Source organism: Flavobacterium sp. (assembly GCF_017744675.1).
Classification (GTDB): Bacteria; Bacteroidota; Bacteroidia; order Flavobacteriales; family Flavobacteriaceae; genus Flavobacterium.
The window spans coordinates 518,595-576,265 of record NZ_JAGIAV010000004.1 but is presented as its reverse complement, the minus strand read 5'-3'; the positions used below and the strand labels follow the sequence as shown (position 1 = coordinate 576,265).

The 57,671-nt window shown below is 34.6% G+C and carries 44 protein-coding genes (2 of these 44 cut by a window edge); 24 read left to right on the top strand and 20 right to left on the bottom strand.

Going from position 1 to position 57,671, the window contains the following annotated elements:
- The 8 genes from J7574_RS12800 to J7574_RS12765 all read left to right on the top strand — a co-directional run.
- A protein-coding gene (locus J7574_RS12800) for a cell surface protein (protein ID WP_290968797.1) crosses the window boundary here: on the top strand, positions 1 to 281 show its 3' end. Its footprint begins 919 nt before the window's first position; 281 of the gene's 1,200 nt are visible here — the last part of the coding sequence; the start codon falls outside the window, past its left edge; its stop codon occupies positions 279 to 281.
- A 183-nt stretch (positions 282 to 464) separates the two neighbouring features.
- A complete protein-coding gene (locus J7574_RS12795) occupies positions 465 to 2,744 on the top strand; it encodes a DUF5074 domain-containing protein (protein ID WP_290968795.1) in 2,280 nt (759 codons plus the stop codon).
- Positions 2,745 to 3,017: 273 nt separating this feature from the next.
- The gene (locus tag J7574_RS12790; RefSeq protein WP_290968793.1) at positions 3,018 to 3,656 is read left to right on the top strand and encodes an NAD(P)H-binding protein; all 639 of its coding nucleotides are present in this window, start codon (positions 3,018 to 3,020) and stop codon (positions 3,654 to 3,656) included.
- Positions 3,657 to 3,776: 120 nt separating this feature from the next.
- The gene (locus J7574_RS12785; RefSeq protein WP_290968790.1) at positions 3,777 to 5,759 is read left to right on the top strand and encodes a GAF domain-containing hybrid sensor histidine kinase/response regulator; all 1,983 of its coding nucleotides are present in this window, start codon (positions 3,777 to 3,779) and stop codon (positions 5,757 to 5,759) included.
- Between the two features lie 77 nt (positions 5,760 to 5,836).
- Positions 5,837 to 6,202 carry a response regulator transcription factor gene (locus tag J7574_RS12780; protein ID WP_290968787.1) on the top strand — a complete coding sequence of 122 codons (366 nt, stop codon included), beginning with the start codon at positions 5,837 to 5,839 and terminating at the stop codon, positions 6,200 to 6,202.
- A complete protein-coding gene (locus J7574_RS12775; protein WP_290968784.1) occupies positions 6,202 to 7,416 on the top strand; it encodes a tetratricopeptide repeat protein in 1,215 nt (404 codons plus the stop codon). Before J7574_RS12780 ends, J7574_RS12775 begins: the two co-directional genes overlap by 1 nt.
- A gap of 1 nt (position 7,417) precedes the next feature.
- Positions 7,418 to 8,239 carry a hypothetical protein gene (locus J7574_RS12770; RefSeq protein WP_290968781.1) on the top strand — a complete coding sequence of 274 codons (822 nt, stop codon included), beginning with the start codon at positions 7,418 to 7,420 and terminating at the stop codon, positions 8,237 to 8,239.
- Between the two features lie 12 nt (positions 8,240 to 8,251).
- On the top strand, positions 8,252 to 9,682 hold the full coding sequence (locus tag J7574_RS12765) for a glycosyltransferase (protein WP_290968778.1): 1,431 nt from the start codon (positions 8,252 to 8,254) through the stop codon (positions 9,680 to 9,682).
- Between the two features lie 313 nt (positions 9,683 to 9,995).
- Here J7574_RS12765 and J7574_RS12760 read toward each other — a convergent pair whose 3' ends face one another.
- Genes J7574_RS12760 through J7574_RS12750 form a run of 3 tightly spaced genes read right to left on the bottom strand, consistent with a single transcriptional unit; the run spans position 9,996 to position 15,558 of the window.
- Complete coding sequence (locus tag J7574_RS12760) at positions 9,996 to 12,407, bottom strand: ABC transporter permease (RefSeq protein ID WP_290968774.1); 2,412 nt, start codon at positions 12,405 to 12,407, stop codon at positions 9,996 to 9,998.
- 1 nt (position 12,408) lies between these two features.
- A complete protein-coding gene (locus J7574_RS12755) occupies positions 12,409 to 14,844 on the bottom strand; it encodes an ABC transporter permease (RefSeq protein ID WP_290968771.1) in 2,436 nt (811 codons plus the stop codon).
- A 3-nt stretch (positions 14,845 to 14,847) separates the two neighbouring features.
- Positions 14,848 to 15,558, bottom strand: a complete 711-nt coding sequence (locus tag J7574_RS12750) for an ABC transporter ATP-binding protein (RefSeq protein WP_290968769.1) — start codon at positions 15,556 to 15,558, stop codon at positions 14,848 to 14,850.
- A 285-nt stretch (positions 15,559 to 15,843) separates the two neighbouring features.
- Between J7574_RS12750 and J7574_RS12745 the strand changes: the two genes are divergently transcribed.
- From J7574_RS12745 to J7574_RS12730, 4 genes are all read left to right on the top strand, one after another.
- Positions 15,844 to 17,193 carry a sigma-54 dependent transcriptional regulator gene (locus J7574_RS12745; RefSeq protein WP_290968766.1) on the top strand — a complete coding sequence of 450 codons (1,350 nt, stop codon included), beginning with the start codon at positions 15,844 to 15,846 and terminating at the stop codon, positions 17,191 to 17,193.
- Between the two features lie 2 nt (positions 17,194 to 17,195).
- A complete protein-coding gene (locus J7574_RS12740; RefSeq protein WP_290968763.1) occupies positions 17,196 to 18,530 on the top strand; it encodes a PAS domain-containing sensor histidine kinase in 1,335 nt (444 codons plus the stop codon).
- 107 nt (positions 18,531 to 18,637) lie between these two features.
- Positions 18,638 to 19,234, top strand: a complete 597-nt coding sequence (locus J7574_RS12735) for a biliverdin-producing heme oxygenase (RefSeq protein WP_290968761.1) — start codon at positions 18,638 to 18,640, stop codon at positions 19,232 to 19,234.
- A gap of 4 nt (positions 19,235 to 19,238) precedes the next feature.
- Positions 19,239 to 21,515 carry an ATP-binding protein gene (locus J7574_RS12730; protein WP_290968758.1) on the top strand — a complete coding sequence of 759 codons (2,277 nt, stop codon included), beginning with the start codon at positions 19,239 to 19,241 and terminating at the stop codon, positions 21,513 to 21,515.
- Positions 21,516 to 21,830: 315 nt separating this feature from the next.
- Here the strand turns inward: J7574_RS12730 and J7574_RS12725 are convergent, their stop codons facing one another.
- Together J7574_RS12725 and J7574_RS12720 are read right to left on the bottom strand one after the other, a co-directional pair.
- Positions 21,831 to 22,718, bottom strand: a complete 888-nt coding sequence (locus J7574_RS12725; protein WP_290968755.1) for a DMT family transporter — start codon at positions 22,716 to 22,718, stop codon at positions 21,831 to 21,833.
- 1 nt (position 22,719) lies between these two features.
- Positions 22,720 to 23,241, bottom strand: a complete 522-nt coding sequence (locus tag J7574_RS12720) for a GNAT family N-acetyltransferase (RefSeq protein WP_290968752.1) — start codon at positions 23,239 to 23,241, stop codon at positions 22,720 to 22,722.
- A 63-nt stretch (positions 23,242 to 23,304) separates the two neighbouring features.
- Here J7574_RS12720 and J7574_RS12715 point away from each other — a divergent pair, with 63 nt between their 5' ends.
- Positions 23,305 to 24,168, top strand: a complete 864-nt coding sequence (locus J7574_RS12715) for a LysR family transcriptional regulator (protein WP_290968749.1) — start codon at positions 23,305 to 23,307, stop codon at positions 24,166 to 24,168.
- Between the two features lie 3 nt (positions 24,169 to 24,171).
- Here the strand turns inward: J7574_RS12715 and J7574_RS12710 are convergent, their stop codons facing one another.
- From J7574_RS12710 to J7574_RS12680, 7 genes are all read right to left on the bottom strand, one after another.
- Positions 24,172 to 24,618 carry a GNAT family N-acetyltransferase gene (locus J7574_RS12710; protein WP_290968747.1) on the bottom strand — a complete coding sequence of 149 codons (447 nt, stop codon included), beginning with the start codon at positions 24,616 to 24,618 and terminating at the stop codon, positions 24,172 to 24,174.
- 680 nt (positions 24,619 to 25,298) lie between these two features.
- Positions 25,299 to 25,625: a multidrug efflux SMR transporter gene (locus tag J7574_RS12705; protein WP_026728926.1), complete on the bottom strand. Its 327-nt coding sequence runs from the start codon at positions 25,623 to 25,625 to the stop codon at positions 25,299 to 25,301.
- 267 nt (positions 25,626 to 25,892) lie between these two features.
- Entirely contained in the window at positions 25,893 to 26,453 is a 561-nt protein-coding gene (locus J7574_RS12700) for a Crp/Fnr family transcriptional regulator (RefSeq protein WP_290968738.1), read from the bottom strand.
- A 400-nt stretch (positions 26,454 to 26,853) separates the two neighbouring features.
- Positions 26,854 to 28,344, bottom strand: coding sequence for a TolC family protein (locus J7574_RS12695; RefSeq protein WP_290968735.1), 1,491 nt, complete (start codon positions 28,342 to 28,344; stop codon positions 26,854 to 26,856).
- A gap of 139 nt (positions 28,345 to 28,483) precedes the next feature.
- On the bottom strand, positions 28,484 to 31,600 hold the full coding sequence (locus tag J7574_RS12690) for an efflux RND transporter permease subunit (protein WP_290968733.1): 3,117 nt from the start codon (positions 31,598 to 31,600) through the stop codon (positions 28,484 to 28,486).
- 50 nt (positions 31,601 to 31,650) lie between these two features.
- Positions 31,651 to 32,745 carry an efflux RND transporter periplasmic adaptor subunit gene (locus J7574_RS12685; RefSeq protein ID WP_290968730.1) on the bottom strand — a complete coding sequence of 365 codons (1,095 nt, stop codon included), beginning with the start codon at positions 32,743 to 32,745 and terminating at the stop codon, positions 31,651 to 31,653.
- A gap of 235 nt (positions 32,746 to 32,980) precedes the next feature.
- The gene (locus J7574_RS12680; RefSeq protein ID WP_290968727.1) at positions 32,981 to 33,340 is read right to left on the bottom strand and encodes a hypothetical protein; all 360 of its coding nucleotides are present in this window, start codon (positions 33,338 to 33,340) and stop codon (positions 32,981 to 32,983) included.
- A gap of 324 nt (positions 33,341 to 33,664) precedes the next feature.
- Between J7574_RS12680 and J7574_RS12675 the strand changes: the two genes are divergently transcribed.
- From J7574_RS12675 to J7574_RS12665, 3 genes are all read left to right on the top strand, one after another.
- A complete protein-coding gene (locus tag J7574_RS12675; RefSeq protein WP_290968725.1) occupies positions 33,665 to 34,060 on the top strand; it encodes a hypothetical protein in 396 nt (131 codons plus the stop codon).
- A gap of 275 nt (positions 34,061 to 34,335) precedes the next feature.
- A complete protein-coding gene (locus J7574_RS12670; protein ID WP_290968723.1) occupies positions 34,336 to 34,902 on the top strand; it encodes a hypothetical protein in 567 nt (188 codons plus the stop codon).
- A gap of 484 nt (positions 34,903 to 35,386) precedes the next feature.
- On the top strand, positions 35,387 to 36,076 hold the full coding sequence (locus tag J7574_RS12665) for a hypothetical protein (protein ID WP_290968721.1): 690 nt from the start codon (positions 35,387 to 35,389) through the stop codon (positions 36,074 to 36,076).
- On the opposite strand, the gene J7574_RS12660 is transcribed toward J7574_RS12665, so the two are convergent.
- From J7574_RS12660 to gndA, 4 genes are all read right to left on the bottom strand, one after another.
- Complete coding sequence (locus tag J7574_RS12660; RefSeq protein WP_290968719.1) at positions 36,060 to 37,784, bottom strand: hypothetical protein; 1,725 nt, start codon at positions 37,782 to 37,784, stop codon at positions 36,060 to 36,062. The genes J7574_RS12665 and J7574_RS12660 overlap by 17 nt on opposite strands.
- 430 nt (positions 37,785 to 38,214) lie before the next feature.
- Positions 38,215 to 38,931 carry a 6-phosphogluconolactonase gene (gene pgl, locus J7574_RS12655; protein WP_290968718.1) on the bottom strand — a complete coding sequence of 239 codons (717 nt, stop codon included), beginning with the start codon at positions 38,929 to 38,931 and terminating at the stop codon, positions 38,215 to 38,217.
- Positions 38,915 to 40,444, bottom strand: coding sequence for a glucose-6-phosphate dehydrogenase (gene zwf, locus J7574_RS12650; RefSeq protein WP_290968716.1), 1,530 nt, complete (start codon positions 40,442 to 40,444; stop codon positions 38,915 to 38,917). The genes pgl and zwf overlap by 17 nt, the downstream gene beginning before the upstream one ends.
- A gap of 26 nt (positions 40,445 to 40,470) precedes the next feature.
- On the bottom strand, positions 40,471 to 41,880 hold the full coding sequence (gene gndA, locus J7574_RS12645) for an NADP-dependent phosphogluconate dehydrogenase (protein ID WP_290968713.1): 1,410 nt from the start codon (positions 41,878 to 41,880) through the stop codon (positions 40,471 to 40,473).
- A 529-nt stretch (positions 41,881 to 42,409) separates the two neighbouring features.
- On the opposite strand from gndA, the gene J7574_RS12640 reads away from it, so the two are divergent.
- Complete coding sequence (locus J7574_RS12640; protein ID WP_290968711.1) at positions 42,410 to 44,173, top strand: hypothetical protein; 1,764 nt, start codon at positions 42,410 to 42,412, stop codon at positions 44,171 to 44,173.
- Positions 44,174 to 44,394: 221 nt separating this feature from the next.
- Here the strand turns inward: J7574_RS12640 and J7574_RS12635 are convergent, their stop codons facing one another.
- Positions 44,395 to 45,471, bottom strand: coding sequence for an ionic transporter y4hA (locus J7574_RS12635; protein WP_290968707.1), 1,077 nt, complete (start codon positions 45,469 to 45,471; stop codon positions 44,395 to 44,397).
- Between the two features lie 297 nt (positions 45,472 to 45,768).
- On the opposite strand from J7574_RS12635, the gene J7574_RS12630 reads away from it, so the two are divergent.
- A complete protein-coding gene (locus J7574_RS12630) occupies positions 45,769 to 46,734 on the top strand; it encodes a hydrogen peroxide-inducible genes activator (protein WP_290968705.1) in 966 nt (321 codons plus the stop codon).
- A 114-nt stretch (positions 46,735 to 46,848) separates the two neighbouring features.
- On the opposite strand, the gene J7574_RS12625 is transcribed toward J7574_RS12630, so the two are convergent.
- Complete coding sequence (locus J7574_RS12625; protein WP_290968703.1) at positions 46,849 to 47,613, bottom strand: alpha/beta hydrolase; 765 nt, start codon at positions 47,611 to 47,613, stop codon at positions 46,849 to 46,851.
- Positions 47,614 to 47,833: 220 nt separating this feature from the next.
- Positions 47,834 to 48,250 carry an OsmC family protein gene (locus J7574_RS12620; protein WP_095929114.1) on the bottom strand — a complete coding sequence of 139 codons (417 nt, stop codon included), beginning with the start codon at positions 48,248 to 48,250 and terminating at the stop codon, positions 47,834 to 47,836.
- Positions 48,251 to 48,555: 305 nt separating this feature from the next.
- Between J7574_RS12620 and J7574_RS12615 the strand changes: the two genes are divergently transcribed.
- From J7574_RS12615 to J7574_RS12595, 5 genes are read left to right on the top strand one after another with little or no spacing between them, the layout of a single operon-like run.
- Entirely contained in the window at positions 48,556 to 50,118 is a 1,563-nt protein-coding gene (locus J7574_RS12615) for a type I restriction-modification system subunit M (RefSeq protein WP_290968696.1), read from the top strand.
- Entirely contained in the window at positions 50,118 to 51,413 is a 1,296-nt protein-coding gene (locus tag J7574_RS12610) for a restriction endonuclease subunit S (RefSeq protein WP_290968693.1), read from the top strand. Before J7574_RS12615 ends, J7574_RS12610 begins: the two co-directional genes overlap by 1 nt.
- An 11-nt stretch (positions 51,414 to 51,424) precedes the next feature.
- Positions 51,425 to 51,667, top strand: a complete 243-nt coding sequence (locus tag J7574_RS12605; protein ID WP_290968690.1) for a hypothetical protein — start codon at positions 51,425 to 51,427, stop codon at positions 51,665 to 51,667.
- A gap of 13 nt (positions 51,668 to 51,680) precedes the next feature.
- Entirely contained in the window at positions 51,681 to 54,560 is a 2,880-nt protein-coding gene (locus J7574_RS12600) for a type I restriction endonuclease subunit R (RefSeq protein WP_290968687.1), read from the top strand.
- Between the two features lie 45 nt (positions 54,561 to 54,605).
- Complete coding sequence (locus tag J7574_RS12595; RefSeq protein WP_290968685.1) at positions 54,606 to 55,076, top strand: hypothetical protein; 471 nt, start codon at positions 54,606 to 54,608, stop codon at positions 55,074 to 55,076.
- Between the two features lie 69 nt (positions 55,077 to 55,145).
- Here the strand turns inward: J7574_RS12595 and J7574_RS12590 are convergent, their stop codons facing one another.
- The gene (locus tag J7574_RS12590; protein WP_290968683.1) at positions 55,146 to 55,376 is read right to left on the bottom strand and encodes a hypothetical protein; all 231 of its coding nucleotides are present in this window, start codon (positions 55,374 to 55,376) and stop codon (positions 55,146 to 55,148) included.
- 542 nt (positions 55,377 to 55,918) lie between these two features.
- On the opposite strand from J7574_RS12590, the gene J7574_RS12585 reads away from it, so the two are divergent.
- Positions 55,919 to 57,671: the 5' portion of a hypothetical protein gene (locus tag J7574_RS12585; RefSeq protein ID WP_290968681.1), read on the top strand. It continues 764 nt past the right edge of the window; the window shows 1,753 of its 2,517 coding nt (coding positions 1-1,753); it begins with the start codon at positions 55,919 to 55,921; the stop codon falls past the right edge of the window.

The window sequence follows — 57,671 nt, the reverse complement described above, 5'->3', positions numbered from 1 at the left end:
CTTTAAAAGGAACTAGAGTAGCCGATAATTTCTACGATCAAAGTGGCGAAGGTTCATATTGGGTAGGCAAATCGTTTGAATTTGGTTATGCAGATAATGCTCCAAATAACGACGAGGCTTCGGATATTGACATTTCGTGGGCTGTAGATAAAAACGGAAAATATGTAAAACTTCCAGGAATTGATTTCGTAAAAGTTTACACCGCAATTAATCAAGAAGCGGGCTGGCTTGGAGAAGTTTCGACAGAAGTTTCAGGCGCTTATGATTTGCATCTTAATTAATTTTTTAAACACATAGAAACATAGATTTTAAAAACGGGTAAAGGCGTTTCACTTTGTGTCAAAACACATAGCTATGTGTTAGAAACTAGTTTCTTTCAATTGCCTTTTCAGAAAAAAAGAAATCTATGTCTCTATGTGTTGAAATATAAAACAGATTAACACAATATTTAAAACCAATACATTATGAGGAAAAACTACTTTATTGTAATAATGCTATTTTTTGCATTTCTAACCAACGCCCAGATAAAAGTGCAAGGCGTTCCTAGAAATGACATTAAATTAAAAACAGTAACTCAAAAACAAGTCACAGCAAAAAAGGCCAATGCAATCACTTTTGCAGACATTCAATTTTGGGTTGGAACAGGTTCTAATCAAGCTGCATTTGTCGTACAATGGAATGACGGTAAAACTTCAGATGCTTTGGTTTGGGGTTTTAAATGGGACGGAACGGCAACAGGAGAAGATATGATTAAAGCCATTGCAAAGGCTGATCCGCGTTTCTTTACCTTGCTTAAACAAGGCACTCAGTATGGATCTGCAATTGGTGGATTTGGTTACGATTTGAACGGAACAGGCACAAACGGACTCTATAAAGATGGAAATAAAACGTACCCTTATTATCCTTTTAATGGAATAGTGAATACTGCCGAGTACGATTTTGATGCTTACACCGGCATCGATGCCGATGATCACTGGCAATCGGGATGGACTCTAGGATATTGGTCGTATTGGGTTAAAGATCCAACAGATGAAGATTACAATTATTCTAGCGTTGGAGCTTCTACTCGCGAGTTGCAAAACGGTTCTTGGGATGTTTGGAATTTTAATCCGAATATGGAAATGATTGATATTGCTGCAACTTTTACTCCAGTTGCTCCTTATGTCAAAACTATAGATTATACCAAAGGTTATTTTATGGTAAACGAAGATTGGTTTGGACACGTGAACGGATCTGTGAATTTTATTGATAACAACGGCAATATCAACTATCGTGTTTACAGTGAAGCCAATAATAACAATAGTTTCGGAGCAACTACGCAATACGGAACTATTTACGGAGATAAGTTTTATTTTGTCTCTAAACAAGCCAAAGATGGAGGAGATACGCAATATACGCCCGGCGGAAGACTTGTTGTTGCCGATGCTTTAACGATGAAAAAAATTGCAGCATTTGACAATATTGGAGGAGGAGACGGCCGTTCTTTTGTTGGTGTTGACGAAAAAACAGGTTATATAGGCGCTTCAAATGGTATTTTCCTTTTTGATATTGCGAATATGAAAGTAGGAAGTTTGATTGCAGGAACAGGTGGCGGAAGCCAATACTTGGGGCAAATTGGAAATATGATTCGTACTTCGAAATATGTTTTTGCTGTAAAACAAAGCACAGGAATTTTGGTAATTGACCCTAAAACAAATACAGTTGTAAAAACCATTTCGGGAGCATTCCATTCGGTAACGCAAGCCAAAGACGGAAGTGTTTGGGGAATCCAGAATCAAAAACTGATAAATATTGATGCGTTGACTTTTGCAACAACAGAATACGCGATTCCGACAACAAAATATTTGGGTTCTTGGGGCGCTTGGAACGCAGGGAGTTTTACGTACAGCAACAAAGAAAATGCTCTGTATTGGAATAATAATGTAAGCAGTTTTGTTGCTGGAATTCAAATCGTAAAGTTTGATATTGCGACCAAAACATTCAATGAAAATTTTGCTACGCTTCCTGGGCAAACCGGAACTTACAAGCAGATTATGTACGGCGCAGGATTGCGAATTGATCCGGTTTCAGACCATTTAATTGTAAATACAACCGAAAGCGGATTTGGGGCACATTATCAGAAAAACTGGATTCATACTTATGATAATACAGGAAAATTGATCGATACAAAAGTGCTGAATGATTATTACTGGTTTCCTGCCATGACGGTATTTCCTGATAATGCAGCGCCAGTTGTCAACTCAGTTTTGCCTTCGCAAGTCTCAACGGGAATTCCAACAGTTATTGATTTGAAAACGGTGGTTTCAGATGAAGACAATATTTCAGCAGCGATTATAAAAACAATTAAATCAAATAGTGATGAAAATATTGTTTTGGCAGAAATTAATGCTAACGAAGAGCTAGTTTTGACCCCAAAGAATGGCGGAACTGCAATAGTTGTTATTAGTTTTAATTCTAATGGAAAAGTAATCGAAAAATCGATTTTGATTGATACTTCGACTTTGGGCAGAGACGAATTTACGAAACTACAATTGTCTATTTATCCAAATCCAGTGGCAGATTATCTAAACATCAGCACAGAAGACGAAATAACTGATATTCTGATTTATGATGTAACGGGAAGAACAATCAATGCGAGACTGAATAACAATCAAATTGACGTAAGTAATTTTGCTAAAGGTTTTTACATTATTAATATTAAAACCGACAAAGCCAATTACACTCATAAATTCATTAAAAAATAAAAGTTTTAAAACTGTCAGGCTGAGCGAAGTCGAAGCCCATCTACTTCGCTCAGGGAGACATCGCTTATTTAAACAAAACCTCTTTGCTTAGCTGTAAAGAGGTTTTACTTTTTATTTAGAACAAAAAGAATAATCCGCTAAATCTGCGAAATCTGCGGGAGAAAAAATTACTCTCGCAGATCTAGCAGATTTTGGAGATGAAAACTTATCATGCGCCTTTATTAGAAATTATTTCAGGCAAAGCGTTATATTTACTATTAAAATCTTTTTATTATGAAAGTATTGGTAATTGGAGCGACAGGCGCAACGGGAAAAGAATTGGTTCAACTGCTTTTAGAAAGCAATGATTATTCTGAAGTTGCAATTTTTGTAAGACGTTCAACAGGAAAATCGCATCCAAAATTGACAGAATATGTAGTTGATTTTTCAGATGTCCATTCATTTCAGGAATTAATTACTGGCGACGTTCTTTTTTCATGTTTAGGAACCACTTTAAAAGATGCAGGTTCTAAAGAAAAACAATGGAAAATCGATTTTGACATTCCAGCTGATTTTGCTGCCACTGCCAAACAAAATAAAGTCAATTCTTTGGTTTTGGTTTCTTCATACGGAGCTTCTGCAAAAAGCAGCGTATTTTATTCGATGATGAAAGGAAAATTAGAAGAGCATCTTCAAGAGCTTAACTTTCCACAATATATCATTTTCAGACCAGGACCGCTTATTCGCGAAAATACAGACCGTTTCGGAGAAAAAATTTCAATAAAAGTGATCAAATTCTTCAATGCCATCGGACTTTTCAAAAATCTAAAACCAATCACGACCGCATTTTTAGCCGAAAAATTAGTAAAAGCTCCAAAAGCGCTTCCGTCAGGAAATACAACATTGGAGCTTAAAAGTATTTTGGAATTGTAAAATGGTAATCTATAAGTTTTACAACTAGTATTTCAACCGTTTTTTTTATAAACTAGAGATAAAGCAAGGGTTTTCGACTAAATTATTTTATCTTTATCCTTTACCACATCTAATAAAAAAATGAAAGATTATCCAATTCCAGATAACGAATTACAACGTTTAGCCGCCCTAAAACGTTACAATATACTCGATACGCTTCCAGATGATGCTTTTGACGATGCCACAAGGCTTGTTGCTTACATTTGCGGCGTTCCCATTGCCCATATTTCTTTTATTGATGAAAACAGACAGTGGTTTAAATCTGAAATTGGAATAGGAGTTTCTGAAGTACCACGTGAAATTTCTTTTTGCAATTACACCATTTTGGATACAAAAATCTTAGAAATCAATGATACGCATGTCAACGAGATATTTAAAGACGATCCAAATGTTACAGGAGGCTTTAATGTAAGATTTTATGCTGGCGTACCGCTTACAACGCCAGATGGCTATAATATTGGAACTTTATGCGCTATCGATCATGTGGTTAAAGAACTGAATGATAATCAGCGCAACGCACTTTCTATTGTGGCCAAACACGTTATTACTTCACTAGAATTAAGCACAAAAAACAATCAGTTGTATGCGCAAAGAAAAATTGCAGAGCGTGCAGTTCTGGCAAGAGATAGTTTTTTGGCGAATATGAGCCACGAAATTAGAACACCTCTCAATGCCATTATTGGTTTTACAGACTTACTTGCGCAGACCGACCTCGATGAAACGCAGCATGATTATATTAGTAATGTTCAAATTGCGGGTGAAAATTTGCTTTTGATTGTAAATGATATTTTGGATCTTTCTAAAATTGAATCTGGAAATTTACCAATAGAATCGGAACCTTTTAATTTAAAGAAAACGCTTAGGCACGTCTACAATTTGCTAAAGGTAAAAGTGCAGAAAGAGGTGGAGTTTGACCTTTTTCTGGATGCCGAAATGCCAGATATGGTTATTGGCGACCAAGGCAGGCTTAATCAGATTTTGGTAAACCTGATTGGAAATTCATTAAAATTTACAAGTGAAGGAGAAGTAATAGTTTCGGTAAAGAAAATTGGCGAAACAGAAGATGATTACACGCTTAAGTTTTCTATAAAAGACACCGGAATCGGTATTCCAAAAGACAAACTCGAAACTATTTTTGAACGATTTACACAAGGCGAAGAAAGCACTACCAGAACATTTGGCGGTACTGGACTTGGACTTAATATTGTAAAACAATTAGTAGAGCTGCAAAAAGGAGAAGTTCATGTAAAAAGTACTGTAAACAGAGGGTCAGAGTTTTTCTTTATTCTTTCGTACAAAAAAACAAATTTTGAAGAAGCGGCAACAAAAACAGTTTCTAAAAACGACTTAGGAAAACTTAAAATATTGCTTTGCGAAGACAACGCGCTAAACCAAAAGCTCGCAAAAAGCGTAATTAATAATTTTGGTTTTGAACTGGATATTGCACAGAATGGAGAAGAAGGCATTGAACTTTTATCTCAGAACAAATACGATTTGGTTTTAATGGACTTGCAAATGCCTGTTAAAGACGGCTATCAAACGACAGAATACATTCGAAATGAGATGAATTCGACGATACCAATTATTGCCATGACAGCACATTCTTTGGTAGGAGAGCAGGAGCGTTGCTATAAAGTAGGAATGAATGCATACGTGCCAAAACCTTTTAAACAAGCTGTTCTTTTAAAAGCGATAAAAACGGTAATGACTCAAGATCAAGAGGTGCAGCACAAGAGAATTATCGATATGTCTTTCTTGGATGAAATGGCTTGCGGCGATTCTGAATTTAAGAATGACATGATTGCTCTTTTTGTAGATAAAATTCCAAATCAGGCGGCAGAATTAGAAGAAGCATTTCAGAATGCCGATTATGATGCTGTAAAGAAACTAGCGCATAATATGAAATCAAGTATGGACATTTTTATGCTGCAGGATTTGAGCAATTGCCTTGCAATAATTGAAGAAGAAGCTTCTAAAGGTGCATTTACAGCAGAAACTTTAGATAAAATGAATATTTTCAGCTGTGGAATCGAAGAAGTAGTTAAAATTTTAAAAGAGTTATGATATCAGAGAAGTTTGCAATAGCTTTACAGTATACGACGTTTTAATATAAATGATCCCCAGATAAAAAAAAATAAAAAATGAGAATTATTGTAGCCGAAGATAATGATATCCTACGCAAATCGTTATCTTTTTTCTTAGAGTCGAAAGGATTTAGTGTTGACCAGTTTTCTGACGGAAAAGAGGCTCTGGAGGCCATCGAAAAAGAAAACTATGATTTAATATTGACCGATATAAACATGCCAGGTGTAAGTGGAATGGAAATTACACAGCACGTTAGAGAGAGCCTTAAATCGGATATTCCTGTTATAATATTGACTTCTTCGGGAGTAGAACAAACTGAGCTGGATTCTTTTGACATTGGAGCAAACGAATTTATTGCCAAGCCCGTAAGTCCGGCCGTACTTTTAGTGAGGATTAATAAACTGCTAAAAACCCGAATCTGATGAAGTTTATATACTATTCTATTTTCCTGTTTTTTATTTCTGTTGCTGCAATTGCGCAGGAAATCAATATAGAGGAGACTTTGGCAAACGTTAAGCGTGAAGTCGAAAAAGAAAATTACGATAAAGCATTGTCGCTTATTGAACCTTTGCGTACCAAATATCCAGAAAATGAAGACATACAAACGTATACAGGACGCATTTACAGCTGGAAAAAAGATTATAAAACAGCTGTGAAAATTTTGTCTCCAATGGCTGACAGAAACAATCCAAATCCAGAAGCTTTGCAAGCTCTTATCAATGTATATTTCTGGACAGAAGATTATGAAAAATGCCTTTCATATTGCGATAAATATCTGGCGATTGATCCAAAATCTATTGATGTTCTGAAGATTAAAGCCACTTGTCTGGAAAAACTGAATCGAGATCAAGAAGCATTAGATTTGATTAATAAATCGGCTTATATTGATAATAGCACGCAAGCTTTTAGAGGAATCCGTACGCTTATAGGGCGTAAAGCCAAAAATGCAGTTTCGGCTTCTTATTTGAATATTTCAACTTCAGATCCTGGACAGCCTCCATTTCATTACGGTTATGTCGAGTATTCGCATAAATTCAGTAAATCGGCCATTGTAGGAAGAGCCAACATCGGAAATATAAGCAATGAAACCCAAATGCTATTTGAAACCGATTTTTATCAGACCTTTTCAAACAAGAGCTATTTGTATGCAAATGCGGGAGTTTCTACAGGAGAAACCATATTTCCTGTAGCAAAAGGAGGTCTGGAATATTATTTTGCTCCGCAGAAAAAGTTCGATTTTTCGCTTGGCGCAAGATACATGCATTTTGAAACAGACGATATTACATTGCTTACAGGTCAAGTGGCTTATAATGCGGGTATTTATACGTTTGCTTACCGACCTTATTATGATATTTCGAATGAGTTATTCTCTCACGTTGTAAGCGTGCAGCGTGTAAACGAAGAAAAAGAAAGAATAATAAGATTGGAATTGCAATACGGAAATGTCCCTTATTTGTATCTCTATAATAGCTTTACACAGCCTTTAAAAGCTTATCGAGCAGGAATTCAATACCAACATCGTTTTGGCGATTCGTTTTTTGTACGCCCGATTTTTCTTTACGAATACGAAGAATATACTCCTGGAGAATACAGAAACAAGTTTAATGTGCAAGTAATTGTAACGAAACGCTTTTAAGATGAATGAAATCTGGAGCTTATATAAAGACGGTCGTTGGGAAGTGCCTTTTCTCACTTTCTCTATTTACTTGTTTGTAGCAGCGGCCTTCATTTTATATTTAATAATTGTCGCAAGCAGAAATAGTAAAATAAAAAAAGAACGCCTTACAAAAGAATACAGTGCAACGATAGATAAAATATTGTCGGCCGTTATTTTTGAAAATGTTCCTTTCGCAAAAATTAAAGAAGATAAAAATTTTCTAGTGCTTTTTGACACTTCTTTTTTTAGAGAAGTTTTGACGGACTCTCTTATCAATCTGCATAAAAATTACGAAGGCGTTTATGCCAAAAAACTGGAGCAGTTTTATAAAGATTCTGGATTAATAAAAGATTCTTTCAGAAAACTTAAAAGCTTGCGATGGGAGGTAAAATGTAAAGGAATTACCGAATTGGCAGAGTTTAATATAAAAGAAGCGTTTGATCTGATTATTGCTTTTTCTAAAGCCAGAAAGAAAACCTTAAAAATTGTAGCGATAAATGCCTGCATAAAACTGGAAGGAACGCAGAGTATCAAATATTTGGTAGAACATTCTGATCCGATTGACGATTGGATGCAGCTGAATATTATTGGCGCTTTTAAAAAACACGATGTAGGCAATACCGAAGGAATAGAACATTTGCTTGAATCGCAAAACACAACGGTAATTACGCTTGGCTTGAAACTTATAAAAGAGCTTAAATTATCGCAGAAAGTTCCTCACGTGGCGCAATTGGCAGATCAGACAACAAATACGATTATCAAATACGAAGCGCAGAGCATTTTGCAGGCATTAACAGCATAATCTTATAAGAAAATGACTTTTTTTAATTCTGAAATAACGTGGTTTTTGGATGTATATATACTCCTGATATTGGGTTACGCCATCCTAATCATGTCTTCTTATTTAATCTTGGCTTATATTTCTACAAAAGAACTTAGAAGATATCTTAAACGTAACAGCTTTGTCGATTACGATGTACTCTTAACTAGTGAGTTTGCTCCAAAACTTTCGCTCATTGCACCCGCTTATAATGAAGGTTTGACTATCGAAGAAAACGTAAAATCGCTGCTTTCGCTCAATTATAATAATTATCAGGTGATCGTGGTAAATGACGGTAGTAAAGACAATTCGATGGAAATCCTAACCAAAACCTACGATTTGGTTTTGACCGATTTGGATTTTCATCCCAAAATTGAAACTAAAAAGATTAGAGGAGTTTACACTTCCAGAAATGCCGCTTTCAAGAAACTAATCGTGGTTGACAAAGAAAATGGAGGTAAAGCCGACGCACTAAACGTTGGACTTAATATTGCTCAAAATCCGTATGTGGTTTGTATTGATGTCGATTGTATTTTGGATAAAGACTCGCTTTTAAAACTGGCAAAACCGTTTTTAGAATCCTACGGAAAACGTATTATTGCCACAGGTGGAGTAGTCCGAATTGCCAATCAATGTGTGATTAAAAACGGACGTTTAGTCGAAGTGCATGTTCCTGATGTAATGCTGCCTAGAATTCAGGTTTTAGAATATTTAAGGGCTTTTCTTTTAGGAAGAATGGCCTGGGGAAAACTAGACGGATTATTGCTTATTAGCGGCGCTTTTGGTGCTTTTGATAAGGAAATTGCCATACTTTCGGGAGGTTACAGCACCAAAACGGTTGGAGAAGATATGGAACTCATTGTGAGAATGCGCCGTTATATGCTCGATAATAAATTGCCGTATTCGGTAAGCTACATTCCAGATCCGCTTTGTTGGACAGAGGCGCCAGAAGAGTTTAAAATATTCAAAAAACAGCGTTCCCGCTGGATGAGAGGAACTATAGAAACTTTGAGCATTCATCGAAAAATGTTCTTAAATCCGAAATACAAACTATTAGGAATGCTAAGTGTGCCGTATTGGACATTATTTGAATTTTTAGCGCCTGCAATCGAATTCATCGGACTTCTAATAACGGTTGTATTCATTGTATTAGGATTATTAAACTGGCACTTTTTCTTTCTATTGCTGCTTTTTGTATATTCTTTTGCCATTTTCTTTTCGGTTATTGCTTTGTACAGCGAAGAAAAAACGTATCATAAATATCCAAAACAAGCTGATTTTTTCAAACTTTTAATGGCTGCTTTTATAGAACCATTTTATTTTCATCCGCTTACTGTTTATGCGGCTTTAGTTGGATATAAAGAAAAAGTGATGGGAACTAAAGGTTGGGGAGAAATGACCAGAAAAGGATTTACTAAGAAATAACGCCTTAGTTAAAACAAAATCTAAATCTGTTTTCAAAACGGTTCTAGAACTTGTATTTGTAGATTATTTTCAAAATTTAAAATTACCAGCATTTTTTTAATCTGCATGAAACCAAAAGCTTTGCATCTTCTAGACTTTGCGAGATTGCATTTTAAAACATAAAGGAAAGCCTTTGCGACCTTAATACTAAGTTTAGCTAAAAAAGGTCTTTGCGAACTTTGCGGTAAAGAAACGCAACGAAAAGTAGAGAAATAAAAAAGCTGCACAAGGGCTCAGACTTGCACAGCTTTTTCTTCAAAAACTCAAAACTAAATTATTCGTATTTTAAATATTTTAAAACATCTACTTTGGTCACTTGGTAGGCTTTTGCTAAAACGATTGTCAGCGTTAAAAATAACAGCGAAACAAAAGCAGTAGCAAAAGGCATAAACGGAATATCAATTCGAGAAGCAAAGTTTTCCAGCCATTTCTGCATTAATAAATAAGCAGGAACAATTCCGATAAGGAAACCAATTACGCAGAAAACTACATACTGTTTGGATAATTCTTTTAGCAAAATATTAGTTTCTGCACCAAGCGTTTTTCTAATGGCAATTTCGCGCAATCTTCTTTCCATAGAAAAAGACGCTAAAGCAAATAATCCAAAAACGGCAATTAATATCACGACAACATTCAGTAGCGCGAACAAATTTCTCTGATCCTCATATTTTTTGTAGGTTCTGGCAAAGTTTTTATCTACAAAATTATACTCAAACGGGTATTCCTGATCGACTTTAGATTTCCAGAATTTATCTATAGATGCAATTGTTTCTGGCATTTGGTCAGGCGATATTTTGACCGTAATATTTCGCAAATTATTTGTCATCCAGTCAAAACTCGTAAGATGGAAAAAGATCATTGGAGCAATACGGTATTCTAATCCAACGTAATGAAAGTTTTTGACAATACCTACAACTTTAAATTTCTGTCCGCCAAAAACCACTTCTTTATTTACAGGATCTTTTTCCTGAAGTGTTTTTGCGGCAACCTCATTCAATAAAGCGCTCGAAATACTGTCTGTCGCCAATTTAGGATCTAGATCTCTTCCTTTGAGTATTTTGATGCCTAAAAGGTTCAGTTGTCCAAAATCCATAGACATTTGTTGCGTAATTACTTCTTTGTTTGCCTTATAATGGAGACCTTGCCACGAATTATCATTGCTGCCAATAGAAAACATTCCAGCAGAAACAGCCTCAACTCCTTGAATTTTTAGTAGTTCTTGTTTAATGATTTTATACCTTTCATACTGATTTTTTCCTTTTTGATGTTTAAATGAAATATCCATAATCTGAGCACCATTAAAACCTAAATCTTTATCGGCCATAAAGTTTACTTGTTTGTAAACAATAAACGACCCGATGATAAAAAGAGTAGCAATAGAAAATTGTAAAACCAACATTCCGTTTCTAAGCCAAACACCGCTTTTGCTTCTTGAGAAGTTTCCTTTTAATACTTTAAGCGTTTCAAAATTTGAAATATATACGGCTGGAAAAACTCCCGAAACGATAATGACAAAGATGAAAATCAAGACAAGCTGCAAGTAAAACTGAGTTCCAATAAGCATTAAATTTTTACCTAAAAACGAATTGTAAAACGGTAGCGAAAGTTCCACAATTACCATTGCTAACAATACAGAAAACAAAGTCATCAGCGTAGTTTCAAAAACAAATTGCGCAATAATTTGATTTTTCGATGCACCAATAATTTTACGCACTCCAACTTCTTTAGCACGTTTTACTGCATTTGCCGTTGCCATGTTGATGTAATTCACAATCGATAATAGTAAAATTAGAATTGATAGTCCCATTACTATTTTTAAGAACTGCAAATTGGCGTTTAGTTCTGGAAAAGTAGAATTTCCTTGATAAAGTCTTGCCTTTGTAAACGGAAGAAGCCTTGATTTTATAGGATCTCCGTATTGTTTAATAAACTGCTCTATTGATAAACCTTCCGCTTTTGCCTGTTTTTTGTAATTATCTTCAAGAAATATTTTATCCAAATTTTGAATTACGGCAGTTGTATCGCTTTGTTTTTTCAACTTAAGCATTAAGCCATAATTAAAGCCCCAATTGTCTTTATTGTTTTCTAATTCCTCTTCAACTATAGGAGTTACGATAGCAGGCATTACCGATGATTTTTCAGGCATTTTATAGACACCGCGAACCACAAAAATCTGGTCGGCATATTTTACTTGTTTTCCCATCGGATTTTCATTCTTGAAAATCTTAGTTGCTGTTGCTTCAGAAATTGCCATACTGTTGCGATCATGTAGAGCCGTTTTGACGCTACCTTGAATAAATTCAAAAGGGAAAAAAGAAAAGAAACTTCTTTCAGCAGAAAAGATTTTGTCTACCAATTCAATTTTTCCGTTATACTGAATTGTTTCTTTTGTATAATAAGGTCTATAATAACAGTATTGATCTAAATAAGAAGTAGTTTCTTTTAGCATTCGACCTGGAACCGGAGAGTTTGTTGTCCAAATATTACCACCACCAAAATCGTTCATGACGCTATAAATTTTATCCTTTTCTGGATTCCACTGATCATAAGAATGTTCGTCGTTCCAGTACAGAATTGCAAAAATTAAACCTGCAATTCCGATACTTAAACCTAAAATGTTTAGTACCGTAAAGAACTTATTGTTCTTTATGTGGTATATAAATATGTTTGTCCAATTTTTAAGCATTTTACTCGTATTTTAAGTATTTTAAAACATCTACTTTTGTAGCTTGATAGGTTCTAGACAATACTACAATTAAGGTTAATGACAATAATGCTATGAATCCAAATAAGAATGGATAAGCAGAAATTTCAATTCTAAAGACAAAATCTTCAAGCCACTTATTTAGCAAATAATAAGCTGGAAATAGAGCAATTAGGAATCCGATGAGACAAAATAGTATGTATTGTTTAGAAAGTTCTTTTAATAGAACATTGGTTTCGGCTCCAAGCGTTTTTCGAATAGCGATTTCTTTCATTCTGCTTTGAACAGAATACGAAGCCAATGCAAAAAGTCCGAAGAGAGCAATTAAAATAACAAGCACATTTAAGAGTGAAAAAAGATTTCTCTGATCTATAAATTCTTTGTAGTTTTTGGCATAAGCTTTATCTACAAAATCATATTTAAAAGGGAAATCGGCATCAATGTTTTTTCTCCAGAAATTTTCAAGACTTGGAAGCGTATTTTCTATTTCGGCTGGATTTACTTTTACGAAAATTCGGTTAACATTTGCATTTAACCAATCAACGGTTCTGAGATGAAAAAAGAGCATCGGTGGAATTTCAGCTTTTGGTCCCCAGAGATTGAAATTTTTAACAACCCCGATAATTTTAAATTTCTTTTCATTCCAATCTACAATTTTCCCAATCGGATTTTTCTCTTTCATCATTTTCAGAGCTGTTTCATTTACCAGTACAGAATTTATACTGTCAGATGAAATTCGACTGTCTAAATAGCGTCCTTCGGTCAATTTGATTTTTAGCATTTCGAGCATTCCGTAATCGACAGCCATATTTTGCCCCTGAATACTTTCATCATGATAGCTAAAAGTAGAAGCTGAAGTTCCGCCTCCGCTAAACGAAAATGCACCTGTGCTAACTTTAGAAACTCCTTTAATTTTTGTAATTTCTTCTTTTAAAGTTTCATATCGTGTATATAGTCCTCTTACCGCTTTTGGATCATTAAAATCAATATTAGGTTTCCTGTAGCTAATTTCCAGAACCTGATCGCCTTTGAAACCTAAATCTCTAAGACTTAAAAATTTTACTTGTTCATATACTATGTACGATCCAATAATAAAAAAAGAAGCGATCGAAAATTGTAAAATAAGCATTCCGTTTCTAAGCCAGATACCGCTTTTGCTTCTTTCAAAATTTCCTTTTAAAACTTTTGAAGTTTCAAAATTTGAGATGTAAAGAGCAGGGAATATGCCTGCTGCAATAACGGTTATGATAAAAATAAGGAGCAATTCATAAAAGAAAGAAGCACCGTTTATATTGAGTTGTTTCTCTAAAAAATTATTGTAAAAAGGCAGGGACAATTCGACAATGACCAAAGACAACAAAATAGAAAAAGTGGTAATGATAAGAGTTTCAAAAATAAACTGCATTACAATATTGCTTTTTGATGCTCCAGCAATTTTTCTTACGCCAACTTCTTTTGCTCTTTTTATAGCATTTGCCGTTGCTAGATTGATGTAATTAAAAAGCGATAAGATTAAAATCAAAAGCGATAACCCCATCATAATCATTAAAAATTGATAATTGCCTTTTCCTTCTGCATAACCGTCTACAGAGGCATGCAATCGGGCATCTTTCAAAGGTTCCAAAAATATTTTTATTTTCTCGTCTCCATTTTTTTTCTCCCATTCGGCAACTGTCAAACCTTCTTGTTTTGCCCATCTTACCGTACGGTTTTGGTACAGAAGACTTTCCATTTTAGCAATTACTTTTTCTTTGTCTTTAGGATTTTTAAGTTTTAACAACAATGCTAAATTAAAATTTCCCCAATTGTCCTTTTCAGTGGGGACTCTTTCTGCTATAAAATTAACAACTGCTTCAGGCGCCAGAGAAGACTTTCCTGGAATTTCATAAACAGCTGTTACGACCAGTTTTCTGTCATCGTTTGTAATCGTTTTGCCTAAAACATTTACGTCTCCAAATAAATTTAGTGCAGTCTCTTTAGAAATGGCAATACAATTTTTGTCCTTTAATGCTGTTTTGCTATTTCCTTTTATAAAATGAAAAGGAAACATTTCAAAAAAAGTTTTTTGAGCATCGATCGTTTTAAAAATCCCTTTTTTATTATTGCTTCGCAGAATCTTTTTGTTGTACCAAGTATCCAGATAACAGTAACTTTCCAGTTCTTTAAAATCGGTTTTAAAATAATCTTCAAAAGTGACCACATTAGTAGCCCAAATATTGGTTGGACTAACCTGACTTAAAGACTGAAAAACTACGTCTTTATTAGGATTCCAATCATTGTAGCTTTGTTCGTCATTCCAATATAAAATTGAAAAAATCAAACCCGCAATTCCAATGCTAAGTCCTAAAACGTTTAAAGCCGTAAAGAATTTGTTGTTTTTTATATGAAAAATAAATGTATTGATCCAGTTTTGAAGCATAATCTAGTTTTTGGCATTTACAAGAACATCCACATTTCTATGATTCACTTTTTCTGAAAGAATCACGCCATCTTTCATAAAAATGGTTTTTTGCGAAAAAGAAGCATCGTAATCAGAGTGCGTAACCATCAGGATAGTCGATCCGCTAGCGTGAAGATCGGTTAGTAATTCCATTACCTCATTTCCGTTTTTACTGTCTAGATTTCCTGTTGGCTCATCGGCCAAAATAATTTTCGGATTATTGATTAAAGCTCTTGCTACGGCTACACGCTGCTGTTGTCCGCCTGAAAGCTGTTGAGGAAAATGTTTTAATCTATGAGCGATTCCTAAAATTTTTGCTATCTCATTTACACGAGATTTTCTTTCGGCAGAAGGAACATTAGCATAAATCAAAGGCAGTTCGATATTGTCGAAAACCGATAATTCATCAATTAAATTGAAGTTCTGGAAAATGAATCCGATGTTTTCTTTTCTAGCTTGCGATTTTTGTTTTTCCTTCAAACCCACCATTTCTTGGCCAAGAAGATCATAGCTTCCGCTAGAAGCACTGTCTAAAAGTCCGATAATGTTCAGTAAAGTCGATTTTCCGCTTCCTGATGGTCCCATAATAGAAACGAAATCGCCTTGGTTGATCGTTAACGAAATTTCGCTTAATGCTTTGGTTTCTAATTCCTCAGTTCTAAATACTTTTGAAAGTTTTGTAATGGTAATCATAATGGACTGTTTTTGGTTTTTGATTGATTTTCTTTTAAAATTTTTATGCCTTCGGAATGGAAAGAAACAAGTCTGAAAATTAAGATAAAATATTTTTAAATTATCGCTATTTATTTGGTTATTTGTACTTCCGAAAGCTGTTAATTATTAATGATTTACAAGTTCTATTGTGATTTTCGTGCCAATAAATTAAAGCTTATAATCGCCTTGTTTTTAAGGGATTATTTTTCGAAATAAAATTGAACTGTCCATTAATGGACACCTTTCGTCCAAAACCGAACAAAAATGAAAAAGACCAACGCTTCTATTTTAATCATCGATGATCAAGAAGACATCCTTTTTGCGTCAAAAGTTTATCTGAAAAAGTATTTTGAAAACATATATACGCTCAATAATCCAAAAAATATTGTTGAATTATTGTCTAAAAATGCCATTGATGTAGTTTTGTTGGACATGAATTACCGATTGGGATTTGAAGATGGGAGAGAAGGTTTGTATTTGCTGAAAGAAATAAAAACGCTTTCGCCCAAAACAGTTGTGATTTTAATGACGGCTTTTGGAAAAGTAGAAACCGCTGTTGAAGGTTTAAAATCGGGTGCTTTTGATTATATCTTGAAACCTTGGGAAAATAAAAAACTCTTAGAATCGGTTAAACAAGCGGTAGATAAAGCAAGAAAAGAACAAAAGAAAAACAAGGAAATCGAGATTAAGGAGGAATTTTTTGTTGGAAGTTCTGAAATTATAAAAAAGGCGTATTCGCTAGCGGATAAAGTGGCGAAAACGGATGCGAATGTGTTGATTTTGGGCGAAAATGGTACTGGGAAATTTGTTATGGCACATCACATCCATTCGCAATCGGAAAGGAAAAATCAGCCGTTTGTTGCAGTAGATTTGGGTTCTTTAAATTCGAATATTTTTGAAAGTGAGTTATTTGGTTATGCCAAAGGCGCTTTTACCGATGCCAAAACCGATACAGCGGGACGTTTTGAGATGGCGCAAAATGGTACTATTTTCTTGGATGAAATAGGAAATGTACCGCTTCATTTGCAATCAAAACTGCTTCAAGTTATTCAGACGAAAACCGTAACGCGATTAGGAGAAACCAAAGCAAGACCTTTGAATGTGCGCATCATAACGGCAACCAATTTGAATTTAAAACTAGAAGTTGCCGACAAAAACTTCCGTGAAGACTTGTATTATCGTATAAACACGATGGAAATTGTTTTGCCTCCGCTAAGAGAACGACACGAAGATAAAATTCCGCTTGCCGAATATCTTTTGGATAAAATGATTGAAAAATACGGTCGTGACGAAATTGTTTTTGACAAAAAAGTCTTGGAACAAATTGAAAGACACGCTTGGAACGGAAACATTCGCGAAATGGAAAATAAGATCGAACGCGCTGTTATTCTTTGTGAAAATAATACGATTACCGTGTCTGATTTGGACTTGGAAACTATAACGCCTTACGAAGAAAATCCAGACGATATACAGCTTTCTTCGGTTGAGAAAGCTACGGTTGAAAAAGCGCTTCTTAAAAATAACAACAATATTAGCAAAACCGCTGAAGAATTAGGTTTGTCAAGAGGTGCGCTATATAGACGTTTAGAAAAGTTTAATATCAATATCGGCTAGCTATGTTGAAAACGTTAGAAACCTATAAACTCCTTTTTCTTCGATTGATTTTTATCGTGATCGGAATTGAGTTGTCGCTTTACTTTTTTAGAATTGGTTTGCTGTTTACCGGAATATTTGGCCTTTGCATGGTTTTTCTGCTTGGTCGTGAAATGTATTTTTATGTCCGAAACCTGGTTTTGGTTTACAACAAAACCATTTCTTCGATTTTGCAGCATGATTTTAGTTCCGATTTTTCCAAACATAAATTCAATAGCACTTATAACGAATTGTTCCATTTGTATGAAGTGCTAAAAAACAAGCAAAACGAGCAAGTAACAAGAGATATTATTTATCGTTCGATTTTAAATAATATAGAATCAGGTGTCATTATTTTACAGAAACAAGAATCTGATTGGAGTATTTTTTTAATGAATGATTATTTTTCGAGTCATTTTAATGTTTCGAAGGTTTCTAAATGGAAATATCTTAAAAATCAGCTCCCCGCTTTATGCGAAATCATTGAGAAAGATGATTTTCATGAAATTAAAACTTCAATAGAAATCAGTATAAATGAGCAAAGCAGACAAACATTTGTTTTACAGGCATCAAGAACCGAAATTTTTGAACAGGATTATTTTATTGTTTTGCTCGATTCGATTCAGAATGTGGTCGAGAAAAAAGAGAAAGACGCATGGATTAATTTGATGAAAGTGATTTCTCATGAATTGCTGAATTCTATAACGCCAATTCGTTCGATCTGTCAAAATTTAGAAGATGTAGTAGAGCAAGATTCGCTTTCATCAGAAGATTTAGAAGACATTAAACACAGCGTGCAAACCATGTTGAGGCGAAGCGATCATTTGCAGAAATTTGTTGAAGGATATCGAAAACTCGCCATGTTGCCTTCACCAAAGAAAGAAAAAATAGAATTACAGCATTTGGTCGAAAACTGCATTCAAATCATGAGTCCGTTATTCAAAAAAAACAACATTGAAGTTACAAATTCAGTTACTCAAAACTATTGGATAAATATCGATTCTCAGCAAACAGAACAAGTACTGATTAATTTGTTGACAAATTCGATTAATGCTTTAGAAAATAAAGATTCCAAACAAATTTCGATTTCGGCGGAAGCCAAAAACAACCGCGTTTTTATAAGAGTTATAGACAACGGAAGAGGAATCGAAAAGGAAATTGAAGACAAAATATTTCTTCCTTTTTATACCACAAGAACTGAAGGCGCTGGAATTGGCTTGACTTTATCCAAAAATATTATAGAAGCGCACGGCGGTTATATTTCTCATCGAAATGAAAACGGAAAAACGATTTTTGAAATTTCTTTGATTGAAGATTGATTTGAATTTTGCAAAGGAAATGTTTTAACATACAGCTAATAATTTTTGTTTAAATTTGTGAGGAGGAGTTGCCAAATTGACTCTCGATAATAAAGAATATTACACACATGAGTACAAATACAACTTCTGCTATAGCTTCTAGTTTTCTTAATGATTTAAAAACACAAACGTCTGATTCTCATAAGAAATTAGAAGAACTTCCAGTGTCTATGTCGATTATGTCGCCAGATATGAAAATCGAAGATTACAGGTATTATTTAAGTTTAATGCATGATGTGCATAACGATACAGAGGGACTTATTTTTCCTTTTTTCGCAAATGCAATTGAAGATCTGGAACAAAGAAGAAAGAAACATCTTATAGAAAATGATCTTTTATTTCTGAATGCTCCAAAAATGAATTCGGAAAAAGTTTTTGAAACACAAGGAATTTCAGTTCCATTTGCTTTAGGAATTTTATATGTCGTAGAAGGTTCAACACTTGGCGGAAGATTTATTTTGAAAAATGTTTCTAAATTTCCAGAACTTTCAGGAGTACAAGGCGTTTCTTATTTTAACGGTTATGGAGAAAAAACAGGAAGCTTTTGGAAATCTTTCCTTAATTTTCTTTCAGAGTACGAACAAGAGCATAATTGCGGAGATGAGATTATAGAAGGAGCAATATTTGCTTTTGATAGTATTTATAAGCATTTTGAGGGCAGATAAGACAATGAAAATTAGAGATATAGTCAATCGAGATCTTGTTACGTTAACCAATTGCGAACATGAACCTATACATATTCCAGGAAAAATTCAGCCTCATGGCTTTTTACTTGGTATTACGCAAGATTGGAAAATAGATTTTTGTACAGAAAATGTTGCTGTATATTTTGATATTTCCCACATTCAGATGTTAGGAAAAGATTTTGTAACCATTTTTGGCTCCATTGCACAAGAAGAAATATTGGCCTATATAAAAGGAGATGAAGTTCAAGATGCTTTTCCGCTTGAGATCGAACTGCTCGGAAAATTATTCCAAATCAATATTCATGTTAGTGATGGCATTTTTGTTCTAGAAGCCGAATTACTGTTTGCAGATAGAGAAAAATTGGCCGATGCTTACAAACAGACGATTCAGTTTGTTAGTCAAATGAATAAAACGAAATCTCTTAAAGATTTATGTGCTCTTGTTGCAAAAGGAACTCGTGAAATAACGGGTTATGACCGTGTAATGATTTACCGTTTTGATGAACAATATAACGGTGAAGTCTTTGCAGAAGATTGCCGAGAAGATCTAGAACCTTTTTTAGGACTTCATTATCCTCATACTGATATTCCTGCTCAAGCTCGTGAGTTATACATTAGAAATCAGCTTAGACTGATTGTTGATATTAATTACGAGCCAGTTCCAATTTATACGGTTGATGATAAAGAAGGAAAAAATCTAGATTTAAGCCTTTCCATCTTAAGAAGCACTTCTCCAATTCACGTAGAATATCTTAAAAATATTGGAGTAGGAGCCACCTTGACCATTTCTCTTATCCATCATGGAAAATTATGGGGGTTAATTGCCTGTCATCATTATTCAGAAAAAAATATATCTCCAGAAATTCGATTAGCCGCAAAACTCCAAGGGCAGTTTATCACTTCTCAAATTGATATTAGGCAATCTAATGATGAGTACATCAGCGCACAAAATACGATTTTAGCATTAGAACAATTAAATGCGCTTGATCTTCCTATTTTACAAAAATCATTAGAGACGATAATTGCTGCACCACAACTTTTAGAGATCTGTAACGCTGCAGGAGTGTCCATCATTTCTAGAAATAAAGTTTATAAAAATGGTCAGACACCAAATGACGAACAGATTTTCAGTTTAATTGAAAAAATTGCCAGTAAGAATATAACTGAAATTTTCTCAACCAATAAAATCAGCGATTATTTTCCTGAATTTGCTAAAGACGAGAATTTTGCTGGAATTATCTATCATTCTCTAGGAAATAGCGATCATATCATATGGTTTAGGCCAGAGACTATTTCTGAAATACATTGGGGAGGAGATCCTGAAAAGAGCATTGTTAAAGATAGTAACGGACTTCATCCTAGAAATTCATTTAATATTTGGAAACAGATCGTAAATAATCAAAGTAATGTTTGGAGATCGTATGAAATTAATGCGGCGGCGCAATATGCTCATACTTTGCAGAATCAGCTTATTTTAATAATGCTTAGTGAAGAAGAGGAAAAATATCGAAACCAAAGTGAAGTATTAAAAGAAACCAATTCAGAGCTCGAAAACATAAACTGGATTAGTACGCATGATTTGCAGGAACCGTTGCGTAAAATTCAGCTCATTACTTCGAAAATGCTTTCTGAGTTGGATGTTATTTCTACAGAATCGATTTCCAATTCGTTAGAGCGAGTTTCAAAATCGGCCAATAGGATGAGCGGTTTATTAGAGGATATTTTAAAATATACTCGTATAAAAAATAATAGAGATGCTTTAGATAGTGTAGATTTGAATGAAGTGCTGCAATCTGTTCTCAAGGAAATGAACGAATCTATTACAGAAAATAACGCTGTAATCGAATATGAAAACCTTCCAGAGGTTCATGCAATAACTTTTTTGATGAAACAGCTGTTTACCAATATCATTCAGAATTCTTTAAAATATGGATCTCCAGAGAGAAATACGAAAATTAAAATTACAGCTTCTCAAGAACCAGTAATTATTAGTAATCTATTTAAAGTATATTGCCATTGGGTTCGTTTTTCTGATAACGGAATTGGTTTTGAACAGCAGTATGAAAAATCGATCTTTAAAATATTTACTAGACTCCATCCTCAGGAACAATATACCGGTTCAGGAATAGGTCTTGCTTTGTGTAAAAAAATAATGCAGGCTATTGGCGGAGATATTTATGCCCAAGGAAAACCAGGAGAAGGAACGGATATTATTATCTATTTTCCCTGCGATCCTAAAGATACGCTTCTGCCTTTGTAAAAGATAACAATCTAATTGCAGGAATTTAAACACATAGAAACATAGTTTTTCTTTCTTTAAAAGGAGATTGAAAGAAACTAGTTTCTAACACATAGATATTGTTGCATCTTTTCTACGCTAGAACTTTGTCAAAGTTTCAAACTTTGACAAAGTTTTCGAAAAAAAAGGTTTTTTCAAAAGTATTTAAAACAAGCCAGAAGTTTTTGGGATTGCAGATTTCGAATTTGGTTTACGATGTAACCTATGTGTATTCAAACAAGTGAAACGCCTTTACACATTCCAATAAACTATGTTTCTATGTGTTAAAATTTCGACTTAGTTTTTACGAATAAAAAGCTTCAATCTTTCACTTTTAAAATTCACTTCTGAGATAATGGTAGCAGAAAAAATCAAAGTTCCGCCCAAAAGCAGGCGCCACGAAAGATTTTCTCCTAAAATAAAGAAAGCTCCAATTGCTCCAAAAACAGGTTCAAACAAATAAATAACCGCTACACGTTCTGCTGATAAATAACGCTGTGAAATGTTAGAAACGGTATACATAAAAGCCGTAGAGAACAAAGCGCAATAAATGGATCCAAACCAAAATGTGTTGTCTTTTGGGAACCAAACAGCTTGCGAATCGGTAAGTGCTATACAAAAAGTAAACAAAGCACAGAATCCAAACATCGGAACGATAGAGTACAAAAGATTTTTGGCAGCCGAATGTTTTTCTACAGAAATCAAATAAACAGCAAAGGCAAATGCGCCCGAAATAGTGAATAAATCACCAACGTTTATAGTAAATTTATCTGTTATAGCAATAATAAATAATCCCGTTAACGCAGTTAGAGCCGCAATCCAGATCTTTAACGGTGTATTGGTTCTGTAGATCGCCAATTTTAACATCGGAATAATAATTACCGTCAATCCTGCGATGAAAGAACATTGCGAAGCGTCGGTATATTTGAGCGCAGTAGTTTGTAACTGAATCCCTAAAAACATGGGAACAGCAAGCAGAAACCCTGTTTTAATTGCTTCTCGATTGATGTCTTTAACATATTTCCAAAAAACAATGCTCAATACAAACACAGCTAAAAAGAAACGGTAAAATAAAAAAATATTGAGCGAATAGTGGCCAATTGCCATTTTGGTAACCGAGTACGAAACTCCCCAAAAGGCAGTGCCCAAAATTAGTAAGAACAATAAAAGCTGTCTTCTTTCCATTTTAAGTTAAGTTTTTTTTCATCATTAAATCGGTCTGTTCGTCGTTGCCTAATCTGAAAATATGCGTGTCAAATTGCACAAAACCATTTTTGGTGTAGAAACTCAGCGCTCTGAAATTCTTCTCCCAAACGCCCAACCACATGTAGCTTGCTTTAATTTCTTCGGCAATTTTTTCTGCTTGAGTGTATAAGGCTTGAGCCACTTTTTTACCATGAAATTCTTTTGCCACATAAATGCGTTCAATTTCCAAAGCATCTAAATCTTCTTTTTCTGTTTGAGCATCAGCTATGTTTAATTTCAGATAACCAACGACTTTTTCGTCCGAAACAGCCAAATAAAAATAGGAAGCGGGATTTTTCAATTCGGCAGTTAGTTTTGCTGTAGCAAAACTTTCTTCCAAGTATTTTTTCATGTTGTCCTCACTGTTTAGATCGGCAAAAGTTTCAGAAAAAGTTTGTCTGCCAATCGATTGCAGTTTTAAAACATCATCTATTGTTGCTTTGGTTATTTTTAGCGTATTCATTTTTTGTTTCTTTAATGCGTTAAAAGCTGTTTTTTGTTTTTAATAAATGCGTAAATTGCATCAATGGATTTACAGCAGATAAAATATTTTTTGGCCTTGGCCCGCGAACTTCATTTCTGGAACACTGCCGGAAAAATGAATATTACACAATCAGCACTCAGCCGTCAGATTCAGTCTTTGGAGAATCAGCTTGGCGTACAGCTGTTTGAGCGTAACAAACGCAATGTCAAACTTACAGCGGCCGGCCAATTCTTAAAAGAAAAATGGGAGGTAGAATTGAGTAAATTAGAATTTATCCATCAATCTGCCCGCCAGATTCAGTTAGGAGAGAGCGGCACCATTACCATTTCTCATCCCGATTCTATTTCAGCTTCTCTTATGCCCGAAATTTTATCTCGTATTTCTGATGCTTATCCGAAACTTAAAATCAAACTGGTTCAGGTTATTTATGAGAATCAGCAGGATTTTCTTCGCAATTATAAAATCGATTTGGCTATTACGAGAGATATCAATAATGCTAAGGATATTCAATCCCAAAAAATCTATACCGATCACCTAGCCATTGTCGTTCCCGAAAATCATCCGTATCGAACTCCAGAAGATCTAACCAAAGAAACGCTTGCTTCTCAAAAGTTTATTTTGCCAACTAACGATGAAGGAAGCAGTTACAGCGACCTTATACAAAGGTTATTCAATTCTTTAGAGAATGCTCCAGAAGCCTATCTTCATTCTGAATTTGGCTCTTCTATTATTGCTTTGGTTCGAAAAGGACTCGGAATTGCAATTTTACCCGATTCGTATGTTTTTCATGAAATTCCTGGAATCCGATTTATCAAATTGCCAATGGAAACCGATTTATACATCAATTGGCGAACCGAAGAACATAATCCTGTGTTGGCCAACGTTCTGAAATTGATCGTTCCTTAAATCTTATGCTCGAAGCATTTTGATGTGCGGAATTCCGTCTTCGTCATAAACTTCGCCTTGTTCTGCAAATCCGAGCGATTGGTAAAATTTTGATAAATGATACTGCGCACTGATTTTGATTGGAGCTTTTCCAAACTTTTCTTCACAGCCTGCTATTGAAGCTTCCATTAGTTTTTTTCCTAAACCTAATCCGCGATGCGTTCTTGCAATTACCACTCTTCCGATCGAAATCTCATGGTAAGAAACTCCAGCAGGAAGTAAACGTGTTACACCTGCTAACTCGTTATCAACGAAATACAACAAATGAAAACCTTTCTGGTCTTTATTGTCTAAATCGAGATAAGGGCAGTTTTGTTCGACTACAAAAACGTCACATCTCAAACGAAGCATATCATACAATTCGTGATTGGTTAATTCGTTAAAAGATTTAATGGAATGGCTGAATGTCATTTTTATTTTGGCTTTAATTTTTGACAAAGATAAAACGGAGAATAATGTAGTAAAATGCTATTTTTTTATCATGTGATGCTGAAAGTGCATTAATGTTTTTTGATTTTCAAATTTTTAAAATTCCAAATTCCAAAACTGAAAAAAGTAAATTCCAAAATTTAAATTGCTTCGCCTATTCGCTATCGCTCGAGTCTAAATCCCAAAATACGGAACCCAAGGTTGAAACCTTGGGCTATGTTTTAAATGTTTTTGAGAGATCTTGTTTGCGTAAACTTTGTCAAAGTTTCAAACTTTGACAAAGTTCTGCCAACAGTTTGCCATTCCGACGGAGGAGGAATCATGTGGATTTTTGTCATTCCGAGGAACGAGGAATCTCACGCGGGATTCGACAAAGATTGAAAAAATCACTTTGCGGAATTTCTAGTGAGATTCCTCCTCCGTCGGAATGATAAGTTTGCGTGGATATTGCCTGCGCATAGCCTATGTGTTAGAAACTAGTTTCTTTCAATTTCCTTTTAAGAGGCAGAAATTCTATGTTTCTATGCGTTTAAAAAACAAAAAAACTTTGTCAAAGTTTTGAACTTTGACAAAGTTGAATATAACAATATTAAAAGTTTCAAGTTTCAGGATTTAAGTTAAGGAACGTGAAACCTGAAACCTGAAACAAAAAAAATATATTATCAGTGCGAAACCGCTTTTAAACCCACAATAGAACCAACTAAAGTGGCTAAGAAGAACAATCTCCAGAAAGCAGCTGGTTCTTTAAAAACAAAGATTCCGACCAAGACAGTTCCAACCGCTCCAATTCCTGTCCAAACTGCGTAGGCTGTTCCTAGTGGTAGCGTTTCTGTAGCTTTCATTAATAAAAGCATACTTACTGTTAAAGATATAAAGAAGCCAATATACCAATAGTACATTTCGGTTCCGGTTGTGGCTTTTGCTTTTCCAAGACATGAAGCGAAGGCTACTTCAAATAAGCCTGCGATGATTAATATAATCCAGTTCATAGTGTTAAATTTTGTGGTGCAAAGTTCTTTTATGGAAATCAGAAATAATTTAACAAATGATAAAAAATCAATTTATTTTAGGTTATCAGGTAATATTGAAAAAGATTTCATTCAAGAAGGAAAATCCAATTTAATCTGCTAGAATCTTTTGTAATCTGCGTGAAATACTTTTGCGCATGATTTTTTCACGCAGATTTTTATAGATTTAAGCAGATTTGCTCAGATTTAAATTTAATCGTTGGATAAATTTAAAAAATCACCTAGTGGTTATTTCAATTCAGCTCGAATTCTGCTTAGGCTGACTTGGGTAATCCCTAAATAAGAAGCAATATGACCTAATTGCACTCTTTGAAGCAATACAGGATGATCTTTCAGCAATTCTAAATATCTTTCAGAAGCATTTTTGAATTGCTTAGAAATCAAGCGTTCTTCGGTTTTAATTAATTCTTTTTCTGCAAATTTTCTTCCCCAATTGGCAATGTGAACGTCTTCGTTAAAGAGCTTTCTCAGATTTTCAGTTTTGAGTTCGTACAATTCGCAGTCTTCCAAAAGTTCTATAGTTTCGTAACCAGGCAAATCTTCCACATAACTTCTCATCGAAATTACAGTTTCACCTTCTTTCCCAAACCAAAAAGTCACTTCATTGTCACGTTCTACATACGCTCTTACTAATCCTTTTTTTATAAAATAAATATTCGGTTCTATTTTGTTGGCTTTTAGTAAAATATGCCCTTTAGCGAAAGCAATTTCGGAGACATTATTTTGCAACGCCAATTTTGACTGTTCTGGAAGTTCGTATATATGGTCAAGGATTTTGGAAATATCCATTTTTTGTTTTTTGGAATAAAGATAATAGTTGTTAAGCGTAACCGAAAAATTTCGATAAAAAAAACAATAGCTTTCGTGCGGAAGGGCATAAAAATTAACGCAAAGTTCGCAAAGACATTTTTATTCTCAGACTAATCCTAATCGATATTTTAAGTTCGCAAAGCTTTGTGCAGACATAGCTTTGCGAACTTTTTCATTTTAATGATTTAAAAAAAACTTTGCGCACTTTGCGTAAAATCTTTTGCGGTAAAATATATGACTTTTATCGATGTGTTAAAAATAATTTAGTGCTATGGGTCATGTTTTAATAAAAAAATCCCATTTCAATTTGAAATGGGATATAAAACAGCCTCTGCGATGAGCTATTATAAACAGAAGCTATTTTTGACCAACATATAAACTAATTTATTCCTCCGCCTAAAGCTTTATAAAGCAATACTTGTGAGTTTGCATTTCGAAGCTGGATATCAACAAAATCAAGTTCGGCCTGCAATTTATTTTTTTGTGCATTGATGATCTCCAGATAATTGGCATAACCACTCAAATACAAATCATTTGAGACATTTACGGCAATTTCGAGATGGTCAATTTCGTTTAATTTGTATTTTAAAACATCTTCATAAGCCTGATTTCTATGCAGTAAAGCACTTAACTCGTTGAAAGCTGTTGTAACGGTATTTTGATATTGAAGAAATGAAATTTCTTGTCTTCTATTCGAAACATAAAATTCCTGTTTAATCTGACCTTTATTGAAAACTGGAGCCGTCAAACCGCCTAATAACTGCCAAGCAAAAGAACCAGCATCAAAAAAAGTGTTGAACGAAAACGAATTGAAACCTGCATATCCGCCCAAGTTTACAGTAGGAAAGAAGGCAGCACGAGCCGATTTTGCATCTGCATTACTAGCTAATAATTCGAAATAAGCTTCAGAAACATCTGGTCGTTTGTGAATGATAGAATCGACGCTGATTTTTTGGTTTAAAACTTCTAAATGTCCAGATAAGAAATCATTGCTTCTGTCGATTTTTCCACCATAATCGCCTAAAAGCGTTAATAGCGCTTTTTCCGTTTGATCGATGCTTAATTTTAATTCTGAAGCTTCAGCGTGAATGTTATTGTTTTGTGCATTAAACTGTTGTACAGCCAATTCTGTAGCTTTTCCAACCGATCTTTGTGCGGAAACGATATCAAGTGCTCTTTCTTGCGTTTTTAAGTTTTTATCGTAAATCGCGGCTTGTTTGTCTAAAGCAATCAATTTGAAATACAAGTCGGCAACATCTCCAAAAAGTCGTGTCTGCAACAAACGCATTCCCTGCTGAGAAGCAAAAAATCGCTGTTGCGCTGCTTTTTTACGATTGCTTAGTTTTCCCCAAATGTCGGCTTCCCAAGACACTTTCGCTCCTAAAAAATAGTTTGGTGAAAGCTTTTCATTGATTTTTTGTTTTTCGGTAATATTCTGAGAAAAGTTGGTGTCAAAGTTTCCAACGCCTTCCATCGTATATTTTCCGTAATGCGTTCCAGAAACATCTGCCACAAGATCTAATGAGGGAAGAAGTGCTAATTTGGCCACTTTTAAATGCGAATTGGCAATTAAAATTCTTTCTTGCATGATTAAATAATCAGGATTTTTGGCAATGGCTTTTTTTAGTAATTCTTCTAATTTCGGATCTTTAAAAAAGGTTTCTGTTTTTAACGGAATAAAAGGCTGAGCTTCATTTGAAGCTTCTTTTTTCTCCATGTCAAAATTCTCTGGAAGCTTTGCCGCATCTAGTTTAGTACTGACTTTTGGTGCAGAACAAGCTGTTATAAGTAAAACTCCAGTTAGTATAACGGCGTTTTTGATTGTCCTTATCACATCAGTATTTTTATATTGATTTAATATGTCTTTCATTGTTTAATTTATTTTATTCAATCTGCATTTTTAACACATAGTCCCAATACATCGGAATCCACTAAATAAAGTGAAACATCTTTATAATTTTTTGAAACCTATTATTGGGAATGGATCTATGTGCTTAAAAAAATATGCATTAAGATTTACTCATTCGTTTTTCCAATTTTGCAAACAGTATGTAAAGTCCTGGAATAATTAAAAGACCAAATACAGTTCCTATTAACATTCCGCCCGCAGCAGCTGTTCCAATCGAACGGTTACCAATTGCACCTGCACCAGAAGCGATACACAACGGAATCAATCCTGAAATAAAGGCAAAAGAGGTCATCAAAATAGGACGGAAACGAAGTCTAGCTCCTTCAATCGCGGCTTCGACAATATCACGTCCGAGTTTGTTCTGCGCCATGGCGAATTCGACAATCAGAATGGCATTCTTGGCGAGCAGACCAATTAGCATGACGAGTGCCACTTGGGCATAAATATTATTGTCCAATCCCACCATTACGAGCGCGATGTAAGAACCGAAAACTCCAACAGGCAAACTCAATAATACAGGGAACGGAAGCAATAAACTTTCGTATTGTGCGGCCAATAATAAGTATACGAAAAGTATACAAAGCGCAAAAATGTAGATCGTTTGGTTACCCGAAAGAATCTCTTCACGTGTCATCCCCGACCATTCTAGTTCGAAACGGCTTGGCAATTTTTCTGCAGCGATTCTTTCAACGGCAGCAATTGCTTCTCCAGAACTATAGCCTTCAGCAGGTTCACCATTAATCATAGCCGACATGTACATGTTGTAACGCGTTAAAACTTCTGGGCCATAAACTCTTTCTAATTTGATGAAAGTAGAAAAGGGAACCATTTCGCCTGCGTCATTTTTCAAATACATATCCAAAATACTTTCTGGATTTTGACGGAATTGAGGACTTGCCTGAACCATTACTTTATACATTTGAGAGAAACGGATAAAATTGGTTGCATAAAAAGAACCTAGCATGGTCTGTAAAGTGCTCATGGCGTTATCGACAGAAATTCCTTTTTTGGCCGCCAAATCGTAATCAATATGAATTAAATATTGCGGGAAAGTAGCATCAAAGCTCGAGAAGGAATTCTGAATTTCTGGTGAAGCGTTTAATTCTTTGAGAAACTCTTTAGTTACTTTATCAGTATTGGTGATGCTTCCTCCAGATTTATCCAGCAAACGAAGTTCAAAACCACTCGTGTTACCAAAACCAGGAACGGTTGGCGGAGCAAAAATCTCAATTTGCGCGTCGGTAATGTTTTTTGTTTTTTCTGTTAGTTCTGCCATAAATTCGGTAACCGAAATATCACGTTCACTCCAGTCTTTCAAGTTGATCATTCCCATTCCGTACGAAGCTCCAGCGATTTCCGTTACAATGCTGTATCCTGCAAGAGTCGTAACGTTGTCGACACCTTTAATTCCTTGCGCAATTTTGGTTACTTCGTCCAACGCTTTTTCAGTACGTTCTACGGTTGCTCCTTGCGGAGTGGTAACACTCACGTAAACCATTCCCTGATCTTCCGTCGGGATAAACCCTGATGCTAAAAAGCGAGTTGTTCCCCAAGTTAAAACACAAAACAGCACTAATAAACCAACGGTAACTGTATTACGATTAGCAAATATTACCAATACTTTGATGTATTTTGAAGTGATATTATCAAACCAATGGTTAAATCTGTGGAAGAAACGATCTAAAAGTGATTTTTTCTCTTTATTTGGATCATGCGGTTTCAGCATAATGGCACAAAGGGCAGGAGTAAGCGTAAGAGCATTAATACCCGAAATCACTATACTAATGGCCATTGTTAATGAGAACTGTCGGTAGAAAACCCCAACTGGACCACTCAAAAAGGCAACCGGAATAAATACGGCAGCCATTACAATCGTAATCGCGATAACGGCACCTGTAATTTCTTTCATAGCGCTGATTGTCGCGTCCATTGGCGACATATGTTCTTCGGAAATTTTGACGTGAACGGCTTCGACAACGACAATCGCGTTATCGACCACAATTCCGATCGAAAGGACTAAAGCGAAAAGCGTCAATAAGTTGATCGAGAATCCCATCATCGACATAAAGGTAAACGAACCGATAAGTGCGACGGGAACGGCTAATACGGGAATTAAAGTCGATCTCCAATCTTGAAGGAAAAGAAAAACTACAAATGCTACTAAAATAAAGGCTTCGACCAAAGTTCTTAGTACTTCATGAATCGAAGCGTCAAGGAAACGCGATACGTCATACGCAATGTTGAATTCCATTCCAGGAGGAAAAGAAGAAGCTTTCAACTCTGCCATTTTTTCTTTTACACTTGCAATAACTTCAGAAGCGTTCGAACCTGGACGCTGTTTCAACATGATGGATGCAGAAGGTTTTCCGTCGGTTTTAGAAACCATTCCGTAGCTCATGGCACCAAATTCTATTTTCGAAATGTCTTCTAATCTTAAAATAGTTCCATCTGGATTGGCTCTTAAGGGAATTTCTTCGTACTGACTTGGTTCAAAGAACTTTCCGCCATATTTAATTACATATTGCAGCTGATTGTTCATTTGGCCAGAACCTTCACCCACTTTACCTGGCGCAGCAGAAATGTTTTGTTTTTGAAGCGAATTAATCACTTCATTTGCCGAAATATTATATGAAAGCATCTTTTCTGGATCGAGCCAGACACGCATCGAATATTCTTTTTGTCCCATGATTTCGGCACGACCGACACCATCAATACGTTTTAATTCCTGAAGAATATTAATATCGGTAAAGTTGAAGATAAACTGCTCATCCTGAGTTTTGTCGGTACTTGTAATGTTCAAGTACATCAGCATACTGTTTACTTCTTTTTCGGTGGTAACTCCGGCACGAATTACCTCTTCTGGAAGTTCGTCCAGAATCGTGGTAACTCTGTTCTGCACGTTTACGGCGGCCAAATCGGGATCGGTTCCTACTTCGAAGAAAACCTGAATTAAAGTCAAACCATCATTGGAAGTTACGGTTGACATATAGGTCATTCCTGGAACTCCATTTATAGCTCTTTCGAGCGGAAGGGCAACGGCATTGGCCGAAACCTCTGCATTTGCTCCTGTATATTTTGCTGTAACGGTTACAGACGGTGGTACAATGTCTGGGAATTGGGTAATGGGAAGCTGAAACAATGCCAGCAATCCCAGAAGGACTATCATAACCGAGATGATTAATGACAATATTTTCCTTCTGATAAATAATTCTATCATTTTGAATTTTTTAGATAAATAATTAAATAACGGTTTTACAGGTCGATAACCTACATCTGTTTCATGTTAATTTTATCGCCGTCTCTCAATGATTGCGTACCTTCTTGTACAATTAGGTCGTCGCTTTTTAGTCCATCATTTAAGATGTACACATCATCTAGAGTGGTTTCAATTTTAACATTCGTCATTTTAACTACTCCATCTTTGTTCACGCGAAAAACGTATTGTTTGTCTTGAATAGAAAAAACTGCTTTCTGCGGAATTAAAATTGCATTGGTTTTGGGTTCTGAAATAATCAGTTTTCCAGAAGTTCCGTGTTTGATAAATCCTTGCGGATTATGAAATTTTGCTTTGTATTGGATAGAACCGGTCTGTCTGTCGATTTCTCCGTCAGCAGTTCTTAATTCTCCTTTTTGGTCGTAAACTTGTCCGTTTGGCAATACTAGTTTAATATCGCCTTGCGTGTTTAAGGTCTTGTCTTCCATCATTTGGAAATAGGTATTCTCAGGAATCGAGAAATAGGCATACACATAGTCGAGTTGAGAAACAGTGGTTAACAATGAACCGTTTTCTACTAAACTACCTTCTTTGAACGGAATACGGTCAATCGTTCCGTCAAATGGCGCGCGTATGGTGGTAAAACTAATCTGCTGTTCAATTGCTTTTCGTTCTGCTACGGCGTGAGCTACTTTCGCGGAAGCGGCTTCATATTTTGCTTTGGATAATTCTAATTCTTTGTCTGCAATTACTTTTTTATTGAAAAGCATTTGTGCTTGTTCCAGTTCAACAGTTGCAATTCTCAAATCGGCTTTTGAGCTTTTGTAAACGGCTTCGGCTTTTAGCAATTGAATCTGAAGTTCAACATCGCTTATTTTGAAAAGGATTTGTCCTTTTTTTACTTTTTGTCCTTCGCTTACATAAACTTTATCTAGTAAACCGGGGATACGAACGTGAATTTCTACATTGTTTTTAGCATGCACATCGGCAACAAATTTGCTCGAAACTATAGTGTCTTTTACCGTAACCTTGTAAACAGGAAACGTTTTAATATTTTTTGAATCTTTTTTTGATTTATCTCCGCACGAGACTAAAACAAATAAAGCCAAGGTGCATAAAAGAAATTTATTTTTATAAATGCTCATCATTAGGTTTAAATTTTTGAATAAATAGATTTTCTCCCTTGATACTGAAATAGTGGGAGTATGAATTTGGATTTTGTTTTCGATAACGATCGAAACAAAAAAAAAATGGAATTCGGATTGCTTCTTTTTTAGAAAAGCACCGTTTAGAAATGTTTTTATAGCAATAACGGTTCAATTGCGTATGCAAATGAGAAATTGTTCTAGAAACCAGAATATAAAAACGTCAAAAATTTAAAGCCTAGAAAAGTTGGTATAAGTGAAGATGAGGATGCCTCTCGATGTGGTATATTGAAGCTATACCATAAATTAAAGTCTCTTTGAAGAGCTTGAAGTTTACTAAATTGCTGAGATACGGAGCTTTGATCGTACTTTGTTCTAAAGTAGTCGCTCTGCATTTCATTTTCTTTTTGAGCTTGTAATGAACTTCTAGATTTTTAGAAGAAGAAAAGTCAGTAGAGAAAATCTGCGTATCGTCTGCTGCAACACTGTCTAAGGTAATGCAACTGCTAGCATGTAATATCGGCTGATACGTTTCGGTGCCTCTAAAAAAGCAAAGCAGCGAAAGTAAAACGACATATATAAACTTAGCAGGTTTCATTTACAGTACAGCAGATTATAAAATAGTCCTTAGAAAAGAGGATTAATTATTCTTTAAAGTGCGCCAAATATAGTAATTTGAAAAATAAGGTTTCTTAATTTTTTTCTAAAACCATTGAGATTTTAAGATTTGATAATATTTTATATTGATTTTTAGGGGATTGGTTTTTTTAGTGATTTCTTTATTAATAAGTTGGTATTGATTGGAAATGGAGAATTCAGCCTTGAATTGGAAAGTTGCACATTTTTTTGTCCCAAAAAGTTGTCTTTGCATTGGATATTAAGTTACTTTTAATTGAATATTTAAATTTTCTAAATGTGTCTTATGATATCAAATGTTCTTAGAGCAATAAAATTAATATGTGTTTTTATATCTGCTTTGCTATTTTTTAATTGTAATAAAAAGAGTGATTCAATTACTATAACAATACATTCAATTGATAGCAAAACGAAATTGCCAAGACTTAAAACTTTTGATACGATGGAAGTAAGGAAAGAAGGATTTGGTTTTATAAAAAAGACTTTTAAAAAAGTGGCAGAATACACAACAGATTCTACAGGTTCAGTTAAAATTATGCTTGATGGAACAGAAGGATATAACTTTTTGCTTCGCGGACCCAATATTTATGGTTCTGCAGAATTTTCAGAAGCATTTACTAAGGAAAAATTAAAAGATGGTCAAGAGGTGAATATAGAGGTTATTTCTCTTGAAGGTAGATAACTTGTATTCGTTTTAAAAGTCAGAGACTTTTTAGACGTTTTGTGTTTTTAAGAAGTATTAGAGGTTGCGCAAAGGCGGAGACATTTACGCAGCGCGCTCATAAGGAAAATTTTGGAGAGCTAGGACATTTGCGCAGCGGTAGCAAGGAAGACATTGAAGAGCTCGGGTGTTATTAATGGGTATAAAGTTTTTTTTGAAATAGGTATAAGACCATCTGTATCAGGTAGAACAGAAGCTATATAGCATAGATTTTTTAATCCAGTAAAAAGATGATAATGATAATTGATGTAAGTTTTCAAAGTAGTTATAGTTTAGAAGTTTTAGAAAAACTTGGGACAGAGGAGAGATATTACTATCCCAGTGGAGTATCACATGGAGGAAAAGACGGATTGATTGTGAAAGTTACTCATTCAAAAGGCGAATCGTGGATTGGGGTGTTTGCTTTTGGTGAAATAAGCTATAAAGGTTTATATGGAGTTTATACTACACCTAATCCAGATAAGTTTTGTGTAATATCAAGAGGAGCAGGTTATATTGTTTCATCTTTGAATCCAAATGACTGGGAGGAAGTAGATTTCATACCTATTATCGATGTTCGTTCTATCAAGTCCCAAAGCATTATAGTGTTCGCTGATTTTACTGATTTGATAGCCTATGGTGAAAATGGAATTAAATGGCATACAGAGCGTGTGGCTCATGATAGCTTTAAAATAACAGAGGTAACAGATAGGTATTTGAGAGGCCAATTTTGGAATATCCGTAATGAAGCTAATGAAACATTTGAAATAGATCTTTTGTCTGGTTCTCAAGTCGGAGGGAGGAATCAAAGAAATATGAAATAACCAAATAATAAGGGTAGTGTTACAGATTAGGCGTTTCTATAACTTAATCACTTAACTAGCTAAAAATAGGATTAGATTTTAATTGTTGAATAAAAAAAGGGACGACTAGCAGGTTGTCTCTTTCATATTTTGTTTTTTTAATAAAGTTAAAATACGTTTACTTTACTCCGCTCTGCAAAAAGTTCTAAAACTGAAAAGCTGCGCAAATGTCTCCGACTTTGAGCATTTTTTTTGTACTGAGAAATTATGAACGTGATAAAAGTCTTCGACTTTTTACGATTAGTTCTTAAAAATTTAATAAGTAAGAAAAATGCGTGCTTTTGAATTAAAAATCAAATGAAAGAAGGCTATGTTATTCGAGATCAAAAATTGTATAAGATGACGCAAAGTCGGAGACATTTGCGCAGCGGTAGCAAGGAAGACATTGAAGAGCTCGTTACAGTACAAGAGCAACATTAAATAATATTTATCAAATTTTTAGTGTATGGAAACCATAAAAAAAATAGTCTTAATGTGTATGTTTTTTATAGTAAACTATATAGCTGGTCAAAATAAAAATGAATTAACAAAAGAAAAGGAAGCATTTTTAATTGGAATGTTTAATCATTTTAGTGGTGATCTTTATATTCCTGAGCATCCGGTACTAAAAAACAGATTGACATTCTTTTTAGGGGGCAAGCAAGAAATGCTTAAAATTTTTAAAGAGAGCATTTCTTTATATGCAGAAGAAACCGGTTTTAAATATTCGTTTCAACAGAACGATTTTCTGGAATTATACAATTTGAGTTCATTCAATCCTTTTGAAAAGTATTATAAAATAGTTGATCAAAATCAGTTTTATGATGATTCAAAAAATGATAAAGAATATAAAGTTTATTCATTGGTATTAAATAAAAGCGCTTTCAAAGAAAATAAGGTAAAATTAGCATTTCTAGTAGGAGCTTTTTTAAATAGTGGCAAATCAGTTTCGGATAACGAATTATTTTATAGAGGAAATCCAAAGTATATAGATTTTGTAACAAGACTCTTAAAAGATATGAAATTTTCTATAATTAAAATAGAGTCGCCTAAAAAAGAGACTGCGGGAGCTCTTAAAACAATATTCTTTAAACCAACAGATGAGTTCAAGCAAATCTTGAAAAATTATAATGCAATGCTCACTCCAAAATACTAGAAGAAGCCACAATCTTCACATCGGCATATTGCCAAGCATCATCAAAAGAGGTTTTAATTTTTAAAGCCTCTTTTTCTTTTTTCTGTAGGGTTAAAGCATTATGAAGTCCGATTAGGGCAAAGCCGTTTTTTGGAAGTGTTTTTAAATCTTGTCTGTAGATTTTTTCGGCTTCGGCATATTTTCCAGCTTTAAGCAAAACAGTGCCTAAATAATGTCTTACAGAGAAAAACCAATCTGGAGGTTCGTTGTAGTTTAAGTGATCTTCGATTTCTATAGCTTTGTTTAAAAGCATGATTGCCTTATCTAAATGGTTCTTTTTGGCTTCAACTCCTGCTGAAAGAACGTTATTGGAAATTTGAACCAAATTGTATGTTGTATTGATATTCCAAATGGTAACGTCTTTTAAAGTTTTGTCTTTGGCTAATTCGTTGAGAGAAGCAAGCTGTTTTTCGGCATTGGCAATATCATTTTTTCCCAAATAAGCCATTCCTTTCGCATAATGCCAAATTGCGTTTGGATAAATAAGATCGTCATCAGGTTGCGGAATCTCCATAATCTTGTCCCACATCGAGAATTTTACAGCTATGTAATACGGAATACTGTAATAATGCTGTAAAGTTCCCCAACCGGCTTCGCGCATAACTGTAGGAGACATGTGCTGCTGTAATAGCAATGCAGATTTCCAAGCCAATTGAGATTTTCCTTCTAATGCTGCCGTTGCGGTTAAAAAATGATAATTGTGCGGATAATAGGCGAGAGGATAAGCGCCTTGCGCATTACAAGCAGTCGAGTAAAGACTATCAATTTTAATGGCTTCAATGTTGGAAAGTGTGCCTTCATGATAATCTCCTGTGCGAATGTAAATATGAGAAGGCATATGAACCAAATGTCCAGAACCTGGAACTAAAGTTTCAAGTAATTTAGCACTTTTGAGTCCGTTTTCTGGATGTGCAGAAGCCTCAACAGCATGAACTAAAAAATGATGTGCGCCAGGATGCTTCGGATTCTTTTTGATTAATTCGTTTAAAACGGCTAATATTTGCGGAGTCCATTTTTTCGGAACGTAAGTGTCTTTTTCATATAAATCCCACGGATGCAGATTCATTAAAGATTCGGCATAAAGCGCTCCTACATCTGGATCTGATGAAAATTTAAGATACACCTTTTTCATTGCCGCGGCGTAAGCGCTGTCTAATGGCTTTCTGTCCGAAGGCGGATTTTTAGCATATCGTACAGACAAAGCATCAATCATAGCAATTTCCAGAGGTGTGCATTTTGCCGTAAGTTTTTTAGCTTTTTGAACGGCATCATAAGCACGCTGAAAATTGTCTTCTTCCATTCCCGCATTGTAATTCGGACCTAAGACATAAGCAAAGCCCCAATACGCCATGGCGCAATTTGGATCTAAACGACTGGCTTCATAAAATGATCTTGCCGCTTCGGCATGGTTAAATCCGTAAGCCAGCATTAATCCTTGATTGAAATATTCCTGCGCTTCTGGATTGTTGGTAGTAATTTTAAACGAAATCCCTTCAAGTCCTTTAAACTTTGGTGCTTTTTTATTTTGCGTGTACCAATCCTTATCATTCGTTTTCGGAATGTAACAGCCTTGTGTGGCATTAACTTTAACAGATTTTGGCTCTGTGTTTTTATCTTTACAACCAACCAAAAGAAGAAAAACACCAATTAGGAAGTAATTAAATTTCATTGCAAAATGTAATAAAATTGGATAATCAGTGTAAAAGCCTTGTAAGTAGAATGATTTAGATGATTCGGAGAGTATTAAACAAAATTAAGTAAAAAATGAATGTAATTTGTTTAAATTGTTGTTTTTCAGTGTTCTATTGTTTTTATATGCTTTGTCTATATTTTAAAGTTTCGCGCAGATTAAAAAAGATTTAAGCCGATTCCGCGGATTTTTTTTGAAATTTCATCTGCCATATCTGCGAGAGAAAATAAAAAAGTTATGCATTGGCTACAAACTTTCCTCCCGCAGATTTAGCAGATTGTGCAGATTTTTTTTAAAATTTCATCTGCTAGATCTGCCAAATCTGCGAGAGGATAAAAAAATAAAGAAAATAAAAAAGGTTTACACTTTTCAGCATAAACCTCAATTTCTATAGTTATAAAACAATTTCTTAGTTTGTTCCTGCAGCAGCTTTGTCTACTAAAAACAATAATTCGCCAGAAACAGGTTTAATCAATTGCATTGGATATAAAGTCGGATTGTACGCTCCAGTTGTAACTTCTTTCAAAGCATGAGTTTTCTTTTCTCCGAAAGCTACAACCACAATTTTTTCTGCTTTATTGATTAACGGAGCAGTAAGCGTAATGCGATACATTTTTTGCGGAGCCAAATAATAAGCGTCAACCCATTTGGTTTGTTCTTCTAAAACCGCTTCACCTGGAAAAAGAGAAGCCGTGTGTCCGTCATCTCCCATACCTAATAAAATCAGGTCAAATTTTCCTTCTTCGCCTAAAATATTTCTAACCGATTGCTCGTAAGTCGCCGCATATTCTTCAGGAGTTACGCCGTCTTTGTACATTTCGAAGATGTTCTCTTGCGGAATAGGAACGTGGCTTAATAAGGTTGAATAAGACATTTTTGCATTACTCAAATCATCATTTAACGGAACCCATCTTTCATCGCCCCAAAAAATATAAACTTTACTCCAGTCAATTTTGTTTTTGTAAGCATCAGAAGCCAATAATTTGTAAATTCCTGCAGGAGACGAACCTCCTGTAAGAACAGCTGTAAATTTGCCTTTTGCAGCAATTGCTTTTTCTGCAGATGCAACAAAAAGATCTGCAGCTGTAGTATTAATTTCTTCTGTATTATTATAAATCTGTATCATTTAAAACTTCTTCTTTTGTTTGTGTATTCGGAATCCATTTGTGGCCTTGGCGCGCTAACAATTCGTCGGCTTCTTCTGGTCCCCAGCTTCCTGCTTTATAATTAGGGAAATTGGTTGGAGGCGTTGTTTTCCAAACTTGCTGAATAGTATCAATTGCATCCCAAGCTTCTTCCACCTGATCCCAACGCATAAATAGAGTTGGATCTCCTGCCAAAGCATCTGCAATCAAGGTTTCGTATGCTTCTGGCGACATAGTTGAGCACGCAAAATAGTCGAAAACCATTTCTGCTGGCCTTAAAGACATGGATAAGCCTGGTTTTTTGGTCATAAATTGCAGTTTAATATCCATTGCAGGCTGAATGTTGATGATTAGTCTATTTGGTGTCATTCCTTCTTTTCCGTAAGAGAATGCAGAATGCGGAACGGGTTTAAACTGAATAATGATTGAAGACTGTTTTTCTTCCATTCTTTTTCCTGAACGCAAGTAGAACGGAATTCCCTGCCATCTCCAGTTGTCCAAATAAATTTTCATTGCCACATACGTTTCGGTATTAGAATCTGGTGCAATGCCTTTGTCTTGACGGTAACCCGGAACTGGAACTCCTTTTATTTCTCCAGCATCGTACTGACCTCTTACGATATAATGATCTACTTCTTCTGGTTTGATTCGGCGAATAGATTTCAAAACATCTGCTTTTCGATTACGAATGTCATCTGCATTTAAAGAAGCAGGCGCTTCCATCGCTGTCATACATAAAATCTGAAGCAAGTGATTCTGAATCATATCTTTTAAAGCTCCAACACCTTCGTAGAATCCGCCTCGCTCTTCAACGCCAACTTCTTCTGCAACGGTAATTTGGACGAAATCAATAAAATTACGGCTCCATAAAGGTTCAAACATGGAGTTTCCAAAACGGAAAGCCAAAATATTCTGAACGGTTTCTTTTCCTAAATAGTGGTCGATTCTGTAAATCTGCTCTTCTTTGAACGTTTGCGAAAGCATTTCATTCAACTCAATCGCAGAAGCTTTATCATAACCAAAAGGTTTTTCGATAATGATACGATCTTGTTTCGGATTTGCAGCAAGTCCGATTTTTTTGATATTGCTCGAAATTGTCGAAATGAAAGAAGGTGTAATCGAAAGATAGAAAAGACGATTAGCGCGTTCGCCAAAAGCCAAATCAAAATTGTTGATTTTCTCGTTTAATCCTATGTATGATTCTTCTTTGTCAATATCAAGACTGTGGTAGGTGATGTGCGAAAGAAATTTTTCCGTTTCTGGATCATCAATTCCTTTTTTTCTTGAAAAAAGAGTAAGGTTTTCAGCCACATAAGCACGAAAATCTTCATTGGTTTTTTCAGCTCTTCCAAGAGCGATAATCTGAAACTTTTCAGACATGCGTCCGTCAAGATACAGATTTTGAAAAGCGGGAAAGAGCTTTCTCTTTGCCAAATCTCCGGTTCCTCCAAAAATTACTATAATTGTTGGATTCTTTAGTTTATTTTTAGTCATTGTTGTAGTTGTGTTGCTTTAATTGTTTATTCAGCCCATTGCGTATGGAAAACGCCTTCTTTATCGATACGCTCGTAAGTATGCGCTCCAAAATAATCACGTTGTGCCTGAATTAAATTGGTTGGAAGATTAGCAGAACGGTAAGCATCAAAATACGCCAACGAGTTCATTAATCCTGAAACCGGTAATCCTTTTTGAACTGCAAACTGAATAACGGCTCTCATTCCTGATTGGTTGTCTACTAATTTTGAAGCGATTCCGCCATCCAAAAGTAAGTTTGGCAAATCTGTTTTGGCAACATATGCTTTTCTGAAATCTTCTAAAATCGTAGCACGAATGATACATCCGCCACGCCAAATTTTAGCAACCGTTTCTAGATTTAGTCCATAGTTGTATTCTTTAGAAGCCGTGTGAAGCTGTGCTAAACCTTGAGCATAAGTCACCACGATAGAAAAGAACAAAGCCGATTTTAAAGAAGCAATGGCTTCGCTTTGAGAAACATTGGTTTCGTCAGCATTCCAAACTAATTTCTTAGCTGCTTCAATTCTTTCAGGTTTAGTTTTAGACATATCACGCATGTTCACTGCTGCGTCGATTGTTGGAACTGGAACTTGTAAATCCATTGCGTTTTGCGAAGTCCATTTTCCTGTACCTTTAGATCTTGCCCAATCCGAAATTTTGTTGATTAACTGCGTTCCGTCTTCATCTTTTTGTTTCAAGATGTTTCCCGTAATTTCGATCAAATACGATCTTAAATCATCAGTCTGATTCCACTCAGCAAAAGTTTTCTGAATCGTTTCATCATCCAATTTATAACCTCTTTTCATTAAGTCATAAATCTCAGAAATCAACTGCATAATTCCGTATTCTATTCCGTTGTGCACCATTTTTACATAGTTTCCAGCAGAACCATTTCCTAAATATTCTACACAAGGTTCACCGTCTACTTTGGCAGCAATTGCTTCAAAAATAGGACGAAGTCTTTCATACGCTTTCTGATCTCCACCTGGCATCATAGCAGGACCAAAACGTGCGCCTTTTTCACCGCCAGAAATTCCCATTCCAAAAAAGTGGATTCCTTTTTCAGACAGTTCTAAAAATCTTCTGTCAGTATCCGTAAAATAAGTATTTCCGCCGTCGATGATGATATCTCCTTTATCTAAATGAGGAAGTAAACTGGCAATCGCGCTGTCAACCGGTTTTCCCGCAGGAACCAATAACATAATCGCTCTTGGCTGTTGAATAAGTTCTACAAAATGCTTGACATCTGTAGTTGCTTCGATAGTATGATCAGGAGCAGTTTCTTGTTGAAGAGAATTGACTTTTTCGGTATCCAAGTCTAAACCTGCAGCCGCGAAGTTGTGGCTGGCGATATTTAAAAGTAGGTTGCGGCCCATTACACCAAGTCCTACAATTCCAAAATCAAATTTGTTCATAGTTTTCAATTAACTAAATTATTAGAAAGCTGTTTTTTGCAGAAAAAAGCACGAAAAAGCACAGTAATGTTTTTTAGTTCAATGTTTTGCAGAAAAACAATGGTTATTTTAATTTTTTTACATTCAAAATGCGACCGCTAAGTTAGGCAAAAATGCTGAAAAAGAAGGAGTAAAATAGTTCACTTTTGGTCTTTATTGTGATACTTTTTATGTGTAAAAATCACGCTTATTGCAATTGTTTTTAGCTCATTATGCTACTAAATCGTTGTAATACTGATAATGCGAATTTTGAGATGCTTTTATCAGCAGTAATATACTATTTGTGAGAATAAAGAATAAAAAAATATAAAAAAGTTTATTGAAAATATAGGATTTGAGGTAATTTTGGAATGCAATTTCGCGATCCTAAATTTTTATTTTACTGATGAAACTCAAGAAATACCTACTTTATAAATAAGAACAAAACAGTAATAAAGAAGTAATGATAAAAATCGAACGCACCAATAACCTCGAGTAATTCCCTTTTTATATGCCTAATAACACAAAGTTTATTTTTATACTCTTTATCGTAATGCTTATTTCAAGTGTTTCTTTTAAAGCCAATGCACAATCCATATTAGAAAACGAAATCTCTGTTACTGCAAACAAGAAGCCATTAGGCAGTGTTTTGGGCTTGATGGAAGAAAAAGGAAATTTTAGATTTGCTTATTACGGCAAACTGGCTGTAAAAGATAGCATCGTAAGTATTCATGCCAATAATACTTCCATAAAAGGAGCTTTAGACCAGCTATTAGGTACCAAATACGAATACAAAGAATCGCCAGGATATATTATTGTGCGTTATGCCCCTTTAGAATTGGCTCTTGTACTGGAGAAAAACACCGTTATGAGCGACGGACAGCAAATTGTAATCGGTTATATTGTAGATACAAAAACGAACAATCGCCTCGAGAATGTGAGTGTATTGGAAAAAAATGCACTGCTGTCTACATTGACCAATAAAGAAGGTTTTTTTGAACTTCGATTAAAAAATGCGCCCCAAGCTATAGAACTGACAGCTGTTAAGGAAAATTATAAAACGGTAACTACGGTCTTTCTTTCTGAAGTTAAAATTCAGATGGGAGACAAAAAGAATAAAACAGATTATATAGATGGAGATTTTTCTGCAATTGAAAGATCGGGAATTGGTCGTTTCTTTATTTCTTCCAAACAAAAAATTCAATCGCTCAATCTGGGAGGATTTATTTCTAAAGTCCCTGTACAGGCTTCTTTAATTCCGAGTATCAGTACGCGAGGAATGCTGAATACTCAAATTGTCAATAATTTTTCTTTAAATATTTTGGGAGGTTACAATGCAGGAGTTCGCGGATTAGAAATGGCTGGACTTTATAACATTAACCGTATGAATGTTGATGCGCTTCAAATGGCGGGAATATTTAATACTGTTGGAGGTTCTGTAAACGGAGTGCAGCTGGCCGGAATCTACAATAATGTTTTCGGCAATTTAAGAGGATTGCAGATGAGTGGTATTCACAATAGTGTAAAAGGTTCGCAAATTGGTTTACAGATGAGCGGAATTTATAACAATGTCTATAAAGATTCCAAAGGAGTTCAAATTGCAGGAATTAGCAATACAGCAAAAGGTTCTCAAAACGGACTGCAGTTTTCAGGGATTTGCAATATTGGAAAAGACACTATACGAGGCGCTCAAATTACAGGACTTTTTAATTATGCCAAAGAGCTAAACGGAGTCCAATTTGGACTGGTAAACATTACCGATTCGCCATCTGGTTATAGTTTTGGTTTATTGAACTTTAAAAAAGGCGGTTATAAGAAAATCAGCGTTACAAGCAACGAAATTTCAGATCTGAATATTTCTGTGAAAACAGGTGACCATAAAATGTACACCATTTTGATGGCAGGTAGAAGCGACCGAAACAACGAAGAAAAGCTATTTTCTTTCGGAATCGGACTAGGAAAGAACATTCCGCTCGGGAAACGTTTTACTTTTAATCCTGAAATTAGCACACAATATCTTTATTTAGGAAATTGGGATTTCTACAACTCCTTGTCTAAGTTCGATACTTCTTTTTCTTTTCAATTATGCAAAGGCGTAGCCATGTCTGCAGGACCTTCGTTTAATCTGTATTGGTCAGAAAAACAAGATAAAGACGGCAATATAAACACTTCGACATTTGTTCAAGATCGTACCAAACGCTATAGTGTAATTAGCAGTAATAGCAAAGATATTTTGGGGTGGATAGGATGGAGTTTTGGTCTTACGTTTTTTTAAAGGTTTCTAATGATTTCTATTTGATACCATTGTAGATGATAGTTAGCTTTGACTTCTTGTTGAATAATTTTAAACACATAGAAACATGGTTTTAGAATAGGTGTAAAGGCGTTTCACTCACATCAATTCACACAGTGGCTATGTGTTAGAAACTAGTTTCTTTCTAAAATCTTTTTTAAAGAAAAACAATCTATCTTTCTATGTGTTTATAAAGGACATTTTTAAGGATAAATCATCAAAAACATAAAAGCAAACAGATTAACCAAAAGCACTACACCGTAAACCACATTCGATTTGCCTTTGCTTAAAGAAAGCATTACCGTAAAAACGGACAAAGCCAACAGTACAATAGATTTAATATCAAGTCCTAAGACAATAGGCATATTCATCATAATACAAACCACAGCCACACTCGGAATCGTTAATCCGATGCTGGCAAGGGCAGAACCTAACGCTAGATTCAAACTCGTTTGCAGTCTATTTTTTCTGGCCGCAATAATAGCTGCAATCGCTTCAGGCAATAAAATGATGATGGCAATGACGACTCCAACTAGCGATTTCGGAAGGCTATAACTCACAATGATTTTTTCTATGGTAGGAGAAAGCGTTTTGGCCAATAAAACTACAATTCCTAAACTGACCAACAGAAAAACAAGACTCGTATAAAACGTTTTATTATTAATTTCTATAGGATGCGTTTTTGTTTCTTCTTCGTTGTCTCCGTTTGCTAAGAAATATTGTCGGTAGCCTTTGGTTTGAGCAAATAAAAAAGAAGAATAGATGACTACGCAGGCAATAGAAGCAAAAATTAGTTGTGGTTTTGAATAATAAGAACCATGAACACTTTCTGTAAAAGTAGGGAAAACCAGAGTAAATACAATAATAGAAATCAGCGAAACCAAACCAATCGTTACCGAAGAAGCAGAGAAATTTTGTTCGTAATGTTTAATGCTTCCAATGAGAAGACACAAACCGATAATTCCGTTTAAGATCAGCATCGTGGCAGCGTAAACTGTATCTCTGGCTAAAGAAGCCGCTTCTGAACCTTCAGAAAGCATTAGAGAAACAATAATAGAAACTTCAATTACCGTGATCGAAATAGCCAAAATAATGGTTCCATAAGGTTCTCCAACACGTTCTGCAATAATTTCAGAATGATGCACCGCCGACATTACGCTTAGAATAAGCAGCACACTTGCAACGATTTGAAAAAGAGTACTGTTTTCTATTAAGCCGCTAAAAAGCAATGCCCAAGATAGAATCGGAATTATAATGGTCCACTGTAATAATTGTTTCATTTTTTGCACTTTAAAAATTTAGCCCATAATCACTAATAACAGGAACAGGATAGGCTTTAGATTTAAATATACAGCTTTTAAAGCTAAGAATCTTTTTGAAATTACTTTTTTAAGTACTTTTTAAGGTTTTACATAGCCATTTTTTCAAAATTTCGAACCATTTCTTTTTGATTGAGTTTTTCTTACCGTTTAAGCTTTGTCAAAGTTTCAAACTTTGACAAAGTTTTCATTAGAAATTAAAAATAAACTCAACAACTTAGTACCTTAGCATCTCAGTACCTTAGAACCTATAAAAAAATGACTATTCAGCAGTTAAAATATATTGTTGCCTTAGACGAAGAACGCCATTTTGCAAGAGCTGCCGAAGTTTGTATGGTAACGCAGCCAGGATTGACTATTCAGTTGAAAAATCTAGAAGAAGAAATTGGAATCAAGATTTTTGACCGAAATAAAGTGCCGTTGACGCCAACTGTTTTAGGAATCGAAATTATTAATAAAGCCAAAAAGATACTTCGTGAAGTCGATGAAATTCGTGATTTTGTAATCAACGAAAAAAATCTGCTGGAAGGGGAGTTGAAGCTTGGTATTATTTCTACTTTATCGCCTTATCTAATTCCGCTGTTTATTCAAGCAATGAAAGAAGCGGCGCCAAAAGTGCATTTTATTATTAAAGAAGGATATACGGGACACTTAATGCGCGATTTAGAAACAGGTGCAATAGACGTTGCCATTATGGCGACACCAACCGGAAACCCGAATTTAATTGAACATGTTGTTTTTAAAGAGCCATTTGTTGCGTATTTAAATCAGACGCATCCTATGGCGAATGATGAATTTTACGAAATGCAGCCGGGTGACAAAACAGAATTGTTATTGTTGCATCACGAATATTGCTACAACGCACAATTGCTAGACATTTGCGGACTAAAAACATCCGATAAAATAAAGGAACAATTTACCTATGACATCAATTCGATAGAAACCTTAAAAAATCTAGTTCGCGCCCATTTAGGATTTGCGATTATTCCTAAACTTTCCACCTTAAACGAGTCAGGCGGACTCTTTAAACCTTTCAAAGAACCCGTTCCCGTAAGAGAAATAAGTCTAGTAGTTTCCGATTCCTTCTCCAAGAAATTATTGCTAGAAAAAATGAACGAAGCCATCTGGAACTGCCTTCCTGAATCCCTCAAAAAAGATTTCAGTTATAAAAAAATCCGCTGGAACGATTCGCCTTATTTTATTAAAGCGATTAGTAAGCTTTAAAAAAAATCAATACTAAAATTCCAAATTCCAAGCTATACAGTAATTGGAATTTGGAATTTTTTATTTGGAATTTCTCCCAAATTCATTGGAATTTGGAATTTAAAATATTGGAATTTAATTTTTAGACGCCTCAACAATCACATTCGCCACTTTCTCTGGCTGAGAAATAAACACCACGTGACTTCCTTTAATTTCAGTGATTTTTGTGTTAGAACGTTTGTACATCGCGTGCTGAATACTCGGAACAATACTTTTATCTTCAGTTGCTACGATTCCGTAAGAAGGTTTAGTTCTCCAAGCCGCTTTAGTTATTTTAGTTAAAAAACCTTGTGCATGGAAAGCACCTTGCGAAGCATACATAAAATCAGCTTGTTCTTTACTCAAATCTCCTGCAAAACCAGCGTGAAATTTCGCTTTGTCGTAATAAGCAATTCCTTTTTCATCTGGAGGCAATACACCATTTTCTGGAGCTGGAGGAGCAGTTTGCAACCATTGAACAGAGTTTTCGCCATTATCAGGCTGTAAAGCCGCTACGTAAACCAAAGCCGCTACTTTTGGGTGATTTCCAGCTTCTGTAATGACAGTTCCGCCCCAAGAATGTCCCACCAAAATGGTTGGTCCGTCTTGTTTGTCTAAAGCCAAGTTTGTAGCTTGAACATCATCCTCCAAAGAACTCAATGGATTCTGAACAATCGTTACATTATAGCCTTTTTTGGTCAAAACCTTGTATAAACCCTGCCATCCAGAACCATCTGCAAAGGCACCGTGAACCAATACGACATTTTTAATTTTAGGATTAGTTTGTGCGTTTATGTTTGTGAATGCTAAACTAAAAATTAGTATTGCAAATGCTAAAAAGCTTTTAAATATTGTTTTCATTTTTATAAAATTTTAGATTGATTAGAAATTTCAATTTTGAAAATTTCAAATTCCAATTTTCTCAATCTTGTCATTTCGACGAAGGAGAAATCTCCGCGAGTAGCTCCACAAAGATTGGTAATAATCTTTGTAGAGTTTCTGACGTGTCCTTCGACTTCGCTTAGGATGACAAAGCTTTACGCAAAGATTTGGAATTTGGGATTTTTGTATTGGGATTTATTTAAAGTAAAGTGATTGATAAAGTAATTTCAGTATTCAACAACTTAGAAATTGGACAAATTTCTTTTGCTTTTTGAGCGGTTTGCTGAAATTCTTCTGCAGAAATTCCAGGTACTTTTCCAGTAAGTTCTAGTTGAATTAAAGTAATAGTTCCGTCTTCAAAAGTTACTTTAGCCGTTGTGTCTAAATCTTCTGGAACGAAACCAGCTTCAGACAATAAAAAGCTTAATTGCATGGTAAAACAGCCAGAATGTGCCGCTGCGATTAATTCCTCAGGGTTGGTTCCAACACCTTGCTCAAAACGAGTTTTGAATGATAATTGGGCATTGTCTAAAGTTGTGCTTTGTGTACTAATGGTTCCTTTTCCTTCCATTCCTGTACCTTTCCAGTTTGCGTTTGCTCTTCTTGTAAATTTCATGATTTCTATTTTTTAAGTTATTTTTTAAGATGTTCAAATCATTTCTTTGATTTTGATGAGACAAAGGTATAGCGAAGGTGTTTATTAATCAAATTAATAATTTTTAGTAGTTATAAAATTTGTTTATAATTATACATTATTTACTTGATTTTGTTGTTCTTTTTAATTTTTGTGAATTGAAAAACAACAATAAATAAAATGATTGCTTTTTGGATACTTTACGTTTTTCCTCTTTCCACTTCCGTTTATATTCGATATTTTAGCACTTTCTAAAATATCAGAATAAACAAACAATAAATTGCTTAATGGCAGCCGAACAAAAACAAAAATTAGAACAACAACTTTGGAACATTGCAAACACTCTTCGAGGAAAAATGGATGCCGATGATTTCAGGGATTATATATTAGGTTTTATTTTCTACAAGTATTTAAGTACCAAAATGGATTTGTATGCTAATGAAGTACTAAAACCAGACGGGTTGACTTTTAAAGAAGTTAAAGGACATCCTGACGAAGCCCTATTATTGCAAGAATTAAAATTATTAGCAATTGATAAACTAGGTTTTTTCTTGGAACCCTCTGAATTGTTTTCTGAATTAGCAAAAAGAGGAAATTCAGGCGGTATAAATAATTTTATTCTTGGTGATTTAGCTAAAGTACTTACCCATATTGAGCAAAGTACAATGGGAACAGAAAGCGAAGAGGATTTCGGAAACCTGTTTTCAGACCTAGACTTAACTTCTCATAAATTAGGGAAATCTGAAACGGATAAAAATGAATTAATTGTTCGTGTACTGATGCATTTAGATGAAATTGATTTTGATCTTGAAAATACAGATAGTGATGTGCTTGGAGATGCCTACGAATATTTGATTGGCAAGTTTGCTAGTGGTGCAGGAAAAAAAGCAGGTGAATTTTATACGCCACAACAGGTCAGCAGTATTTTGGCACAATTAGTAACTGTAGGTAAAGAAAAGCTTAAAAGTGTTTACGATCCTACATGTGGTTCTGGCTCCTTATTGTTACGTGTGGCAAAAGAAGTAAAAAATGTAGGTGAATTTTATGGACAGGAAATGAATCCTACAACTTACAACTTATGTCGTATGAACATGATTATGCACGATGTGCATTACAAACGTTTTGATATTAAAAATGAAGACACTTTAGAACGTCCGCAACATTACGATATGCGTTTTGAAGCTATTGTTGCCAATCCACCTTTTTCTGCAAAGTGGAGCGCGAGCCCTTTATTTATGAGCCAAGATCGTTTTTCGGACTATGGGAAACTAGCTCCAAGCAGTAAAGCAGATTTTGCTTTTGTACAACACATGGTTCATCAATTAGACGATAATGGAACAATGGCTGTAGTTTTACCTCACGGAGTTTTATTTCGTGGGGCTTCTGAAGGACATATACGCGAATATTTAATAAAAGAGAAAAATTATTTGGATGCTGTAATTGGTTTGCCTGCCAATATTTTTTACGGTACCTCGATTCCGACTTGTATTTTGGTTCTTAAGAAAAAAAGAGAGAATCCAAACGACATTTTGTTTATTGATGCGAGCCAGAATTACGAAAAGGTAAAGACTCAGAATGTTTTACGAAGCGAAGATATTGACAAAATTATTAGCACTTACAAAAACAGAATTGGAGAAGTAAAATATAGCCATATTGCACTTTTGAGTGAAATAGCCACTAATGATTACAACCTGAATATTCCTCGTTATGTTGATACTTTTGAAGACGAAGAAAGTATTGATATAAATGCAATTGCTAACGAAATTAAGGTTTTGAATGCAACTATTGAAGAAACAGATAAAACCATTGTCGGTTTTTGCAATGAACTAGGAATTGAAACACCTTTCTAATGAGTACAGCAATTTTACGAATAGAAAAGAAAAAAAGTGAAGCACCACAATTGCGTTTTCCTGAGTTTGAAGAAAATTGGAAAGAAAAAAGATTTGGTGAACTTTATTCATTTTACAATACAAATTCATTATCTAGGGATAAATTAAATTATGACGAAGGAGAAGTATATAATATTCATTACGGAGATATTCATACAAAATTCCAAACTCATTTTTATCTGAAAAATGAAAATGTCCCTTTAATAATTTCTGATGTAGATTTATCTAATATAAAAAAAGAGTCATATTGTAAAAATGGCGATATAATTATGGCAGATGCTTCTGAAGATTATGCTGATATTGGTAAGTCAATTGAATTAATTGATATTTGTAATGTAAAATTATTGTCTGGACTTCATACATTTTTAGCTAGACCAATTTCAGATAAAACTTTCATAGGATTTACTGGTTATCTTTTGAAATCTTGGAAATTAAGAAAACAAATAATGCTAATAGCTCAGGGGACAAAAGTTCTTAGCTTATCCACAAGTAGAGTTGCAAATCTTAAACTTAATATTCCAACTCTCGAGGAGCAACAAAAAATAGCTTCTTTTTTAAGTACGGTTGATGGAAAAATACAACAACTTTCACGCAAAAAGGAATTATTAGAGCAATACAAAAAAGGCGTAATGCAACAATTGTTTTCTAGGAAATTACGCTTTAAAGATGAAAATGGAAATGATTATCCGGATTGGAAAGTAAGAAAATTAAGCGAAGTTTTTTTCGAACATAAAGATAAGAGCAGTGGAAATGAAGATGTTTTTTCAGTATCGGTTCATAAAGGATTGATTAATCAAATTGAACATTTAGGAAGAGCTTTTGCCGCTAAAAATACAGAGAATTATAACCTGGTAAAAAATGGTGATCTAGTTTATACTAAAAGTCCAACTGGGAACTTTCCTCTAGGGATAATTAAGCAAAGTAAAATTGTAGAAAATGTAATTGTTTCCCCTCTTTATGGGGTTTTTACACCTGAAACAAAAGGGCTAGGTTATATGCTCAATGTTTACTTCGAATCTCCAATAAATGTAAATAATTATTTAAGATCTATAGTGCAAAAGGGGGCTAAGAATACTATTAATATAACAAATACAACGTTTTTATCAAAAAAGATGTATTTGCCTACTTCAAAAGAAGAACAAGATAAAATAGGTTATTTTTTAGAACAGCTTGATTTTAAAATTGAAAATACTAAAGAAGAAATTACTCAATTTCAAAGATTTAAAAAAGGATTGTTGCAACAAATGTTTGTTTAAAAAATAAAAAAATGTTAAAAGTAGAAAAATTAATTGAATTTGGATTTGTAGAAATTAGTCACGACCTCGGTAACTATTATGCAAAGTCTAAGCTATGTTTGGTTCCTCAAGTTGGAGTGTGGGTAGTTGCTTCAAATTTTGGAGAAATAGCAAGTGGAGTTGAAAGGAGAATACCATATATTGTAAATGAACTCGATTTAAGGAATTATATTAGATGGTGTGGTTTAAACGATGTTGAATTTTTAGGATCATAAAAGTTAGTATCCGATGAGCTATCAATCAGAAGCTGTATTAGAAAACAATCTAATCAAACAATTGGTTAGCTTGGGTTTTTCATCTGTAAAAATACAAGATGGAGGATCTTTGGTTTCAAACTTAAAAAATCAACTAGAGATTTTTAATGAAACCACTTTTACAGCTAAAGATTTTGATACTATTTTAAATCATCTTGCAAAAGGGAATGTTTTTGAAAAAGCAAAAACATTACGAGATCGTTTCCAATTGGATAAAGAAGATGGAACTTCTTTTTATGTCCGTTTTTTTAATACAGAACAGAGTAATAAGAATTTATTTCAGGTTACAAATCAAATCAGTTTAGAAGGCAGTTACAAAAACCGTTTTGACGTTACACTTTTAGTCAACGGTTTGCCTTTAGTGCAAATAGAATTAAAGCGCTCAGGAATTGAAATCAAGGAAGCTTTTAATCAAATTAATCGGTACCAAAACCATTCATTTTGGAGCAATCATGGTTTGTTTCAATATGTGCAATTATTTGTAATAAGCAATGGAGGCAATACTAAATATTTAGCCAACAATAAATTGCAATCAGTAAAACAAACTTTCTTTTGGGCGGATTCTAATAATAAAAACATTACTGAATTAAAAGATTTTACTGCTTCGTTTTTAAATCCAGATCATTTAGGTAAAATGATTGCGCATTACATTGTGTTGAATGAAACACATAAAGTAATGATGGTTTTGCGTCCCTATCAATATTTTGCAACTGAAGCAATTATTCATCAGGTTAAAAACTCAAATGACAACGCCTACATTTGGCATACAACAGGTTCAGGAAAAACGCTTACTTCTTTTAAAGCAAGCCAAATTTTAGTTGAGTTGCCCGAAGTTTACAAATTGGTTTTTGTAGTAGATAGAAAAGATTTGGATTATCAAACAATGAATGAGTTCAATGCTTTCAAAAAAGACAGCGTTGATGTTACAGATAATACACAATCTTTAATCAAGCAATTAACAGATAATACGAAGTTAGTTTTAACGACTATTCAAAAATTAAATAATGCCATTTCTCAAAAAAATAAAAGTAATATTGAATATTTAAGAGATAAGAAAATCGTTTTTATTTTTGATGAATGTCATCGTTCTCAATTTGGAGACACACACGATAGAATAACTAAATTCTTTGAGAAAAGCCAATTAATAGGTTTTACAGGAACTCCAATCTTTGCAGAAAATGCGTCAAAGAATGATTACGGAAAGAGAACAACAAAAGACTTATTTGGTAATTGTCTACATAAATATGTAATAACTGATGCTATTAGAGATCAAAATGTATTACGTTTTGGAATTGAATATGTTGGTAAATACAAAAATACAAGCAAAACATTTATTGATATAGAGGTAGAAGATATTGACAAACAAGAAGTGTATGATTCTAAAAAGAGAATCAATAAGATTGTCGATTATATTATTGCCTATCATAATCAAAAAACATTTAATAGAGATTATTCCGCATTATTAGCTGTGAGTAGTATTGATAATGTAATTCAATATTATGATCTTTTCCAAGAGAAGAAAGAGGCAGGAGTACATGATTTGCGAATTGCGACTATATTCACATATGGTGTAAATGAAGATTCAGATGAAGCACAGGATTTTCTTCCAGCAGATGAAGTAGATTTTGATGTTTTAGCTGAGCCACAAACACAATATCAATCTAATCATACAAGAGATAAACTTGAAAAATATATTGGGCATTATAACGCAATGTATGGTACAAGTTTCACAAATAAAGACAATAAATCATTTGAAAAATACTTTCAAAACATAAGTAAACGATTAAAAAATCGAGAAAAAGAAAACTTCAACGATGAACTAGATCGTTTAGATATTGTTATTGTTGTCAATATGATGTTAACTGGTTTTGATGCAAAAAAAGTAAATACACTTTATGTAGATAAAAATTTGAAACAACATGGTTTAATCCAAGCATTTTCGCGAACAAATAGAATATTAGGTGAGCAGAAGTCGCAGGGAAATATTTTAGCTTTCAGAAATCTAAAAAAAGCTACAGATGATGCGATCACTTTGTTTTCTAATAAAGAAGCCACTGAAGTAGTAACAATGCCAGCATATGAAGATATTGCGAAGAAATTTGATGAAGCTTTAATACATTTAAGGGAAATCACCCCAACGTATCAAGATGTAAATGATTTAGAAAGTGAGGAAGAAGAAGCTTTATTTGTACAAGCTTTTAGAAAATTAATGCGTGCAATGAATATCCTGCAATCTTACGCAGATTTTGATTGGGATGATTTACTAATTGATGAAGAAGAATATAATAATTACAAAGGCAAATATTTAGATTTATATCAAAAGGTAAAACAAGACAATCAAAAACAAAAAACGTCTATACTTGATGATATAGATTTTGAATTAGAATTAATTCATAGAGATAAAGTCAATGTTGCATATATTTTAAAATTATTAGCACAATTAAAACAAATAAAAACTGCTAGTGCTACTAATGCTAAAAGAAAAGCTATTATTGATTTGTTAGGTGGCGATATTAATCTACGAAGTAAGAGAGAACTAATTCAAAAATTTATTGATGAAAATATGCCTTTTATAAAAGATGGAGATTCGATTGAAGATGAATTTGAGAAGTTTTGGCAAGACCAGAAAGTTTTAGCTTTAGGAAAAATATGTGATGAAGAACATTTAGATAAAGCACAATTTAAAGCTTTAATTGATGCTTACATATATAGTGGAAGAGAACCCATAAAAGATGAAGTTTTTCAATGTTTAGATAATAGACCAAGTATTCTTCAAGCTCGAGTTATTGGAGATAGGATTATTACTAAGATGAAGGAATATGTTGAAGTTTTTGTTAAAGGAATGATTGCTTAGAAGTTGTTTTAAAATCAAAAAATAAATTTAATATAAAAAATACTTATGAAGTTTTTAGTTATTTCAGGTGCACCTCAAACAGGAAAAACGACATCAATTAATAAAATTGCAGAATGGCTGACAATTGGTATTACGACAGATATATATGGCGAAGCACTTCCATCTTTTCTTCCTGGCATTAAAGGAAAATATGAAGATTTTTCTATTGTGATTAATAGACATGGTAAAAAAATTATTATCCATTCTGCAACAGATAATAAACCTTGGATGGATAAATTGACAAATAAATTAAAAGAAAACCCAGATACAGATGTTGTTGTAACTTCTTGCAGAGACATTTATTGGGAGAGAAACTATTTTTCAGATAATGTTAAGCCTTTTGCTAGTTTCTTTTTGGAATCTCCTTTAGGTAAAATTACAAGGCAGAAGGATTTTGCACTTGCTAATAAACTTTATAAAGCCAATTTATTTCTTATGCATAAACATATTTTGATAAATAGTCCTTATAATTTATAATAAAAAAACAAAACCCTCAATCTTTTTCGCAAAAAGATCAAGGGTTTTAATTTTTTCAAAAAAGAAACCTTATTCTACATCCAAATATGGATTTAAAGTTTCGGCTAATTCGTTGAGCCAATAGAAACTGTCTCTTAATTTGGTTTCTTGCTGGATGTTTTCTTGTTCGCTCATCACGTTTAGTGCGAGGGTGAAATTGACCTGTCTTAGGGCTTTCGCCATAGATTGCGGGTCGATTCTGTCGTTGAAGAAATTCATCAGCCTGATTTCGGCTTCTTTTGAAAGGGTTTTGGTACTCATAACTCTGTAATTTAGGAAATATAAAACCCATGTAGCTAAGGTGTCCTACGCTTACAGAAGCGTTACGGTTGTTTCCAATGCCGCCACCATACCACATGGGCAAGAAGTTTTTTAAGTATCATATTCTGTAATTTAGGAATCGCAAATATATCAAAAAAAGGATAATTTTTGTTTGTCAGAAAAATATTATAATTTGTAAGAATTGATTTCCAAAAAAATCTTCTTATAAAAACGAAAACCCTAGCCCTGATAGAAGTGGAAATCCTTTTATGGTGGGGTTCACCATAAAAGATTGAAACGGATAGCAGGAAATAGCTCCTAATAAAAAATCTCACTTCAAACCTTGTTTTACAAAGCAGATTTAAATTTTAGCTCGAGAAAATAAGGATGATTTTGGTACAATTTGGTTTCAAATTACAATCTGAAACAAAGTAACGGACTGATTTTTAGTTTTTTTTATTCGGTGAATTTAATTTTATGGAAAGAATTTTATAAGACGACCAGAAGAATAAATTTTTAATGAATAATCTAACTTTAAATTTATGAAAAAAGCTTTTCTCATAATTGCAGTTTGTCTGAGTGCGATTTTGTTCTCCTGCAAAAAAGATAAAGAACAATTAAATACAGAAACGGAAAAGTCTGATACGGCAAGTTCTGGATTAATTGCCGATAATGGCTGGCCGCGCGAAGCGGAGAACAACGGTACAAAACTGGTTTATTATCAGCCTCAGGTAGACGACTGGAAGGATTTTAAAGAACTTACGGCGCGTGTGGCTTTTTCGTTAACTCCAAAAGACGGAAAACAGGTTTTGGGTGTGGCTTCTTTAAAAGCAGAAACCTTGGTGGATAAAGACAATAGAAGTGCTTTTATTAAAAATCTTCAGGTAACCGATGTTCGATTTCCTGCTCTAGACGAAAAGAAAGTTCCCGAAATGGAAAAACTGTTTAAAGAAACATTGCCTAAAAGCGGAGAACCGATTTCGGTAGATCGCATTCTGGCCGATTTAAGCCATACCAAAAGTCCGCCAAAAGGAATTGCGGCTAAAAATGATGCACCGACTATTTTTTATAGTACCAATCCGTCGATTTTGCTGATTGTACAGGGAGAACCGGTTTTGGTGCCTATAGATAAATCGGATATTCAATTTGTAGTCAATACGAATTGGGATGTGTTTTATGATAAAACGGCAAAAGATTATTATCTCTTGGTTGATAATATTTGGCTGACTTCTAAAGATATTGCGGGCAAATGGACGAAAACAACCAAATTGCCTTCTGGTTTAAATAATCTGCCTTCGGGACAGAATTATGATGAAGTCAAAAAAATGATTCCGCCACCGTCTTCGGGAGCGGCTCCAGAGGTTTTCTATAGCAATAAACCTGCTGAATTGATTGCGGTAAACGGAAGTCCGAATTTCATTAAAATCCCTGGAACTAAATTAATGTACATCGATAATACGGAAAATGATGTTTTTGCTAATGAGGGAGACGGTCAATATTATGTGCTATTATCAGGAAGATGGTTTAAATCGAAAGAATTAACTGGACCTTGGTCGTATGCAGGAAATAATTTGCCGGCTGATTTTGCTAAGATTCCGAAAGATTCTCCGCGTGCCAATGTATTGTCGTCTGTGCCTGGAACACAGGAAGCAAAAGATGCCGTGATGTTGGCTCAAGTTCCGACAACGGCTATTTTGAAAAAATCGGATGCTGAGGCAAAAGTAAAAGTGACATATGATGGAGGAACGGCTCAATTTAAACCTATTGAAGGCACGAAAATGCAATATGCGAGCAATACGCAAGAGAAAATTATAAAAGTAGGCGATTTGTATTATTTATGCTTTCAGGCGGTTTGGTTTATGTCGACAAGTCCAAACGGACCTTGGAAAACAGCCGATTCTGTTCCGAAAGAAATCTATACAATTCCGCCAAGTTCACCTGTGTATAATGTAACCTATGTTACGCAAACTACAACTGATACTACGGTAGAAAGCAGTTCTACGGCAGGTTATTTGGGGGCCTTTATTATTGGCGCTACAGTAGGCGCAATCTTGACTTATGGTACGGGATGGTATTATCCGCCTTATGTGTATTACGGTGGGATGTATCCAATTTATCGTCCGTGGCCTTATGCGTATGGAGGTGGAGCGGTTTACAATCCGTGGACTGGTGGTTATGCGGCCGGAAGACGCGTTTACGGACCTTATGGTGCTGCGGGAACTTCGGCGTGGTACAATCCTGCAACAGGAAGATACGGACGTTCTGCAAGTATGCAAGGCTGGTATGGCGGTCGCA

Bases quoted from the DNA above. Each gene is read 5' to 3' on its own strand.
- J7574_RS12795 (WP_290968795.1), top strand. From the start codon at position 465: ATGAGGAAAAACTACTTTATTGTAATAATGCTATTTTTTGCATTTCTA.
- J7574_RS12790 (WP_290968793.1), top strand. From the start codon at position 3,018: ATGAAAGTATTGGTAATTGGAGCGACAGGCGCAACGGGAAAAGAATTG.
- J7574_RS12785 (WP_290968790.1), top strand. From the start codon at position 3,777: ATGAAAGATTATCCAATTCCAGATAACGAATTACAACGTTTAGCCGCC.
- J7574_RS12780 (WP_290968787.1), top strand. From the start codon at position 5,837: ATGAGAATTATTGTAGCCGAAGATAATGATATCCTACGCAAATCGTTA.
- J7574_RS12775 (WP_290968784.1), top strand. From the start codon at position 6,202: ATGAAGTTTATATACTATTCTATTTTCCTGTTTTTTATTTCTGTTGCT.
- J7574_RS12770 (WP_290968781.1), top strand. From the start codon at position 7,418: ATGAATGAAATCTGGAGCTTATATAAAGACGGTCGTTGGGAAGTGCCT.
- J7574_RS12765 (WP_290968778.1), top strand. From the start codon at position 8,252: ATGACTTTTTTTAATTCTGAAATAACGTGGTTTTTGGATGTATATATA.
- J7574_RS12760 (WP_290968774.1), bottom strand. From the start codon at position 12,407: ATGCTTAAAAATTGGACAAACATATTTATATACCACATAAAGAACAAT.
- J7574_RS12755 (WP_290968771.1), bottom strand. From the start codon at position 14,844: ATGCTTCAAAACTGGATCAATACATTTATTTTTCATATAAAAAACAAC.
- J7574_RS12750 (WP_290968769.1), bottom strand. From the start codon at position 15,558: ATGATTACCATTACAAAACTTTCAAAAGTATTTAGAACTGAGGAATTA.
- J7574_RS12745 (WP_290968766.1), top strand. From the start codon at position 15,844: ATGAAAAAGACCAACGCTTCTATTTTAATCATCGATGATCAAGAAGAC.
- J7574_RS12740 (WP_290968763.1), top strand. From the start codon at position 17,196: ATGTTGAAAACGTTAGAAACCTATAAACTCCTTTTTCTTCGATTGATT.
- J7574_RS12735 (WP_290968761.1), top strand. From the start codon at position 18,638: ATGAGTACAAATACAACTTCTGCTATAGCTTCTAGTTTTCTTAATGAT.
- J7574_RS12730 (WP_290968758.1), top strand. From the start codon at position 19,239: ATGAAAATTAGAGATATAGTCAATCGAGATCTTGTTACGTTAACCAAT.
- J7574_RS12725 (WP_290968755.1), bottom strand. From the start codon at position 22,718: ATGGAAAGAAGACAGCTTTTATTGTTCTTACTAATTTTGGGCACTGCC.
- J7574_RS12720 (WP_290968752.1), bottom strand. From the start codon at position 23,241: ATGAATACGCTAAAAATAACCAAAGCAACAATAGATGATGTTTTAAAA.
- J7574_RS12715 (WP_290968749.1), top strand. From the start codon at position 23,305: ATGGATTTACAGCAGATAAAATATTTTTTGGCCTTGGCCCGCGAACTT.
- J7574_RS12710 (WP_290968747.1), bottom strand. From the start codon at position 24,618: ATGACATTCAGCCATTCCATTAAATCTTTTAACGAATTAACCAATCAC.
- J7574_RS12705 (WP_026728926.1), bottom strand. From the start codon at position 25,625: ATGAACTGGATTATATTAATCATCGCAGGCTTATTTGAAGTAGCCTTC.
- J7574_RS12700 (WP_290968738.1), bottom strand. From the start codon at position 26,453: ATGGATATTTCCAAAATCCTTGACCATATATACGAACTTCCAGAACAG.
- J7574_RS12695 (WP_290968735.1), bottom strand. From the start codon at position 28,344: ATGAAAGACATATTAAATCAATATAAAAATACTGATGTGATAAGGACA.
- J7574_RS12690 (WP_290968733.1), bottom strand. From the start codon at position 31,600: ATGATAGAATTATTTATCAGAAGGAAAATATTGTCATTAATCATCTCG.
- J7574_RS12685 (WP_290968730.1), bottom strand. From the start codon at position 32,745: ATGATGAGCATTTATAAAAATAAATTTCTTTTATGCACCTTGGCTTTA.
- J7574_RS12680 (WP_290968727.1), bottom strand. From the start codon at position 33,340: ATGAAACCTGCTAAGTTTATATATGTCGTTTTACTTTCGCTGCTTTGC.
- J7574_RS12675 (WP_290968725.1), top strand. From the start codon at position 33,665: ATGATATCAAATGTTCTTAGAGCAATAAAATTAATATGTGTTTTTATA.
- J7574_RS12670 (WP_290968723.1), top strand. From the start codon at position 34,336: ATGATAATTGATGTAAGTTTTCAAAGTAGTTATAGTTTAGAAGTTTTA.
- J7574_RS12665 (WP_290968721.1), top strand. From the start codon at position 35,387: ATGGAAACCATAAAAAAAATAGTCTTAATGTGTATGTTTTTTATAGTA.
- J7574_RS12660 (WP_290968719.1), bottom strand. From the start codon at position 37,784: ATGAAATTTAATTACTTCCTAATTGGTGTTTTTCTTCTTTTGGTTGGT.
- pgl (WP_290968718.1), bottom strand. From the start codon at position 38,931: ATGATACAGATTTATAATAATACAGAAGAAATTAATACTACAGCTGCA.
- zwf (WP_290968716.1), bottom strand. From the start codon at position 40,444: ATGACTAAAAATAAACTAAAGAATCCAACAATTATAGTAATTTTTGGA.
- gndA (WP_290968713.1), bottom strand. From the start codon at position 41,880: ATGAACAAATTTGATTTTGGAATTGTAGGACTTGGTGTAATGGGCCGC.
- J7574_RS12640 (WP_290968711.1), top strand. From the start codon at position 42,410: ATGCCTAATAACACAAAGTTTATTTTTATACTCTTTATCGTAATGCTT.
- J7574_RS12635 (WP_290968707.1), bottom strand. From the start codon at position 45,471: ATGAAACAATTATTACAGTGGACCATTATAATTCCGATTCTATCTTGG.
- J7574_RS12630 (WP_290968705.1), top strand. From the start codon at position 45,769: ATGACTATTCAGCAGTTAAAATATATTGTTGCCTTAGACGAAGAACGC.
- J7574_RS12625 (WP_290968703.1), bottom strand. From the start codon at position 47,613: ATGAAAACAATATTTAAAAGCTTTTTAGCATTTGCAATACTAATTTTT.
- J7574_RS12620 (WP_095929114.1), bottom strand. From the start codon at position 48,250: ATGAAATTTACAAGAAGAGCAAACGCAAACTGGAAAGGTACAGGAATG.
- J7574_RS12615 (WP_290968696.1), top strand. From the start codon at position 48,556: ATGGCAGCCGAACAAAAACAAAAATTAGAACAACAACTTTGGAACATT.
- J7574_RS12610 (WP_290968693.1), top strand. From the start codon at position 50,118: ATGAGTACAGCAATTTTACGAATAGAAAAGAAAAAAAGTGAAGCACCA.
- J7574_RS12605 (WP_290968690.1), top strand. From the start codon at position 51,425: ATGTTAAAAGTAGAAAAATTAATTGAATTTGGATTTGTAGAAATTAGT.
- J7574_RS12600 (WP_290968687.1), top strand. From the start codon at position 51,681: ATGAGCTATCAATCAGAAGCTGTATTAGAAAACAATCTAATCAAACAA.
- J7574_RS12595 (WP_290968685.1), top strand. From the start codon at position 54,606: ATGAAGTTTTTAGTTATTTCAGGTGCACCTCAAACAGGAAAAACGACA.
- J7574_RS12590 (WP_290968683.1), bottom strand. From the start codon at position 55,376: ATGAGTACCAAAACCCTTTCAAAAGAAGCCGAAATCAGGCTGATGAAT.